Raw genomic sequence first — 57,671 nt, forward strand, 5'->3', positions numbered from 1 at the left:
AAGGCCGAGCACCGCTTCCCGCGCAAGATTCACGGCTTCCGGGTGAAGGCGCGCTCCGAGCGCCTCGAGTGGCAGGAGGACGAGATCCTCGTCCTCGCCGATGGCTTCACCCGAAAGACAGCAAGTGAGCTCGAAACGCTCGATCTGCCCGGCGTGGTGGTGACCGCCGAGGACGAAGACGAGGGCAACGTCTACCGGCTCGGTCGGTACCATCTCGCAACCGCGCTGAACCGCCCGGCCACCTACACGCTGCAGGTCGGCTGGGAGCACCTGCGCGTCACGCGCGGCGACAAGGTGCGCTTCGTGCACGACGTGCCGCTGATCGGCGTGGGGCAGGGGCGCATCAAGGCAATCACCGTGGGCGGCGACGGGTTCGTCGACAGCCTCACGCTCGACGATGTCTTCGACATGGAGCAAGCCGGCTTCCGCATGCTGGTCCGGAACGTCGGCGGCAATCAGAGCTTCACCGCGTTTTCCCCGGTCGATCCCCAGACGCGCGTCTGGACGCCGGCCACCAATGTGGCGGCGGGCGACATTGCGGTCGGTGACCTGGTGATCGTCGAAGAGCTGACGCAGGAAAGCGTGGACCTCATTGTCACCAGCGTGCGGCCAAAGCCGGATGAGAGCGCCGAGCTGCAGTTGGTGGACGCGGTGCCCGCCGTCCTCGACGCGGACAGCGGGGCAATCCCGCCCTACAGCCCGGTGATCACCGAGCCGCGCGATCCGGCCACCGCAGGTCTGCCACCGGCGCCGGTGGTGATCTCGGCCTATTCTTCGAGCCTCACCCAGATTGTGCTGCCCGATCTGTCGGTGCGCCCGCGCATCGCGGTGCAGCTCGCGCCTTTCGTGACTGGTTCGGCGGCCGAGGGGATGACCCTGCAGCTGCGGTGGTCCGACGCCGAGGCCGAGGCCGCATGGGTTTACGGGGAAAAGGTCGCCGCGGGCGAATACACCCTGCTGACGAGCGCGCTCGAGGAGGGTGAGAGCTACCGCGTCGAGGTGAGCGCGGTCGGGGCGGATGGGAAGACGCGCGGCTGGGTCTCTGCGGGTGTGGTCACGGCCACCATGGCGCCGCCGGCGCCGCCGCTGATCTCGGCCAATGCTGTGGCCTTCGAGATCCCCGATGCGGCAGGCAGGGGCCGGCGTCCCGGCATCCTGCTGAGCTGGGCTGTCCCGCCCAACAAGTCGCTTCGGGTGACCTGGCAGCTGCGCATTGCAGCGACGGGCGCACTGGTGCAGCGCGGGCTCTTCGCCGAGGCCTCCGAGGGCAGCGTGCTGATCTCCGATGGTCTTGTGCCCAATATCGCCTATCAGGTCAGGGCAAGCTTTGTGACAGGCGCGTCCGATCAACGATGCTGGACGAGCTGGATGGACGTGACGACCGACGACGTGCGGCTTGTCAGAGACGATCTCGATACAGCGCTCACAGACCAGCTCGACGAGGCGTCGACCGTCGCCAACCAGGCACTTCAGGACGCGGAAGACGCGCATCAGGCGGCAGACGCGGTGTCGGATGAGCTGGACGCGGCGGTGGCGAGCCTCACAGTCGATTATGACGCCGCGCAGAAGGCGGCGCAGGACGCCCAGACGGCGCGTGACGCGGCGGTGCTTGCCAGGAACAGCGCAGCGGCTTCCAAGGCGGATGCGGCGCTGTCCGAAGCTCGTGCAGGTGAAAAAGCCGATGCTGCGTCTTCCTCGGCCAGCGCGGCGGAATCGAGTGCTGACAAAGCCGTGGAGCAGGCGAGCGCGGCGACAGCGGCCAAGAACGCCGCCTCTACCTCCGCAAGCAACGCCTCCACATACGAGCAGCAGGCTGCGGCCGCAAAGCGGGATGCCGAAGGGGCAGCGGCGGCGGCCGCCTCCTCCGAAGAGCTGGTGGCCAGCACCGCCGGGCTCTACGTGCACCCGTCTGACTTCGCGCTCGACGGCAAATTCTGGTCGGACGCGATTGCCGGTGATCCCAAGGCGAAGCCCGACAAGACCGACGCGTTCCGCGACACGCCGGAAGGCCGGGTGATCTACAGAAGCCTCCCGTTGGCGAGCAACTCGCACCTGGTGCCGAAGTTCTACCTGCGCAACGCGCCGGGCAAGACGTTCCGCATGACGCTTCGGGCGCGCTATGTGGGGGCACTGGGAGACCAGACAAATGCGGCTCTGCGCCTGCAGTTCCGTCGCATCAACGGCGACTTCAGCAGCACGACTACAGCTTGGACGAAAGACTGCATCTTCGCAGCCGCGAACACGGTCGAGACGTTTGAATACGAGATCACCGATCAGAACGGCCTCACCCCATTGATGCTCGGCTTTGCCTATTGGCCCTCGGCCTATACCGGCACGGGCGACGTCGAGGTGCTGAGCTTCGAGGTCGAGGACGTGACCGCGCAGAAAGAGGCGCAAGACGCCGCCGCAGCAGCAGCCGAGAGCGAAAGCAATGCTGCAGCCTCCGAGAGCGGGGCGTCGCAGGCGGCCAGTGCTGCGGGCACCAGCGCATTCAATGCCAATACCAGCGCCGGTCAGGCTTCGACCTACGCGGGGCAGGCGGCAACGGCCAAGGCAGACGCAGTCGGCGCGGCCAACAGCGCGTCCGAGTTCAGCCGACTTGCATCGATCACGCAGCGGGCGGCGAGCACGCGCAATCTGGTGGTGCAACCGGATGTGAATGACGTGCCGGTGGGCGCTCAGCCGGAGTTTTGGAACAACCGCGCGACCGTGGTGGACGGGCGCCCCGGTGGCGTGCCCGTAATCGACCGCAGCCTTGATCTCTCCGACGGCGCAGCGGTTGCGCCTTGGTATGTCGGCAACCCGGTCGGCCGCAAATATCGCTTCAAGGCCACGGTTCGGACGATCGACACCGGGGCAGTCTCGCGGTTTACGCTTCGGGGGGAAGACGAAGCGGGCAACCCGTTGCAGACGGTGGGTTCGTTCAATTTCCCCGCCGGGCAAGCGTGGGCCGTGTTCGAGGACGTCATCGAGGTCACGCAAACCAGCTACGTGAAGTTCGCCCCCGGCTTTGATCTGACCGACGGCGGCACAATCCGGGTCTATGACTTCCAGTGCCACGACGTGACCGAGGAGGAGAATGCCTCGGAGGCCGCTATGGCGGCCAATACGAGCGCGGCGAACGCCAGCACCAGCAAGGACCAAGCCGGCAGCTTCGCGGGGGCCGCGTCCTCCTCGGCGCAGACCGCTACCACACAGGCCGGTTATGCCTCGAACTCCGCAAGCCAAGCGGCCCTTAGCAAGGGAGCTGCGGACGACTCGGCGGTGGCGGCAGCGACCTACTCGCAGACCGCCGCGCGCATCACAGGGCAGGGGGTAGGGTGTCTCGCAGACGCCTACTTCGACACCTACGGAGATGCGGGGTCGATGTGGCTCGATTTCTCCAATGGTCCGACCTACACGCCAGGCGACAATGAAATCTTTCCCGTCGGTAAATCGCTCAACTACAACTACACCGACCTGACGGCTAACGTCGGCGTTCGGATGCAGACTTCCATGGGGTGGGTCGGGCCGCAGAACGAAGAAGCCTACGTGGTGGAGGCCCTGTTCACCTACATTGGTGGCGCTGGCATTAGTGGCGCCGGGGTGCTGCTCGACTGGAACCACAGCAGCGGCGAGAGCCGGGCAGTGGTCAGGCTCGAAGACATGATTAATGGCCCTCTGAAGGCCGGTGTGCCCACGCACGCCTCGGCTATCCTCAAGCGGCCCGCCAGCTTCCCCGGCGGCTTCACGAGCCACGATATGTGGTTCATGGTTCAATACGATGGGAACGGGCTCGGGCCGGTCGATCGCAAGCACTTCAAGCTGCATTACCTTCAAATCCGGGCGGCCACGCCGCAGGACCTGCAGAACCTCGACACGGCTGCCACCGTGACTCAGGACACCCAAACGCTGGCTACGCTCGATGGCAAGGTGCGGGCCAGCACTGGCATCACGGCTGCGGTCACCAGTGCTGGCAACACCGAAGTCGCTGAACTGCGGCTGACTAGCTATGACGACCCGGATGGTTCGAGCGGCTCGGCTGTTGTGCTTAAGGGTGATGACGTCATCGCTGATGGCACGCTCACCACGCGAAAGCTGGCGGTCGGCTTCGGGGGAAACCTGCTCACGAATACTGGCTTCTGGGCGGGGCTCAACGATTGGCGAGCCTACGCGAATGGCAACGTCGGGGCACAAACCAACTTTGCGATACGCCCGCCTGGGCAGTCTTTTGCTGGCCTCCGCTATCCCACTTTGATGATGCGCCAAGACGGGACGGCCACGGACGGCTACACCGATTTTTCGTCTGACCCTGCTTATACTGCGGACGGGGATGGTGGGCTTGGGGCTCCTGTGACGCCAGGTAAGCGCTACGAAGCGACGCTTTATTGCTCAACGCACCGCTGCACCGGTCAGCTTCGCATCCAGTGGATCGACGAAGCGGGCAATACCATTGGCTATGCTGGCCCCTCGGGGATCGCCACTGCATCCAGTGATAGCAGCAACCCGGACAAGTGGCCGCGCTACGTTGTTCGAGGGACCGCGCCGACGAATGCCTGTTACGCGCGGATCCACATTCGCAAGCTCGGGACACTCTCAAGCACGAGCAGTTACCTGTTCATCCACAAGCCGATGCTCTGCGAAATACCCGACAACGCCACCGAGATGACCCCCTATGGTCCTGGCGGCGCGACGTTCATCGACGGGGCAACGGTCAAAACCGGGTCGCTCTCAGCGCTTGCCATCGGCGCGGACAAAATGAATGCTCGCTTCCTCGAGGTCACCGAGTTGCTCGAGCTGGACGAGGCCACCGCCGGATTTGCCATGGGCAAGGCTTCGGCCCTCGACTATGGCAACGACGGTATCTACCTCGGACGCACCAACGATGATGGCACGATTGGTTTCGGCCTGCTGGCTGGGCGCGCGCAAAACGCGCAGGGCTATCCCGAATACATCCAGGCGACCAAGAGCGGTGGCCTGCAGTTGGTCAACGCCAAGCACTTCCGCGACCTGACGCAGGCCGTCCCTCCGACCATGGTCACGACCTCGCAGACCATCAACCTGACTGCAGGCTCCACGGCGCTCAACCTCGAGATCCAGGGCGGCGGCTCTGGCGGTGCATCGGGTGGATCGGATTACTACATGACGGCTGGCTCTGCCGCGACCGGCAAGGCCGGCGGCGCCACCACGGTCAAGCTCTACGACGGCACCACGCTCAAGAAGACGTGGACCGCGGCAGGCGGTGCGGAAGTCGCAAACCGCCGCAGCAGCAAGGACGGCAACTGGGGCGAGGCCTCGGCCTTCGCTGCCGGCGGCCGGGATGGCGACTTCCCCGACAACAACGGCGCGCCGGGTAGCCTCGGCTCCGGTGGTGGCGGCGGTGGCGGCGGTAGCCGTGGCGGCGATCGCGGCCTAGCCGGCGACTTCATCACGATCAACGATTTCAACATCAGCTCCTACGCGGCGCCCAAGATCGTCATCACCATTGGTGGCGGAGGCGCAGGCGGCACGAGCAGCAACGGCAATGGCGGCGCCGGTGGCTCCGGGGTCGTGCGCTACTCGGCTCTCGCTTCCGTGCGCAGCCGGGCGGACGTCATCCCGCTCGAGCCCACGGCCTACGGGACGATGAGCAGCCACGGCCCCTTCCCGAACCTCGGTGCGGGCTTCTGGATACTGACTTCAACGAGCACCGCCATAGACATGGGCAACGTCTCGATCAACGGCGCTGGTGCGATCCACCCGGCTCAAGACCGTCTCGTCTCGTTCGTCTCGAACAAGACCCCGGTCGTGATGACAACGCCCTACGTCAACCGCACGATTAGCTACCAATTCTTCAAGATGGGAGACTGACATGCGCCTTTACTACGATGAGGGCACCGGGGCGCCGACGTTCACCGCCAACATTCGGGAGGGCAACCCCGGCCCGCCCGGACCCTACGTCGAAATATCGGACGACATTGGCGACCTCACCACATGGCGGGTCAACCTCTCCACGTTGGAACTGGAGGCGGTCGAACTGCCGGCGGCTCCAGAAGACGTTACAGCCGAACGTGACCGGCGCATCAACGGCGGCTTTACCTTTGACGGGGTGGTCTATCAGACCCGCCCCGAGGATCGCGAGAACATGGCCGGCGCGGCGACCAGCGCGCTCGCGGCGATCACCGACGGGGCGCAAGCGGGTGACCTTCGCTGGCACGGCGGGGGCAGCGATTTCGCGTGGATCGCGCAGGACAACACGCTTGTGCCAATGGATGCGCAGACGATGCTCTCCTTTGGCCAAGCCGCAATGGCGCACAAGCAGGCGCACATCTTCGCGGCCCGCGCGCTGAAAGACCTGCCGGAGCCGCCGAGCGACATCACCGACGACGCGCTCTGGCCAGCGTAACCGGCTCAGCTCACTCGACCTGCAGGCCAGCCTGCAATGACCCCGCCGCCGGCGGGCTTTTTCATGGGAAGGAAGACAATGCCCAACATCAAGTTCGACAGCACCGTCAGCACCGGCAATATCCTGTCGATCCTTGCGATGATGGTCACCGTGACGGCGGGTTATGTGACGCTGACGAACACACAAGAGAGCCAGGCGATGTCGATCGCAAGGCTTGAGGAAGGCTCGCGCGGACTCGACGCGCGCTTGAGGGCGGCCGAGCTGACCCAGGCGGGGCAGGCGTCGGACCTGCGCAGCATCCAGGCGACGCTGTTGAAGATCGACAGCAAGCTCGATCGGATATCTCAACAGGGGAGGTGAGCGCGGCAGCTCATCCATACGAGGACGATCTTGTGGTCGCCTGAAATGGATGGCCTCGGATACGACTTCTTGGCAAGAACCGCCGCGCCCTTAGACATACCGCGACGAGCCTCGCCGCGTTCCCGAGGTGGAACAGCGAATTTGACGCGTTCCTGAGTTGGAGGAAAGTGAGCGCGGCGCCCGGCCTCGTCTGGCCAGATAATCCCGCTAGAGATTGAAATTCCGAGACCTGAACCCTCCCGAGATTTGGGGATGAAGAAGGGGGTCAGCGCCGCGCTCGCGACTCGACTAAACGCTGAACTCAGCATTGTCACGCCCCGCCGTTGCGCGGGGCTTTTTCATGGGAAATCGCAATGAGACAGGAAATCCGCGCCCTCCAGGCGGGGGCGAATGCGCTCGGCTTCTCGGCCGGGCCTGAAGACGGCCTCTGGGGGCCGCGCACCGAGGCAGGAATGCTCGCGCTGCTGGCGGCGCACGAGGGCCGCTGGGGTGATGCGGTCGGGCAGATGCATCAGGCGATCATCAACCTCGGCTATCTCTCGGCGGGACCGGTCAGCCGCGTCTGGACGCCAGAACTTGACCGCGGGCTGCGCGCCTTGGTCGAGGCCGATGGGATGCCGCGTGCAGGTGCGATTGTCGAGGATGTCACGGTGTCGCCTGGCTGGGGCGGCTGGGTCTCGCACGAGAGGCAGTTGCTGCAAGGAGGCGCCGGCTACCTGGTCAGCCTGTTCGCGCTGCATACCACGGCCACCTCGGAGACCTGGTGGAGGGGGAAGTCCAACCGGCAGATGTTCGAGGAAGTGCGGAGCTGGCACCTCGCCAACGGCTGGCGCGACATCGGCTATCACGGGCTGATCTTCCCAGATGGTGAGGTCATCGAAGGCCGCGCCTGGTCCGAGATCGGCGCGCATGTCATCGGCCACAACGCGGGCTCTCTAGGCTATTCGATGGTCCCGGTGAAGACCGTGACGCACATGGGCGCGGCCGAGGATTTCTACACCGCCGAGACACTCGCCGCGATGCGGGGCGTGATCGGAAAGGCCTGCAACGCCACGCAAATCCGCCGGATCGCCGGGCACAACGAATTTGCGAACAAGCTCTGCCCGGGCTTCAAGGTCGAGGACAGCGCGTGGGCACCGACCGGGTGGGCCGCATGACCCGCGCCGTCCACTACCGCGACCGCAACGCGTTCCTGCAAGACCGGGTGCCGGGGTCATTCTGGATCAGCGGGCCAGAAGAGCAGGGCGACCAGAGCTTCCTCTTCTTCTGCCCTTGCGGCTGTGGCGACAAGCCGGTGCTGAAGATCGGCAACGGCTTCAAGCCGAAGCAAGGCCCGAGCTGGTGCTGGAATGGCTCGACCGCTGCAGCCGAGCTCGCGCCCTCGGTCAATTGGCAAGGCCACTGGCACGGCTGGCTTCAGGCGGGCGTCTGGCGCGCCTGCTGATGCCCTTTCTCCCAATCACCGACTGGCGTCTGGCGCTGGTCCTCTCTGCGGCGCTCTGCCGCCTTCCGAAAGGTATCCAAGATGGACTTCTTCAAAGCTCTCCTTTCCAGCCCGGAGCTGGTGCAGGCGATCGCCGGGCTGCTCGGCATCGCGCTCATGCTCCTCATCAACCGCGGCGCGGCGGCCTTCGAGGCCTTCACCGGCATCAGGATCGAGGCGGCGGCGCGTGAGGCGTTGCATTCGGCGATCAAGTCGGGTGTCGAGGCGTCGCTGCTCGAAGGTCCGGACGCCGGATTCGAGGTGATCAAGGCGCATGCGATTTACCATGCGCAACAGTCCGTGCCGGATGCGATCGCGCGGTTGGTGCCTGGCGACGGCGTGCTCGATCGCCTCGCGCTGCGCTATTACCGCGAGGCCATGGATCGGGTCGGGGTGCAGATCCCCGCGTGAGGGGCGCCCGTCTACTGGTTGACAAGAGCCCGGCCGGCGTGCCGGGCTCTCGTGTCTTGATCTCGTTTTGTTCTCATTCTAATCTGCGGCTCATGTGGACGCGGAAGAAAACAATAATCGCGGGCATGGCGCTCATTGACGATTGGACGGTCTGCAAAGATCGCCAGCCGGTTGGCCGTGTCTACCTGACCCACATCAGCGATCCAGTATTGAACTGGATGTGGATCGTCCAGGTCGCACCCGTGGGGCAGGGCTATTCGCCGAGCTTGGCCGAGGCTTTGGAAGAGGTCCGGCGGCGCGTCGGGTGATCCACCGGGCCCGGGTTTTCTGAACGCGGGCCGCGTGGCCGCTGTAAGCCCAAAGCTGCCGGGTGTGCCTAGCGCAACATGATGGCCTGTCGGGCGCACAAAGGGGCGGATTCCGGACTTTCGCTGCGAGCATGAGCCGATTAAGTACCCTTGGCTAAAGCAGACGTACTGCATACGATAGTAGCCGCCAAGAACTCCACGTTGGTAACTTTCGATGATCGGAAAAGAATAGTGTTTTATCGCGCAGCATTGGATATTGGAGAGAACACCGCTCCTCCAAACCGATCCTTTCTAAGCTGCATGCGATTTGTCGCTGACGTTGCGACGCCTGCTGTCTTCTATCTCAACAACGAATGGGTGAAGCAGGAAGCGCTTGGCCTCTACCAGGGGAACCCCAAAGCGCTCGAAATACCCGCCTTAGTCTATCTGAAAGAGGGGTCTTGGGAGAAACCTGCAGATTCTGAGACCGGCGCGATGTCGGGTATCGTTGTGCCAAAGCGAGAGTTCGTGCTTTCGGCGTCGAAAATGGTTCATAAAGCCCACCTTAGAGACAACGGATTGAACGCGCAAACCGCCATTCTTTGTCTGGCGGCTGTAGGGTTGGAAGTCATGTTGCCCAATGTCGCATTCGATCTGGTCGCGGATGAGGAGATTGAGGAAATAAAAGAAAAGCTCAAGGAAGAGCGGCACAGCTACCTTGAAGTGGCCTCAAAGCTGGCCCAGCAAGCATACGATGGCCTGAAGTGTGGCGATTACATTGACGTAATGCGATGGGCTGAAAGCGAAACAGCATTTAGTTTGGCCCCGAAAGCAACACTCATTGAAGAGCGGGTTTCTTCTTTGGCAGCCCGTCAGTTGCGCCGAGCCGGCTACTCCTTTTGGAAAGACGGGGTTCCGGCTATTGGTGCGGCGTACGTTGCCGGTGGCCTTGTGCCTGCGGGAGCAGTTGCCGGTCAAGCAGCGCTCAGGACCTTGGTCGAAACCATTAGCGCGGGGCGATCAGAGAGGCTATTGCCAGAAATCGCGTACGCGATGAAAATCAGCAAAGAACTACAAAGACTAGAGTAAACCTGGCCTGACTAGGTTTGGTTCGGGGGCTATTGAGATGCAAGTGATCGCGGAGAACAGTGAAACATTTATTTTGCTGAACGGGATAAGTGTTCGCTCCGAAATTCAGCTTGAGGAGGGCTTGCTGCTTCAACCTGCCGACACCTCGCACATTGACTTCAATACCGCAATTTCAGCTTGCGCCCAACCAGATGACATTGCAGTTGTACTGGCATTCATTCCGCGCATTAGTTCTCAGTTTCACATAAGCGCACCTTCGCCCCGTGTCACTGCTGCAAAAGCGTGGAACTCAAGCTGGGATGCATTATTGTTATCTGCCATCTTCCATACGGAGATCGGATTTAATATCCAGTCAAGCAACTCCGCCATGGACATATCTTCGCGCAGCAGTCTCCGGGCGATCCACCGCTATATGAGCGGCTTCAATGAATCTGTACCCTACACCCTTACCGACAGTGACACCGCTTGGATATCAAGACACTTCTCTTCTGCTCGTACGTTGCTTGAAGACGACCGTTTCCAAACGGCGGTGCAATGCCTCTCAACTTACCATTGGCACCCTAACCCACGAATAAAATTAGCTATGATTTGGGCTGGAATTGAGGGAATTTTTGAAGTCAGTTCAGAAATACGCTTCAGGATCAGCTTGTACATGGCGCGATTTCTTCACCCTGACAATGAACTCGAGAGGAAAGAAACCTATCATAAAGTGAAAAAGCTATATGATGTGCGATCTAAGGCGGTCCACGGCGCCAAGTTGAAGGGGGATTTGCAAGTCGCATCCACCGATTCAGCCAACCTATTGAATGCTCTGATTACTAAGTGCATTGAAACACGTTCGCTACCATTGGAAGCAGATTTGGTGCCATGACTGTAGCAGCTTGGTCTTGCCGTGAATGGCGGCAATGCGGGCTGCGAACGCAGCATCGCGGTTAGGTGCAAGATGTCCGCTCAGAGCCTTCTCTGCCCGGCAGACCCACTCGCCTGGGCGTCCAGCACGCTACGCCGCCGCAAGTCCGCTTCGAGGCCTGTACCCCTCTCCGATATTCTTACAATGTGTTTAACAACGCAAAACACTGGAGCCCCTCGATGAAAAACATAGCGCGTATCTTCGGTGACCCGAACCAAACAATAGTGAATAATATTTCTGCGCTTGTTGACGAATTTAGAGGCAGGGACATTGTTTATAATTTTTGGAGCGAAAGTGAATTTCTGGAAGTGGCACAGAAAGATATGGATCGAGCTGGAATTCAATACTGGAGAGAAATTTTGGACCGGGCTCACTTTGCGAGCGCAACCTCGATCATCAGAACAGTTAACTGGGTAAGAGCAATATCACATTCCTTTGAGGACAGTAACTTTTTGTCGTTTATGTCATCAGTGCGCGCGCTCACAGAGTTTTCCGGAGACGCAGTCCATTCCCTAAATCCGGTGCCGCTTACGATAGCTGAAAACAGCTCTGCCATTAGTAGAATGCTTAGAGGGGGGTCGACAACTTTTGTCACTTCTACTGATTTGGAAGACTCATTGATCCACTTTACCCATGCCAGAAAGCTGAAGAAAGGTGACGCAACTGCTGAAAGTCATCGAGCCGAGCAAACCCATGTGTATGTCAAAAGCTTGGAGCCCTACGCACCAAAAATTTACGAGATGTATATGGTCCTTTGTGGTTACGCTCATCCAGCAGCACAGTCAGTTGGGGCTCACATGAGACCACTCAACGAAAACGACTGGTCGCTGACGGTAGACCCTGGAAAAGATTTGATTTCCTCATTTATTGAGGAATGGCGCAGCCAGTTCTCTGAATTGCCTATGTTGGCAACAAATCAGGCGCTTTGCACGCTGAAGGTTTTGAGTGTTATTGATGAGCGGCGCTATGGAAGCAGATTTATGTCCAAAGTGGACTTATCCGGAATACCGCTCTGGTTGAAATGTGCCTCTCACCTCGATTTTTGAAAATTTCGCCACAAAGCTTCTAAAAGTAAATGCTAGAGAAGACGAGCGTCTACTCTGTCCTGCATTGCGGGCTCTTGCCCTGCCAGGCCATGCTGCACGATGCCACCGATGGCCGGTTTGGGGCAGCTGCACCGCGGCAATAGCCAACCCGGCGAATGTCCGGATAGGGCCGTAGGGCGCCTTACAGGCCATCGAGGCCATCGCGACTTAGTTGCAAGCAGCCTGAACGATGTAGTATGAAATGCTCCCCTCTACGAGCGGCGCCATTGACGCTCGGTCGTTGATGTTCGCTTTCATCTCATCGAACGTGTCGCCCTCTCCCATGTATCTGAACGTCGCGTTAACACAATTGACTTCCCTCGCAGTGAATGAGGTTCCGCTGGGACCAACCCTTTTTCCAACAACAACGAGAGCGGATCTCCCCTGTCCAACATCCATGACCTCAATGTCGTACGTCGCCTTAGGATCACTTGGTACAAGGACCCTTTCTGCAAGCGCTATGGTTGAAGTGCACAGAACCAGAGCAATGCCTAACGCTGATTGAAAATAGTTCATCTTAAACCCCTAAAAAATTGGATGCATTTTAGAATCTCAACAATGCCTTCCGGCTCTAATAAATCAAGTGTCTATCTGCTGCTCCCCAGTGCGCATCTCGGCACCAGCGTCGTCCTCACCTCCAAATTCCTTGGGTCGTGCAGGACCAGAGAAAAACGTTTCCGAATGGCTGCAACGGGGGCGGGACAAGCCATGCCCCCCCTCCAAGCGAAAGTCGGCTGTGGGCCGGACGCGTAGGTCCTGGCAGCCGCAGCCTGCCGCAGGTGCGCTGCTGCCGCATGGCCGCTCCGATCCCCGCAAGCGGTCATTTAGTCGCTGCCGGAGTTAGGCTCATGGTGCGATTTCAGCGCCCTGCCGAGCGACTTTTGCTACGTCAAGGCTGAGTGCAGGATCCTCTTCCTCCAGCGCATTTAGTGGAAACCAACGAGCCTCCAAGGCATCATCACCTGCAATCGGCTCACCAGATGTCCAAGCGCATAGGACGGCCACAAGGACGTAGTGATGGCGAACCGCTCCCTCCTCATCATGATCGAAAGCGTCCACTGCCGTAAAAACTCGCTGCGCTGTCGCGCGTATGCCAGTTTCCTCATAAAGTTCTCGGATCGCGGCATCTTGAAGGCATTCGCCGAGGTTTACTTTCCCTCCAGGAAAGCCCCACTTGCCTACATCCGGCGGGTTGGCGCGTCGCACCAGCAGCACGTGGTCATCTCTGAACACTGTAGCGATTGTCGCGACGACTGGCCGGACCGGACCAAGCTCCATGTTGCTCATGTCCGCTGGCATGCTGACTCCTTTGGGCTAGACTAGGCGGAGCCGTCCCTAGGAAAGGGGGAGGGCTGACTTGGATAGACACGCATTTATTGATGAATGGCAAGTTTGTCCCGCTGACTCCCCCTTCGCACTTCGAGAATGCTGCGCGATGTCCTAACGGCAAGTCTGTTGATTCCGCACAGCGGCGCCGATCCGTGTTCGCAATGGCCGGAGTGGGCCTGGCGCGCCTATGAAGTGAGGCGCTCCGGCTCCACCGGGCAAGATCGCTTCCTGCGCCTTGGAAGCCGACCTCGCCGGTTTGCTGGACTAGGGTTGCTCGACTGCCCGCATGCCGAACTTCCCCCTTCGCTCTAGGCGCTTTTTCGGACATGCGGACCCTCTTCGCTCTCCCTTGCGAAGTCTTGCTCTTTCTCCTGATCGTTAACCATTGGTTTACCCTCTGGGGATACGCTGGGAAAAGACAAACGGAGGAAGCCGGATGCCTGATACGATGTCCCTGAGCGAGGTCCTACTGGACTACATCACTCGGTACGGCCTGACCCCGAAAGCGAGAGCGTATCTTCGGCAGCGCGCCGAAGAAGAGTTGGGCATGAACGACTTCCAAACGCCCAGTTTCCTCCGAGTGCCGCGTGGGTGAAGTGTGGTTTCCCAGCCTTCCGTGGGTGAAGTGTCGTTGTGGGATGCGGACCAACAAGGAGAATGGCCAGCATGCCAGACCTAGAGCGAAGGGCGAGGCGGTTGTGGGTGATAACGATAACCGCCTTGGCAGTGTGGGGACTTGCGCTGATCGGCCTCGCAGTCGTGCTCATCTCTATTTCGACAGGATGAAGCGCCAGACTAGGCACTTTCGCATGAACTGCCCTGCCGGCCCCTCATCCATAGAGCGAAGCGAGTTTGCTGGACTCCGCCCGCATGGCCGCCGTCAGCCCGAACTTGCCTTTCGCGCGGAGATGCACGTTGCAGAAAAGCGGACCTTCACTGCGAGCGAATGGCACGGCAGGGCGGCGGGACTTTCCTTTCGTTCCCCACACTAGACCGATTTGTTCTGCGGTCGCGAGAAGTCGCAAAGGCAAGGCGGGAAGTGGTCGTTCGCCGCATCGCCGAGGCGGGCGGGAAAGCCCTCTTTGCCATCGTCTTCTTGTTGCACCCTTAGAAAAGGTTATTCCTGAACTTAAGGGAAGTTAGGCTCGGAACCGTGATTGCACATCGAACATGCTTGGGTCTTCCGCTCACCACTTCCTGCAAAGGGCTGAGGCCAGTAGTGCGGGGCGTTTTTTTTCTTGGCAGTCGCAGATGTCTACGATAGTTCATCTCGCGGCTAAGTGGTGAAACTTTAACGAAAACGCAGAATGCACTTCCCAATCTTTTTGAAGCGCCCTTTGGTTTCCAGTGCATGCGTTTGTATGGTTCGCAACGAACAAGACATTATCGAACCCTTCGTGCGACACAACACGCGCTTCTTCGATTTCATGCTCATTCTGGACCACGCATCGACCGACGCGACGCGCCGCATTCTGAGCCAGTTGAGCAATGAGTTGGGGAACGTCTTAGTTCGGGATATTGCGGACCCGGCGCAACGCCAAGGCACGTTTGTTACCGATGCGTTGCACCGCTTGAGCAAGCTAGCGCGGCCGGATATCGTGGCCTTTCTCGATGCCGATGAGTTCATCGGGGTCGATGACCGGCATGATTTCCTAAAACGCTTCCGGAAACTGCGTGTCGGGCGTGGCTACCGCCTGCCCTGGAAGACCCTGATTCCTGATCCTCAGGCAGCTTCCGAGGGCGAGCTACTAGACCGTTTCGGTCTTGTCAGAAATCGAGATCTTCCGAGTAGTTACAAGGTCCTCATACGTCTTGGCGGCAGACACTATCCCGACCTTCGTATCGCGCAGGGTAATCACAAGGCGCACCGGGATAGGAAGCGGATCAGCGCGCCCAAACTGGATACGCCGGTCATCTTTCACATTCCGGTCCGCAACTCCGAGCAGATCATGGCGAAGGGCGTGCTGTCCTGGGCCGCAGAACTGGAGCGCCGTAAGCACAAAGGCGAAAAAGCGAGCGCTGGGACCGCTGGTCAATGGCGCATGCTTCACGAGCAGTATCAGGCTGGAGATCGCGTTGCGACTAGCGAGCAGTTAGCCGCGATCGCGACCAGCTATGCGCAGACCGAATGCAGCAGCGATTGGCGCGAAAGGACCTCTTCCACAGATCTGCGCCTTAAACGCCCTCGGCGCTACTCGGATGGCACGTCGCTGCCGCTGGAGGAACTCGTCGCCCGTAAGGCCGATCGCATGAGGCAGCTTCAAGCCGAGGCTGATCAGTTCCCAACTCTTGACCTCGCACTACTACGGGGCGTGTCCGACCTGCTGGCTCCGGCCAAGCTGAAGACCTACTGCTCCGACGATAAAACCGCAGCCGACTATATCCTTGTGAGCGGCTCCGAAACACCAAAAGGCCCGCCCGCGTCACGCCGCACAGTCGCCTTGGCGCTCGATATCGCGGCATTGTCACCGCCCGCGCTGGCGAAGCTTCAGGCCTCGGATGCAGACACACTCCTGATAGCGGCCTCGGGAGCAACTGCGGCCAACTGGCGTCCCAGCAAGAGACGTTTCCTGAAAATGGTGGGCCGTTTGAGGAAGAGCGGTTGGAACGTGGACCAAAGCCTTAGCCTTGCCCTGAGGGTCCTCTCCGATCTGCCAAGCCACTCTGCCAGCGCCTTGGTTATGCGTCGATATGCATGTCGCGGCCCCGCGCTGAAGCTGTTCGATAGTCAAGCTTTCAGCTGATGCGCTCCTACTGAACGGCAGCTTTCGGATAATGAGCTCAGTGGCGGCAGGTCCGCTTACTGCGCACATCCGCCCCCGGCGAGCGAGACCCGCGCCGGAAATCGTGGTCCACATACGGTATGAGCCGTTTATACCATATGGACCGGCTCGCCTAGCAAGTGGGCCATATGGCTATCGATATTAAGAGGAAATTTGGGGCTTCGGTAAGCTCGCCAGTGCTTGAACCCCGGGGCGAAAACAACGCCTAAACCTGTCGTCGAGCACGGAATGGACCAGCTTCGACTTAGCGATCCTTCGTGACTAGGTCAGTGGAAATGGGGCTCAGCTAGTGCATGCTAGAAAAGAAAAAGGGCGCGAAACCGCGCCCCAATGATCGGCAAGTTCTAAGCGATCAAGCCGGTGCGCCCAGTTATGTGATGCTTGACCAACGCGGGCCTAAGAGCTTCCGCCTTCATTCTCCCACCGCGGCACGCTCTCCCCGCGGCGGGTCAGTTCTTTTCCGCAGTATCGGGATGTTCGACGGGAGGGTCGCTCATTTGCTTACGAGACGGATCGGCCTCACCGGCCGCTTGGTCCTCTTTCTCTTGGGCGTACTTTTTGCGGAGATCGTCATCTGCTTGGCGAGCAAGGTTGACGCTCGGCTTGGTGTCGGAACCCATGGTGGGGTCCTCCATATCACCGCATGGAAAATACCGTGCGGATAGTATTGATGTGGGGTCGGGGATGCACGAAGGCAAGTTGAGTATGGCTTCCTGCCTCGCATCGCACGGACAAAGCTAAGACAAATATTTTTACGAAGTGCGTTCTGGTTCGATGAACCTGCGTGAACCTGATTTACTTGGGTAAGTGGGTGAAAAAGGCTCTTTAAGAAGAGTGTCTTCGACCAAACATCAATAGCTTGGCGAGCCCCCGCTTCGTTTACACCGAAGATGTCGGGGGTTCGAGTCCCTCATCACCCACCATTTTCAATCACTTAGCGACCTCGCCGTCTTATGCTTCGCAATTTCGGGAAGCTGGTTTCCGAAATCTGGTAGCAGCAGCACTGTTTCGCGGTTCATTGACTCAACCTCCGCGCGTTTAGCGTGATGCTTCGACATGCACTCAGACAGGTGGCCGAGCATTTCCTGAACAGGCTGGATGCCGCTGAACAGCTCGGGGCTTCGGACAACGGAGTTGACGACGATTGTCGCGTTCGTCGTGCGCCGTCCGCGTTCTCTGTGCCGATTGGGTCTGCCTCCGGGATCTATTTCAGCAGGCTCGCCGCCATGCCAGAGACCTGGCGAAGCGGCAGGTTGATCAGGATCTTGATCGACAGGCAGAATTGTATGGTCGCATCGTAAGACGCCGCAGGCCTGCCCGGTCGAAGCGCTGTGTATTGGCACGAGCTCGGAACTGGGAGCCTCGCGCCGCGAAGATCGGCCGGACCAGGGCTGCCGCACAGATCGCGACGTCCCCGGAGGCGCGGACATGCCGCCCGGCCTCCGAGCCGTTTCGTCCAGACCGACCCTCGCCGTCGTGCTGCCGGGATCAGCGGTAGATCAGGGTCGGCAGCCACATGGTAACGCCCGGCACGAAGGTCACCAGAAGCAGCACCAGAACCAGCGGGATCAGGAAGGGCGCCGTCCCCGCGAGCGCGCGCTCGAAGGGGATGTTGGCGACCCGGCTCAGCACGTAAAGCACCATGCCCACAGGCGGCGTCAGCAGCCCGAGCATGAGGTTCAGCACCATGATCACCCCGAAGTGCACCGGATCGACACCAAGCTGAACCGCCACCGGCAGAAGCACCGGCACGAGGATGGTGATCGCCGCCACGGTCTCCATGAAGCAGCCGACGATCAGCAGCACGAGGTTGATCAGAAGCAGGATCACCCACGGGTTGTCCGACGCCCCCAGAAGCAGGGTCGCGGCCATTTCCGGAACCCGGTTCGAGGTGAGGATCCACGCGAAGATCGACGCGGCGCCCACCACCAGCAGCACCACCGAGGTGGTCTCGATCGTGTCGTAGCTGACCCGGATCAGGCGGCGCAGGGTCAGCGTGCGGTAGACCACGGCCCCGAGGAAGATCGCGTAGGCGCAGGCGGCCACCGCGGCCTCGGTCGGGGTGAAGGCTCCGGTGAGGATACCGCCGACGATGATCACCGGCGTCAGCAGCGACAGGAAGGCGCGCTTGAAGCTGATGGCGAGGATGCGGATCGCGAAGGGCTGGTCACGCTTGAAGCCGTCGCGGCGGGCGAAATAGGCCACCATGAGCATCAGCGCCACGGCCATGACCAGCCCTGGAATGAAGCCCGCGGCGAAAAGCTGGCCGATCGAGGCGCTGGCGACCACGCCGTAGATCACCATCGGCAGCGAGGGTGGGATGATCGGGCCGATGGTCGACGAGGCCGCGGTGATGCCGACGGCGAAGTCGGTCTTGTAGCCCGCATCGCGCATCGCCTTGATCTCGATCGCGCCAAGCCCGCCGGCGTCGGCCACCGCCGCGCCGGACATGCCCGCGAAGATCACCGAGGCGCCGACGTTCACATGGCCGAGCCCGCCGCGCATCCAGCCCACGAGCGACAGCGCGAAGTTGAAGATCCGCTCGGTGATCCCGGCGGTGTTCATCAGGTTGCCGGCGAGGATGAAGAAGGGCACGGCGAGCAGCGGGAAGCTGTCGACGCCGTTCACCATGCGATGTGCCACCACCATCGGCGGCACGGTGCCCGACAGGATGAACGCGAGCGAGGCCCCCGCCAGCGCGATGGCCACCGGCACGCCGATGAGGATCAGCACGAAGAGCAGGACGAAGAGAAGTGCGATTGTCATGTCCGGGTCCTAGTCGATGGCGCGGGTTTCATCCGCGTGGGCTTCGGGATCGATGAGCCGGCTGGTGCCACTGGTCAGGTGCCGCACGCCGTTGATCGCGGAATGGATCGCCATGCCCGCGAAGCAGAGCGCGACAAACCAGTAGACATAGGATTTGGGCACGTCGATCGAGACCATCATGCCCCCGGTGCGGGTGGCCAGCTGGCCCGAGAGCCAGGCGAGCGTCGCAAAGAAACCGGTGGTGATGAGGTCGATCACGCCCTGCATCAGCCGGCGCAGCGGGCGGGGCACCCAGCGGTAGAGGAACTCCACCGCGATGTGGCTGTGCTTGCGCGCCGCCATCACCGATCCGGCGAAGGTCACGGCGATCAGCAGGTAGCGGGCGATCTCCTCGGTCCAGCCCAGCGAGTCGTTCAGCACGTAGCGGGTGAAGAACTGCAGGAAGACCACGCCGGCCAGCACCCAGAACAGGGCCAGCACAAGCGCGTCCTGCCAGCGGATGTCGGAAAGGTCGATCTCCTGCGCGTCCTCTTCGGCGAGGTGCAGGGTGAAATCCTCGGGGCCGGTTTCGGGGCCGGACATCGGGCGCGTCTTGCCCGGGTCGGTGTCGTCATGCATGGGGGCGCCTAGTCTGAGGGTCGGTGGGCCGGGGGCGGCGCGACGGCCGCCCCCGGCGCGACGGATTACTGGCCGATGGCCTGCAGGCGGTCATAGGTCTCCTGATCCCAGGTCGCCATGTCGCCGTTGTGCACCGCCTTCACCGCCTCGATGAACGGGCCGCGATCCACCTCGTTGACCGTCACCCCTTCGTCGACGAACCACTGCTTGAGGTTGTTCTCGGCCTCGATCACCTGCTCGGTTGCGCAGGTCGCGGTGTCGTCCAGCACCTGCTCGAGCGCCGCCTGGTCCTCTTCCGAGAGGCTCGTCCAGGTCGGGCCGCCGACGATGGTCAGCAGCGCGTCGGTGATGTGGCCGGTGAGGTTGATGTCGGACTGCACCTCGTAGAACTTCTTGGCCTGGATCGTCGGCAGCGGGTTCTCCTGCGCGTCGACGGTGCCCTGCTGCAGCGCGAGATAGACCTCGGCAAAGGCGATCGGCGTGGGGTTGGCCCCGGTGGCTTTCGGGAACATCATGTAGAGCGGCGCGTTCGGCACGCGGATCTTCAGCCCCTTCATGTCTGCCGGGGTCAGGATCGGCTTGTTCGAGGTCACGTGACGCTGTCCGTAGTAGGTAAGCGAAGTCACGTGGTTGCCGGTGGCATCGGCGTAGCCCTGGGTCAGCTCGTCGAAGAGATCGGACGTGCGGTAGGCATCCCAATGCGCGTAGTCGCGGAACATGAAGGGCGCGCCGCCGATGGCGAGCGGGCCGTAGTAGCGCCCGGCAAAAAGCTGGCCGGTGTAAATGATGTCGACAGTGCCGAGGCTGAGCCCCTCGTTGATGTCCGACTCCTTGCCCAGCGTCGAGGCCGGGAAGACCTCGATGCCGAGCCGGTTGTCGGTGGCCTCCGTCAGCGCGTCATTCGCCGCCACCGCGCAGGTGTGATAGGGCTCGGCGGTCTCGTAGACATGCGCGAACTTGAGCACCCGCTCGGCCTGCGCCGACGCGGGCAACGCCGCTCCCAAAGCGGCCGCCGCCGTTGTTAGGAATGCCAGTGTCTTCGTAATCCGGGTCATTTGGTTCTCCTCCCTAAATTCCCAAAACCGTGGTCTTTTCAGCCGCCCACCACCTCCAATGGCGGGATGCCTTTCTCCTCTGCGAAGCGCGCCAGCGCCTCGACAGCCGTCTGATCGAGCGTCATGCCCTGCACCGCGCGGCGCCTGCCTTCCGCCCATTCCCTGTCCCCCGCCGCCATGACTTCGGCGCCCTGCGCGGTGCTTGAGCGGCGAATGGCGGTCCGGTAGCGGCGGAGCGTGGCGGTGAAGACCTCGAGCCCGGCAAAGGCCGCCGGGTCAAAGGCCATGACGAAGGCGCCCAGCCCGCGCGGGGTGGACATGTCGTCGGAGATCATGCCCGGCAGCTCGAAGCTGAGCGGGGCACCCGAGAGCGCGGTGCTGAGGATTTCGGAGATCCCCGCCAGCCCCGCGCCCTTGTAGCCGAACTCGCCGCCGAGCGGTGCGAGCATCTCGGCGCGCTCGGGGTCGGTGACGTTCTCGCCAAGCCCGTTCGAGGCCGTGTCTTGGGGCAACTCGATGCCGAGCGCGCGGCTGAGTTGCACCTTGTTGAAGGGGATGGCGCTTGTCGCCATGTCGAAGAGCCAGGGCTCCTCGCCAATCCCGGCGGGACCGGCCATCGAGATCGGGTTGGTACCGTGGAATTTCTCGGCCCCGCCGTGCAGGCGAACAAAGCTGTCGGAGTTGCAAAAGCAGAAGCCAAGGAGCCCCTCTTCGGCGATAGCGCGCGCGTAGGCCCCCGCCGCACCGAAGTGGGAACTGGCCCGGATCGCCACCGCGCCCGAGCCGCTGGCGCGGGCCAGTTCGACCGCCTTGTCGACGGCCGCATAGGTGGCCCGCGCGCCATGCGCATCGCCGCCGTCGAGCAGCGCGGCGCCGGCGCTTTCGCGGACGAAACGCAGCTCTGGTGCGGGGTTCAGTCGGCCTTTTGTGAAACCATCGAGGTAATGCGGCAGCAGCCTGTATCCATGGGTGTCGACCCCAAGCGACGAGGCATGGCTGAGCGCCCTGATGACCGCCGTCCGGGTTCGATCATCGCAGCCGGCTGCGGCCAGCGCGGCGTCGGCGAAGCGTTCCATTTCGGCCTGCATCACCCGCTCGGGCGGGCGCGGCGCGGCGCTCGCGGCACTGTCCTGCGCCAGGTAGTTCTGCGTGGTGTCCCGGATATGGCTGCGCATCAGGGTCTCGGCCGCCTCGGTGTCGCCGTCGGCGACCAGCGCGGCAAGCTGCTGGTGCTCCGCCAGGGAGCGTTCGTTCAGCTCATGCTCGCGGCTCAGCTTGTTGCGCAGCGCCTGGATGCGGAAGGACAGCATGTGATGCGTCTTTTCCAGGTAGACGTTGCCGCATTCGGCAAAAATCGCGTGGTGGAAGGCGTTGTCGAGCAGCTTGTAACTGCGTGCGTCGCGGGTGGAGAGCGCCTCGGCCATTTGCGCGGTGATCTCGCGCAGGCGGGTGGCGAGCGGCAGGGCGCGGCGGGCAATGGCGAGCCGCAGCGCCTCGGTTTCGAGCATTTCGCGCAACTCGCCGAGACTGCCGATGTCCTCCTGCGACATTTCGAAGACGCGCGGGCTGCGGTTGGGCCTGGTGGTGATCATTCCCTCGCATTCGAGCTGCACAAGCGCCTCGCGCAGGGGGATCTTCGACATGCCGAGACTCGCAGCCAGCTCGGATTCCCGCAGCGCAGAGCCCATGGGCAGATCGCCAGAGATGATCTGCTCCCGGATCGCCTCGCGGGCTCGGTCGGAGAGCTTCGGCGCGCCGTCACGCAGGGTCGGTCCATCCACGGTAATGCCTCCTCAACATGACCAAACGGTATATGGTATACCAACGTTGGGTCAACTGTGATCTTAGGCTTCGGCGGGGCGGCGTGTCAGACCAACGCACATTCAACAAGGCAACCCTCCAGCCGCCAAGATCGAGCGTGAGATTGGTGGGCCGCACGACGGCACCCAAAACTGCCTTTCGACAGGAGGGCTGCGCGAGGCGCTACCGAGACCTGGGCGCCAGGAACTTCGTCCGAGGCCTGCGGCCGGGAGCAGGGTCGAAGTTTGCCCAGGGCGGTCAGGGCAAGACTACGGCCGCCGCAGAAGCGCCTGCGCCGCGATGATCGACGCGAGCTCTCCGGAAGTGCATCAGACCCAATGCCGCTGCGTCGCGCCGATTGGGGCAAGGGCGCGCAGGGCTAGAAGATCCCGATCCGCGTCGCCAGCCGTTTCCAGTCGCGCATTCGCTGGTCCAGGTCGTGGTTTGCGGCGTTGGCCGTGGCGTGGATGAGCAGGCCGGTCGCTGCGGTCAGCCCGAGGAGCGACTCCAGGAAGAGCCCCGTCTTGGACGGCGTGTTGATCACCGCGTCGGTGACCTCATGCGCCCAATGGCAGTACTCATCAGTCACCACCACCACCGTCCGGCCTTGCTCGCGCGCGAGCCGCGCGATGGTCTCGCATTCGGCTGCATAAGGGATGACATCGATCACAAGCAGGCAGCTGCTCCCGGGGGCAGGGGGGTCGAGCCATTCGGACAGCATGCTGTCATGGCCCGACAGGAACCGCACGCGCGGGCGGGCGAGGGCGAGCCGGCGGGCGGTGTCCTCGGCAAGGCCGCGCACGGTCTGGAAGCCGGTGACATAGACCTCATCGGCCTCGCGCAGGTAGCGTTCTGCGGCCTGGAAGGCGGGGCTTCCCATCTTGGAATAGACGGTGCTGATCGCGCGCAGCTCGGCGGTCATCTGCTCCTGCCAGTCCTCGGGCAGCTCGAAGCCCTCCTCGGCGAGGCTCTCGCCGGTGACCGAGTAGCGGTGCCGCAGCATTGCCTTGAACTCCTTCATCCCGGCGCAGCCGAACCGGCGCAACATCCGGCCCACGGTGATCTCGGCAACCCCCGCCTTCTGCGCGATTGACTTTCCTGTCTCGTAGGAGATCGAGTTGAGGTTGAGCAGGAAATACTGCGCGACCTTCGCCTCCTGCTTGGGCAGCGAGGCCATGCCTTCTTCGACTTTGCTCACGAATTCATCAATCGGAGCCTCGGCGTAGGATGCAAACCCCTGCGTCATGGCGGATCTCCATATGACAGAAAACTAACATTTGACGAAAATGACAGTAACGAACCATTTTGGCGACTCAAGGCAAAACCGAAAAACAGCCTGACAGGGAGCCACTGAACACATGAAGAAGATGCATCTTGCCGCGACGACGGCGCTGACCCTCGCGCCGCTGGCGGCCGCCGCCGAAACGCTGTCGCTCTATAATTGGGGCGACTACATCAACCCCGCCGTACTGGAGGCCTTCACCGAAGAGACCGGCATCGAGGTCTCGCTCGACAGCTACGGCTCGAACGAGGAGATGCTGGCGAAGATCCAGGCCGGGGCGACCGGCTACGACATCGTCTTCCCCTCCGTCCACATGCACGACATCATGTTCCAGCTCGGCCTGCTGGCGCAGACGGACATCGGCGAGGCCCCGGGCTTCGAGAACATCGACCCGCAGTTCGTCCGTGCCCAGACCGATCCCGACGCCAAATATTGCCTGCCCTATGCTTGGGGCAACGTCGGCATCGTCTACAACAAGGAACTGGCCGGCGACATCAAGAGTTGGGAGGACTTCTTCGCGCTCGGCGCCGCGGGCAAGAAGATCACGCTGCTCGACGACCTGCGCGAGACCATCGGCATCGGGCTTATCGTGAACGGCAACTCGGTCAACTCCACCGATCCGGCCGAGGTCGAGGCCGCGGCGAATTACATCATCGACCACATCGGCGGCGTCACCGCCTTCACCTACGACTCGGTGCCGCAGGTTATCTCGGGCGACGTGGCGGCGGCGCATTGGTACGTGGGCGCAAACCTTTACGTGTCCGAGAACCCCGACACCATCGGCTACATCATCCCCGAGGAAGGCGCGACCCTGTACCAGGAGGACATGTGCGTGCTGGCATCCGCGCCCAACAAGGAGGCCGCGAAGAGGTTCCTCGAATTCTACCTGCGCCCCGAGATAGCGGCACTGAACGTCGAGCAGCAGATGAACGGCACCCCCAACCTGCCCGCACGGGAGTTGATCCCCGAAGAGATCGCCGGGAACGAGACGATCTACCCGTCGCAGGATGTCATGGAAAAGCTGCAGATCTTCGAAGACCTGGGCCGCGACCTGCAGCTCTACAATTCCGAGTGGACCCGCATCAAGACCGCGCAATGACGCCCTTTGACACCCAACCGGCGGGGGGCTTCTCCGCCGGCACGCAGGACCGCACGCCCATGCCTTCTCCGCTTGAAATCATCGACGCCCGCAAGACCTTCCGCACCCCCGAGGGCGGCAGCATGACCGCGCTCGACCGCATCTCTCTGAGGCTCGCCAGCGCCGAGTTCGTCACCCTGCTCGGCCCTTCGGGCTGCGGCAAGACCACGCTTCTGCGCACCATCAGCGGCTTCGAGACGCTGGACGCGGGCGAGGTGCTGATCGACGGTGCCGCCGTCACCCAGATGCCGGCGCATCGCCGCCCGGTGAACACCGTGTTCCAGCGCTACGCGCTATTCGGCCACATGAGCGTGGCGCGCAACGTCGGCTACGCGCTGGAGATCGCCGGTCGGGACAAGCGCGAGATCCGCGCCCGCGTCGGCGAGATGCTGGAACTGGTCGGCCTGGCGGGGATGGAGAAGCGGTCCATCCAGCAACTCTCGGGTGGCCAGCAGCAGCGCGTCGCTCTGGCGCGGGCGTTGGCGGCGAAACCCAAGCTGCTGCTGCTCGACGAGCCGCTCTCGGCGCTCGACAAGAACCTGCGACAGAAGATGCAGCAGGAACTGAAGGCGCTGCAGCGGGAGCTCGGCATCGGCTTCATCTTCGTCACCCACGACCAGGAAGAGGCGCTGACCATGTCGGACCGGATCGCCGTGCTGGCGCATGGGCAGATCCAGCAGATCGGCGCGCCGACAGAGCTGTATCAGACCCCGGCCAACCTTTTCACCGCCGACTTCCTTGGGGAGAGCAACCTTTTGCCCGTGACGGTCACCGGCGGCAGCGCCAGTCTGTCCGACGGCCAGGGCTTTGCCACACCCCACGCTTCCGGTGCGGCGACGCTGCTGCTGCGCCCCGAGGCGCTTTCTGTCGCGCCGCCCGAGGGCCAGGCGCTCAAATTCACCGGCATCATCCGCGAGACCTATTACACCGGCACGGACCACCAGATCGCGCTGGAAACGACCGCCCACGGCACGCTGCACGCTCTATTGCGCAGCAGCAGCGCGTTGCCCGGCGTCGGCTCGGAAATGACGCTGTACGCCGCCGCTCACGGTCTGCACCTGATCGACGAGGTGGCCGCATGAGCCTAGCCCACCGCAAGCTGCTGCAGCTCGTCGGCCTCTTGGGTGCGCCGACGGTCTTCCTGCTGGTCTTCTTCTTCGGTCCGCTGCTGATCATGCTGGTCTACAGCTTCCTGACTCCGGGGCTCTACGGCGGGGTCGACTGGATCTTCTCGCATCTCAACTACGGACGCATCCTCGGCTGGGCCGACACGCGCTACGAGAAGTTCGACCCGGTCTATATCGCCATTTTCCTGCGCTCGCTGAAGCTGGCGGCGCTGACCGTGCTGGCCAGCCTGCTGGTCTGCTATCCCGCCGCCTTCTGGATCAGCCGGATGCGGCCCGGGATGCGCGACTTCGCGATCTTCCTCGTCACGCTGCCCTTCTTCGTCAGCCTGATCGTGCGGCTCTTTGCCTGGGTGCTGATCCTTCGGCCCACGGGGTTCCTCAATCAGGGGCTCATGGGGCTGGGGCTGACCGGCGCGCCGATCGAGTTTCTCTACACCGATTTCGCAGTGATCTTGGGGATGACCTATGTTTTCATCCCCTTCATGTTCCTGCCGCTCTACGGCTCGATCGAAAAGCTCGACATGGCGCAGATTGAGGCCTCGTCGGACCTTGGCGCCACCCGCGTCCAGACCTTCCGCAAGGTGATCCTGCCCGCGACGCTGCCTGGCATCGTCGGAGGCTCGGTGATCACCTTCATTCCCGCCTTGGGCAACTTCATCGTGCCTTCGGTGCTGGGCGGGGCGAAGGTGCTGATGATCGGCAACCTGATCGAGCAGCAGTTCCTGTCGGCGCGCAACTGGCCCTTCGGCTCGGCGCTCGCGATGCTGGTGATGAGCGCGGTCTTGATCCTGCTGATCGCGCAGTTCCGCCTCGCGAAGAAGGAGGCGCAGTCATGATCCTGCGCCGCCTGCTCACCCTCTACGGGCTGTTCTTCTTCGTCTTTGTCTACGCACCGATCCTGCTGGTGGTGGTCTATTCCTTCAATGCCAACACGCTGAACATGATGATCTGGGACGGCTTCACGCTGGATTGGTACCGCCAGCTCTTCGGCATGGAGACCTCGCTGACCCAGAGCGCGACCTATGTCGACAGCACCGACCAACTCTGGGGCGCGGTGCGCACCAGCCTGTTCGTCGCGCTCTCGACCTCGGTCTTTTCCACCGTCTGCGGCACCGCGCTGGCGCTCGCCGTGGCGCGCTACCGCTTCCGGCTGGCGCGCTTCTACCGCACGCTGATGATGCTGCCGATGATCATGCCCGATATCGTGCTGGGCATCGCACTGCTGATCTTCTTCATCACCATCGGCATGAACCTGTCGATGTTGACGATCATCATCGGCCAGTCGACATTCCTGATCTCCTACGTCTTCGTCACCGTCTCCGCCCGGCTGGCCGAGGTCGACACCTCGGTCGAGGAGGCCTCGGCGGATCTTGGCGCCACCCCGGCGCAGACCTTCCGCAAGGTGACCCTGCCGGGCATCGCGCCGGGCATCCTCGGGGGCTGGCTGCTGGCCTTCATCATCTCGATGGACGACCTCGTCATCACCTATTTCATCGCCGGCACCGGCAACACCACGCTGCCCATCCACATCTGGGGGCTGCTCCGTCGCGGCATCAAGCCCGAGATCAACGCCATCGCCACGCTGATGCTGCTCTTCACCCTGGTGATCGCCGCCGCCGGCCTCTACTTCAGATCGAGACGACAGAAATGACCTGCAATACCAAACCTCGCGCCCGCGCGCTGGGGATTCCGCTTCCGGGCACGCCCGGTCCGCTGAACGCCATCACCGATGTGCCGGGCCTCGAGGTGGGCACGACCGAACTGCTGTCGGCGCGCGATCCGTCGCTCGCCACCCGCGGCATCCAAGTGCAGACCGGGGTCACCGCGATCCTGCCGCGCGGCCGCGATCCCGAGCCGAAGCCGGTCTGGGCCGGGCAGTTCAGCCTGAACGGCAACGGCGAGATGACCGGCGCCCACTGGGTGCGCGACGGCGGCTGGTTGGCCGGGCCGATCATGATCTCCAACTCGCATGCCATCGGTCCCTGCCACACGGCGGCGGTGCGTTGGATGGTCGAGACCTATGGCGCGACCTGGGAGGACAATCACCTCTGGGCAATGCCGGTGGTGGCAGAAACCTATGACGGCGTGCTCAACGACATCAACGGGCTGCATGTGACCGAGGACCTGGCGCGCCAGGCGCTCGACGCGGCCCGGCCCGGGCCGGTGCGCGAGGGCAACTCTGGCGGCGGCGCGGGGATGATCTGCTACGAGTTCAAGGGCGGCACCGGCACCGCCTCGCGGCAGCTCGAGGTCGACGGCCAAGCCTTCACCCTCGGGGCGCTGGTGCAGGCCAACCACGGGCTACGGCCCTGGCTCACCGTCGCCGGGCGCCGCGTCGGCGAACAGATGCCCGAGCACCGGGTCATGGACATGGTGACCGAGCGCGGATCGATCATCGTGGTCCTCGCCACCGATCTGCCGCTTTCGTCGAGCCAGCTTGAACGGCTGTCGCGCCGCGCCGCCATCGGCATCGGGCGCGCCGGGACGCCGGGGGGCAACAACTCGGGGGACATCTTCCTCGCCTTCTCGACCGCCAACGAGATGCCGCTGCCGCAGCTCTCGGGCCCGTGGCGGCATATGACCTGCCTGAACGACGAGCTTCTCGACCCGGTCTACATGGCTGCCGTCGAGGCGGTGGACGAGGCCGTGCTCAACGCGCTCTGCGCCGCGGAGGATGTGCCCATGGCGCGCCCCGCCGGGGGCATCTGCCGGGCGCTGGACACGGACCGGCTGATGCAGCTGCTGGAGTGAGGTGAGCCGTTTCCCGGCGAGGAGTGCGGCGGCTCAGCTTGCCTGTTGAGCGTGCCGCCGGGTGCGGTCCATGCGCCTGGTGCGCCTCGACCGATCAAGGCCCCCGGTTCCCTCACCCGTCCTCGGCGACCAGATGGCCGGCACCGATGTCCCGGAGGCTGACAGGCGTAGGCCCCTCGTTGATTTTCCAGATGGGCGAGGGAAGGTCCGTGGCCCGCCGAGCATGCGGGCGGCCCTTGCGCGACGGATCGGGGATCGGCACGGCATCCAGAAGGCGTCGGGTATAGCTGTGCTGCGGGTTGCCGAACACCTGATCACGGGTGCCCATTTCCACGATTTGCCCCAGGTACATGACCGCGAGGCGATCCACGACATTTTCCACGACGGCCATGTCATGGCTGATGAACAGGTAGGACACCCCCGTTTCCTGCTGCAACTCCTCGAGCAGCGCCAGCACCTGTGCCTGCACCGAGACATCAAGCGCGGAGACGCTCTCGTCGCAGATGATCAGTTTCGGTTTGAGGGCCAATGCGCGGGCCACGCAGATCCTTTGGCGTTGCCCCCCCGAGAATTCATGCGGATAGCGCTGCATCTGACCAGCGCTCAGGCCCACGCGCTCGAAGAGCTCCGTTGCGCGGGCGATCCGGTCTTCGGCCGAACCGATGCCATGGATCAAGAGCGGCTCCATGACCGCTTCGCCGACAGTCATGCGCGGATCGAGCGCCGCCATGGGATCTTGGAAAACCATTTGGATGTCGCGGCAGATGTCGCGGCGTCCCCGGTCGGTCAGGCCGGCAAGCGCCTTGCCGTCGACCTCGATGTGTCCCACGTGCGGCACGAGCCCCGACAGCGCCTTGGCGATGGTGGACTTGCCACAGCCGGATTCCCCGACCAGCCCGAAGGTTTCGCCGGGGCGGATGTCAAAGCTCACCTTTTCGACGGCATGGACGCGATGCGTGGGGCGTCCAAAGAAATCTGAGCCGATGTCGAAATGCACCCGGGCGTCCACCAGCCGCGCGGCAGGCGCTGTTGAAACGGGTGGCAGGGGCTTGGCCCGTTCGGCGCCCGCGCCAAGGCGCGGCACCGCGGCGAGGAGACTGCGGGTATAGTCATGCTGAGGCGCGGCAAAGAGCGTGTCGACCGGCGCGCTTTCGACCATGCGGCCCTGCCGCATCACCACGACGCGATCAGCGCTTTCCGCAACCACGCCCATGTCGTGGGTGATCAGGATGATGGCTGTCCCGGTCTCGGCCTGAAGGTCGCGCAACAGCTCGAGAACTTCTTGTTGCACCGTCACGTCGAGGGCGGTGGTCGGCTCGTCCGCGATCAGCAGCGCCGGCCGCAGCGCGAGGGCCATCGCGATCATGACCCGTTGCCGCATGCCCCCCGAAAGCTCGTGGGGGAATTGCTTCATCCGGCGCTCGGGTTCGGGAATGCGCACCTTGCGCAGGGCCTCGACCGCCTGCGCGCGCGCCGCGGAGGCCGCGACCGGCGCGTGCGCGCGGATCGCCTCTGTCATCTGGCTGCCGATCGTGTGAACCGGGTTCAGCGAGGTCATCGGTTCCTGGAAGATCATCGCCAGCCGGGCTCCGCGCCAGTTGCGCATCTCGGGCTCGGGCAGCTTCGGCAGATCGGTTCCGTCCAGCAGCGCCTGCCCGGAGGTGACGGCGACATTGTTGGGCAGCAGGCCCATCAACGCCAGCGAGGTGATCGACTTGCCCGACCCGCTTTCGCCCGCGATCGCGAGCGTTTCGCCGGCGTGCAGGTCGAAGGACAGGCCCGCCACCAGAGGGCGCACCACACCGCGATCCCTGACGGAGACGGTGAGCTCGCGCACTGACAGGAGGGGTGCAGTCGCCCCCGAAGGGGCGGTTGCGGCTTGTGTCATGGTCATTCGAGCACCATTCGCGGGAAGTAGAAGGAGACGACCCAGTTGGGCATGTCGACGATTTCGGAGATGCGCAGATCGCCGCAAGTCGAGACCAGCATATAGGCATCCACTGCCGACATGCCGTGCTTGGCCGTGAGCAGGTCGATCATGCCCGCTACCGCGTCGCGCGCGCCGCTCATCAGGTCGGGCCCGATCCCGGTCGTGACCTCGTAGCCCTTCTGGTCGAGGTGGTTGGTCACCGGCCCCGGCGTGGTGAACCGCGGCATCTTGAGGTTCGCCCCCTTCACCAGATCGAGCGTCAGCGTCACATCCATCGGGCTTTCGATCGCCGTGCCGCAGACCTCGCCATCGCCCTGCGCCGCGTGGGTATCGCCCACGGAGAACAGTGCGCCCGCGACTTCAACCGGCAGGTACAGCTCTGTCCCGGCGGCCAGATCGCGGATGTCGAGATTGCCGCCGGTGCGCCGCGGCGGCACGATGGAATGCAGCCCCGGTTCGGCCAGCGCTACGCCTATGGTGCCGGTGAAGGGCTTGAGCGGCACGCGCCCCATGTCACCCCAAAGCGCCGGAGCGAGGCTTTGCGCGTCATACTTCCAGATCGTCAGCGCCGGATCCTGAAACTGGTCCGCCAGCAGGCCGAAGCCCGGTATATTGGCTGTCCAGCCCCAGGCCGACCCCTCCTGCTCGCGCGGGGCAAAGCCCTCGAGCGTGATCTTCAGCGCGTCTCCCGGTTCTGCGCCATCGATGTAAATGGGGCCGGAAACCGGGTTGATCTTGCCGAAGTCGAGCGTCCTGACGTCCTCAACGGTGCTCGACGGGCCAAGCTGGCCCGCCGAAGAATCCATGCAGTTGAAGCAGATCGTCGTTCCGGGCGCGACCGTCTCGACCGGGGCAATGGAATTGTCCCAGCCGAAATGGTGCTGCGCGCCGTGGATCGTGTAATCACAGGCCTTGCACATGCGCTTACTCGGTCACGTAGACGTAGTCGTAGTTGACCGGGATCGAGACCGGGTCGACATAGAGCGCATCCGCGCCGCCCATGCGCTCGGACTTGACGGTGTAGCGCTGCTCGTTGAACACCGGGACCCAGGGGGCCTGCTCCATGACCTTCATGTAGACGTCGGACCACATGTCCAGGCGCTCCGGGGCCGACGGGTCGGTCATGCTGTCGGCGGCGGTGGCCATGGCGTCGATGCTCTCGTCGCAGAACTTGGACCAGTTCCAGCCGCCTTCGCCCGCACCGGCACACCCCAGGATCGGGCCGTAGAAGTTCGACGGGTCCGGGAAGTCCGCGATCCATGCCATGCCACCGGACCAGATCATCGGCGCTTCGCCCGCGCCGCCTGCCTCGATCACGTTCGCCTGCGCGAGAGAGCGGATCGCGACGTCCACGCCGATGGCCTTCAGGTCCTGCTGGATCGCCTGCGCGATACGCGGGTTCGGGTCGGTGTTCATCACGAACAGCTCGGTGGAGAAACCGTCACCAAGGCCGGCCTCTGCCAGTTTGGCCTTGGCTGCCTCGACGTCGAATGCATAGCCTTCGTAGCCGTCTGTGTAGCCCGGCATCGAGGGCGGCAGTGGCTGGGTCGCGGGCACGGCGCGGCCGTTGATGATCTGGGTGATACGCTCCTTGTTGATCGCCATGTTGATGGCTTCGCGCACGGGCAGCTTGTCGAGCGGCTCGATGCCGACGTTCAGCGTGATGTAGCCGGTGTGCAGCTGGCCGCCTTCGACCACGCGCGCGGCCTGCGACGGGTCCCCCATGACTTCCTGGAATTTTGCCGGGGGGATGCCGTCGCCGGGCACATCTACCTCGCCGTTCTGAAGGCGCAGAAGGGCGACGATGGGCTCCTGGCCCACTTCAAACGTCACGCCATCCAGATACGGCACGCCATCGCGCCAGTAGTCCTCGTTCTTTTCGAAGACGAGCCGCTGACCGATGGTCCACTCCCCGAGCTTGAAAGCGCCAGTGCCGACGGGATGCTTGCCGAAATCGGTGCCATGCTCGGCCACGGCCTCCTGCGGTACGACAGAGGCAAAGTTCAGCGCCATCACGTGCAGGAAGGTCGCGTCGGGCCGCGACAGGGTGATCTTGACCGTCGAGGGGTCGACCACTTCGACGCCTGCCAGCGTATCCGTCTCGCCCGAGGCCATGGCATCATAGCCCGCGATGGAGGCAAAGAAGCCTGCGCCGGGCGATTGGGTTTCGGGGTTGGTCACGCGATCGAGCGAGTATTTCACGTCCTCCGCGGTCATCTCGCGCCCGTTGTGGAAGGTCACGCCCTTGCGCAGGGTGAAGGTGAAGACCGTGCCATCCTCGGAGATCTCGTAGCTCTCGGCGAGGCCGGGGCGCAGCTCGGTCGTGCCGGGAACGTAATCCATCAGCCCATCGAAAAGGGATTTGATCATCGACCAGTTCTGCCAGTCGTAACCGATTGCCGGGTCGAGCGTGGCCACATCGTCCTTGTAGGTGACGGTGATCATGCCGCCCGGCGTGGCATCGGGATCAGCGGTGTAGCCCTCGGCAAAGCCGGGCAGAGCCGAGGCCGCCAGCAAAGCAGTGGAGAGAAGTAGTTTTTTCATGATCGTTCCCTGTTGGTTTAAAGTTGAAGAAGATGCCCAGGGATCAACGCAACTTGATGCGCGGGTCGATGAGCGGGGTAATGAGATCTGCGAGCAGGTTGCCCAGCACGATGGCCGTGGCAGACACCATGGTGACGCCCATGATGATCGGGATGTCGACGCGCTGGATCGCCTGCCACGCGAGCTGGCCGATGCCGGGCCAGCCGAACACGCTTTCGACAACGACGATGCCGCCCATGAAGATGCCGATATCGATGCCGATCATGGCGATGATGGGCAGGATGGCGTTGGGCAGCGCATGGCGCATCAGGACCTTCGAGCGCTTCAGCCCCTTGGCGCGTGCGGTGCGAATGTAGTCCTGCCGCAACACCTCGACCATGCTGGAGCGCATCATGCGGGAATACCAGCCGGACCCCATGATCCCCAGCGTCACCGCCGGCAGAACGAGATGCGCAAAGGTGCCGTACCCGCCAATGGGGAACCATCCAAGCAGCACCGCAAACACATAGAGCAGCAGCAGGCCCACCACGAACTGCGGCGCAGAGACCGCGACGAAGGACGTCAGCATCAGCCCCTGGTCGAGCGGCTTGCCTCGATAGAGGGCGGCCACGATACCAAGCGTGAGCCCGATCAGAAGCTCGCAGAAGATCCCGCCGGCCATCAACAGCAGCGAGGCGGGCAGACGCGCGGCGATCAGCGTCGAGACCTCGGTCTTCTGCAGGTAGCTGCGTCCCATGTCACCTTGAACAAGGCCCGACAGGTAGCGCCAGTATTGCACGAGCATCGGCTGGTCGAGCCCCAGTTGCTGGCGGATGTTCTCGACCGTTTGCGCCGTAGCGGACCGCCCGGCGATCTGGCGCACCGGGTCGGCGGGCAGCACGTAGAGCAGCACGAAGGTGATGAAACTGACGCCCAGCAGGATCAGCAAGGATTGGATGATGCGGCGAAACAGGTAACCGGGCATCAGTCGTTTCCCCTTTGGGTCGGATCGAGCACGTCGCGCAGCGCGTCGCCCACGAGGTTGAAGGCCAGCGCCAGCAGCAGGATCGCCGCGCCCGGGATGAAGACCAGCCAGGGTGCAGCCTGGAAATAGGTCTGGTTCTCGAAGATGATGTTGCCCCAGCTGGGCGTCGGCGGCTGGACACCGACCCCGAGAAAGCTGAGGGTCGCCTCGAGCAGCACGGTGACCGAGATCCCCAGCGTGCCCCAGACGATCAGCGTCGGGATGAGGTGCGGGAGGATATGCTTGAACAGGATGCGCGACCGGGACGCACCCAGCGTCTTTTCGGCGGCGATGAATTCGCGCTCTGCCAGCGATGTGGTCTCGGTATAGACCACCCGCGCCGTCTGTACCCAGTTGACCAGCGCAATCACCATGGCCACGATCCAAAGCGACGGCTGGAAGATCGCCGCGAGACAGATCGCGAGCAACAGGGCCGGGAAGGCCATCATCAGGTCGGTGAACCGCATCAGCACGGCTCCGACCCAACCGCGGACGTACCCCGCGAGCACGCCCACCAGTGTTCCTATGACCAGCGCGACGCCATTGGCGACCACCCCGATGATGAGAGAGGTCTGCGCGCCGTAGAGCATCCTGCTGAACAAGTCGCGGCCCAGCAGGTCCGTTCCCATGAGAAAGTCGCCCCCGGGCGGCATGGGCTCGCCGTAGAGCGTCAGCCCCTCGAACAGCTGTTCGTCAGGTGCGTAGGGCGCGATCCACGGTGCAAGGGCCGCACCCCCCACCACCAGCGTTATGATCGCAAGCCCGAAGAGCGCGAGCTTGCGGCGCAAGAGCCGCCGCAGGGCGCTGGCCGGAGAGGCGGTTGATGTCGCTTGTACCGTCGTGTCAGCCATGATCCTTGTCCGTCCTTGCATCGCTGACCGAGGCCACGATCCTTGCGGCAGCCTCCTCGAAGCTGACGCGCCACGCCATCGCCATGCCGCGCAGTTGTTCGTAGGCCTCGTTTTCAGTTTTTCCGCGCGTCGCCAGCACGGCCACGGCCTGCACCACGGTCTGCCGCTGGCCGAGGCGCTGGCGCAGATTTTGGATTTCGCCAGCCAAGCCGATCCGCGCATCGAAGGTCGCCCGCGCGATCAGAAGCGCTGAATAGACACCGTTGTCGCCGACAGGCTTGAGGATCTGCGCATCGACGCCGAAGTTCATCAGCCATTCGATGCGACCGGGCGCTTCGGACCCGATCAGCGCGATGGTCGGAAGCGGCGCGTCGCCCGGGCTCCAGGGAAACTGGTCGTCAAAGTCGGTGTCCACATCGATGAAGAGAAAGTCGGCGCCGCGCACCGAGGCCGGAAGCTCCGGCCAGCAACACTCGACGTGCAGCCCCACCGCTTCCAACTGGCGGACCAGCGCGGTCACGTTGGCATGTGGCCGGTGCAGGATCACCGCGCGCGCGCCGCCCAGTTCGGGAATGCTCAGACGTCCTCTCATCGTACCACCCGCAGCATCGGTTGTGGCCGCTGCGTCGACTGCGTCAGGTAAGGATCGCCTTCGATCTTTGCGTGGGTCTCGATCGGGACAAATCTGCCGTTGCGCACCGCGGCGATGGCCACTGGCAGCGCAACGTGATGTGTGCGCGGGCTGATCCCCACTGATGCCGCGCGCGGCATGGCCAAAAGCTCGGGCAGGCTCAGGGCTTCGGCGTCCGGCACGCTCGACAACAGGCGGGCCAGCATCATGACAGAGGCGTGCGCCGCCGCCTCGAAAGATGATCCGAAATCGAAACGCCCCTCGTTGCCCGGCAGCGCGGGGGCCATGCCCTTGAACCATGGACCGGCGGCGATGACCCCCTCTGCCGCGGCGCCCATGGCGCCCAGTTCGGCCTCGGTCATATTGCACGACAGGACCGGGCACGCGTTGTCGCCGAAGGCGGGATCGTCCGCGCGCAGCTGCGCCATTGCCTCGAGAAACGCATATTGCGACGGACCGATCAGCTGGTTCAGGACAAAGTCCGGCTTCAACGCGGCGATTTCATCGACAAGGCGGGCGATGTCTGTCGATCCGATCGGCACGTACCGTTCGCCCAGAACATGCGCGCCGCGCTTCGCGCTGACCTCGCGGGCGATGCGGTTCATTTCCCAGCCCCAGATATAATTCGATCCCGTCAGGTAGGACCGGCTGCCATAGGCTGCAAAGGCGTGCTCGAGCAGCGGCAGCAGGTGCTGGTTGGGGCAGGCATGGGCATAGACCACGCGATCAGAGGATTCGAACCCCTCGTAAGGCGTGGGATACCACAGCACGCCACCCAGCCTCTCAAGGCTGGGGATCACTTCCTTGCGGCTCCAACTGGTTGTGCAGCCGATCACATGCCGTGCCGAGCTGTTTTTCAGGATGTCTTCGCACAGCGGTGCATAGGCATCGATATCGCCGCCCGGGTCACGCTCCACCGGACAGAAGACCATATCTATCTCAACATCGTCATTGACCTGCTCGATTGCCTTCAGCGCGCCTTCGCGACTGGCCTGTCCCATGAGCCGGTAGGGACCGGAGGTTGAGAAGAGAAGTCCTATGTCGATACTGCGGGTCACGCGGCGCTCCTGAAACGAAAAACGCCTCGCACCCAGCGTGTGTCGCGAAGACAGACCGAAGGGTGCGAGGCGCTTTTGCCAATATGTTGCCTCTTGTCTGCGCAAACCTGCGGAGGCTGTCAAAATGTTTCAGGGTCTGGATGCGGCACTTTCGGCAGGTGTGCTCAATTATTGTGCGTCCAATGCGGTCAGGGCGCTCGCAAATGGGGCAGGGCGCCACCCGGCACTTGCTGCAGCGGCGCGCGACGCCACAGGCCCTTTCCAGTCGCTGCCGGCGTGCGGACGATGGCGGATGCAGAATTGCTGGATGCGTGGGAAGCGGTTTTTCCGGCTCCCGCGCGGTCTTCGGAACCCAGACGGCGCGGGATATCACGAGATTGCAATCCTGAAGAAAATGCATACCGACGTTCTCGCGAATGAAGGAGCGAGGTCTTGATGGCTGGTCGGAAGGTCTTCCTCGTCGAATTGGCGTTCGTCGTAGATGATCGCTGCGCGCTCCCGGGTGAAGCCGACCAATCGAGCCCCCCAGCGGGCCCAGTCCGGCAGCAGCATCGCGCTGGGCAGCCTCAGCGTTCGGGCGGGCCCCCGGTCCACTAGCTCGACCTGCAGGTCCATCGCCGAGGAATTGATGAGGTCGGCCCGCGAAAAGGCCGTCGGCGTCAGGGTGGTATATCGGCGTCGGCGATCATAGATGGCTCTGGACTTTAGCCAGGAGCCGACAAGCAATGCGCCAGCGCCTTTCCGATTTCCTTGATCGACCATCGACGCGTTACACGATCATGGGGGTCATCCTGTTCAACGCGATCATCCTGGGCCTGGAAACCTCCGGATCGGTCATGAATGCCGCGGGCGGGGTGATCGTCGCGCTGGATACGGCCTGCCTCGCGATCTTCGTGGCCGAGCTGGTGGCCAAGCTTTACGCGCGCGGGCTGCGGTTCTTCCGCAGCGCCTGGAACATCTTCGATCTGCTCGTGGTCGGCATCGCGCTGGTGCCGGCTGCGGGTGCGCTGTCGGTGCTTCGAGCGTTGCGGATCTTGCGGCTTCTGCGCGTGATCTCGGTCGCGCCGACATTACGCCGCGTGGTCGAGGGCTTTATCTCAGCGCTGCCGGGCATGGCCTCGGTCTTCCTTCTGATGGGGGTAATCTTCTACATTGCCGCGGTGATCGCGACCAAGCTCTTCGCCGCGACCTTCCCCGAATGGTTTGGCTCGTTGGGCGGGTCGCTCTATTCGCTTTTCCAGGTCATGACGCTGGAGAGCTGGTCCATGGGCATCGTCCGACCCGTGATGGAGGTCCACCCGCACGCCTGGATTTTCTTCGTTCCCTTCATCCTGATCACCACCTTTGCCGTGGTGAACCTCGTGGTCGGCCTGATCGTCAATTCGATGCAGGACGCCCATGCGGAGGAATCGAACGCCGCCACGGATACCTACCGTGACGAGGTGATCCGCCGCCTGGCCGCGATCGAAGAGCACCTCAACGTGGCAAACGAAGGGACGGCGCAGCGCGTCGCCGAGCCTGGGGCTGGCGCACGGGCGCGCGGATGACGGCGTTGCCAGCGCGGAGCGGCTCGCTTCTGACCGAGGGACGGGGACCTTCGCAGACCCGCACCCCGTTGCCGGGAACTGCGCATGTGTCTGTTGCAGGCGCGGAACCGCGATCGTCGGCCAAGCGCGCCTCGCTGCGCCTGTCACGCCCGCGAACTCGGTCATGGCGATCTGGTCGGGGTCGGTGACCGTCTTCTCGACCGCTGCGGACAGGGCGGCCACCTGGGCCGGATCGGTCCCGGCAGGCCTGGTGTCTCTCGAAGCCCTATAACCGCGACCACAACCAACCCCAAGACGATCAGCCAAAGGATCGGGCCGAACACCATGGTCATACCGCGGGCGGCCCCCTTGCGCGTGGTCGCGACCGAGCCCGGACGGAAGGGATAAGGCGGCCAATCCCCGGCTTATGGCATTGGGCGCGATGGCCAAGGGCCGGCAGGCGTCCGGAAGCAACCTTCGCGCGGGCCACGCCGGAGGGGCTGAGCGCCGAGGCTGCGCAGATCCTGGTCCAACGCCGTGCGAGTTTTTCTTGACCTTCCCCCTGCTGGAACCCCCAAGTCATCGTGGGACACTGACACCCGCGCCCGGAGGTTCCCATGGCCCATTCTGACCACACAAGTGATGCCGAGCCGGAAGTCGCGGCCCAGGACGTGACCCGCGATCCGGTCTGCGGGATGACAGTGGACCCCAGGGCCGACACGCCGGGCTTCGAGCACGACGGCCACCACTACCACTTCTGCTCCGAGGGCTGCCGCGAGAAATTCCGCACAGACCCAAACGCCTATCTCGCCGCCACAGACCCTGTCTGCGGCATGCAGGTCGAGCGCTCTACCGCCGTCCACATGCTCAAGCACGGCGGTCAGAAGGTCTACTTCTGCTCCGAGGGCTGTCAGTCGAAGTTCGAGGCGGAGCCCGAGGCCTATCTCGGCCACCGCCCCGCGCCCGAGCCGATGCCCGAGGGCACGCAATACACCTGCCCGATGCACCCCGAGATCATCCGCGATGCGCCCGGCGACTGCCCCAAGTGCGGCATGGCGCTGGAGCCGATGACCCCCTCGGCGGACAGCGGGCCGAACCCCGAATACGTCGACTTCAAGCGCCGCCTGAAGATCACCGCGCCGCTGGCGGCGCTGGTCTTCGTGCTGGAGATGGGGGCGCACATCGGCATCCCCTTCGCCGACTGGATCGGACATAGGCTCTTTGGCTGGGTTCAGTTCGCACTGGCTACGCCGGTGGTGATCCTCTGCTGGCCGTTCTTCAAGCGGGGCTGGGCCTCGATCGTCAACCGCTCGCCCAACATGTGGACGCTGATCGCGCTCGGTACCGGTGCGGCCTATGTCTTTTCCATCGTTTCTCTGCTGGCGCCCGGCCTCTTCCCCGCAGCGATGCGCGACGGCATGGGCATGACGCCGGTCTACTTCGAGGCGGCGGCGGTGATCCTCGTGCTGGTGCTGGTCGGGCAGGTCATGGAACTGGCCGCCCGCGAGCGCACCGGCGACGCGATCCGCGCGCTTCTCGATCTCGCGCCCAAGACGGCGCGGCGGGTGACGGGCGGGAGGGAGGAGGACGTGCCGCTGGACGAGGTCGCCTCGGGCGACATCCTGCGCGTGCGTCCCGGCGAGAGCGTGCCGGCGGACGGCGTGGTGACCGAGGGGCGCTCTTCGGTGGACGAGAGCATGATCACCGGCGAGCCGGTGCCGGTCGAGAAGACCCAAGGTGAGCCCGTCACCGGCGGCACGCTCAATAAGACCGGCAGCTTCCTGATGCGGGCCGAGAATGTCGGCTCCGAGACCACCCTCTCGCGCATTGTCGAGATGGTGTCCAAGGCGCAGCGATCGCGTGCGCCGATCCAGGCGATGGCCGACCGTGTGGCGGCCTATTTCGTCCCTGCGGTCGTGGGCGTGGCGGTTCTGGCTTTCCTCGCATGGACGGTCTTCGGCCCGTCCCCCGCGCTTTCCTACGCCTTCGTCGCGGCGGTCTCGGTGCTGATCATCGCCTGCCCCTGCGCGCTTGGCCTCGCGACGCCGATGTCGATCATGGTGGCGACCGGGCGCGGTGCGCAGGCGGGCGTGCTGATCCGCGACGCTGAGGCACTGGAGCGGTTCTCCAAGGTCGATGTGCTGGTGGTCGACAAGACCGGCACGCTGACCGAGGGCAAGCCGACGCTTACCGACGCTGAGCCCGCCGAGGGGACGGATAAGATCGAACTTCTCGCCTTTGCCGCCGCGCTGGAACGCGGGTCCGAGCACCCGTTGGCAGAAGCGATCACCGCTGGCGCGCGAGCAGCCGGGGCACCCGAGCGCGAGTCCTCGGACTTCGAAGCGGTCACCGGCAAAGGCGTGATTGGCAGCGTTGGCGGACAGCGCGTGGCTCTCGGCAATGCGGCGCTGATGGCGGATGAAGACGTGGACCTTGGCGCCTTGAATGACCGCGCCAGCGACCTTCAACGCGACGGCAAGACCGCGATGTTCGTCGCCGTGGGCGGGCGCGCCGCCGGGCTGGTCGCGGTCGCCGACCAGGTGAAGGAGAGCACGCCCGAGGCGATCCGCGCCCTGCACGAGGCCGGGTTGCGCATCGTCATGGCCACCGGCGATGCGAAGGCCACGGCCGAAGCGGTCGCGCGGGAGCTCAATATCGACGAGGTGCATGCCGAGGTCAGCCCCGAGGACAAGCACGCGCTGATCGAGAAATTGCGCCGCGAGGGGCTGTCGGTTGCCATGGCCGGAGACGGGGTGAACGACGCCCCGGCGCTCGCGGCTGCGGACGTCGGCATCGCCATGGGCACCGGCGCGGACGTGGCGATGGAAAGCGCCGGTATCACGCTGGTCAAGGGAGACCTCGGCGGCATCGTCCGGGCGCGCCACCTCGCCGAGGCGACCATGCGCAACATCCGCCAGAACCTGTTCTTTGCCTTCGTCTACAACTCGGCCGGCGTGCCGCTGGCGGCGGGCATCCTCTACCCGCTCTTCGGCATCCTGCTTTCGCCCATCGTCGCGGCGGCGGCGATGAGCCTCTCGTCGGTCTCGGTGATCGCAAACGCGCTGCGACTGCGGGGGGTGAAGCTGTGAAATGGCTGGGTCTTGTCGCGCTGGTGCTTGTTGCGGGCGCGGGTTGGTTTGTCTTCGTCGGGGCCGAAGGTGCCCCGGCAGGCTCTGCCCAGATCGCCGAAGGCAAGGCGCTCTACGCGGAAACCTGCGCCGCCTGCCACGGGGCACGCCTCGAAGGCCAGCCGAACTGGCGCACCCCGGGCCCTGACGGCCGCCTGCCTGCCCCTCCGCATGACGCCAGCGGTCACACCTGGCACCACCCCGACGAGGTGCTCTTCCGGATCACCAAGCTGGGCACCGCCGCCGTGGTCGGAAATGGCTATGAGAGCAACATGCCGGGCTTCGCTGATCAGCTTACAGACGCGCAGATCGAGGCCATTTTCACCTACATCAAGTCGACTTGGCCGGAGGAGCTGCGCGCGCATCAGGCGGAGATCTCCGCGACGCCCGGGTAGCGCGCATCGTCCTGACACGGTTCCTCGATGGACCTTATCCCTCCGCACAGGGCCGTCGCTGCGCACTCAGCCGCGCGTGCGCCCTCATCGCGGTGGCATCGACCTCGCGGACCTAAGCGCAAACCGCACCCTCGTGCCGCGAACGTGATCTGACGCCGTCCCGCGAAAGGCGTAGCGTTGCGCCATGACACAGCTTGTGCTTCGCCTGCTACTGCTGACCCTTCTTGGGGTCTGGACCGCCTTGCCGGCCGGGCCGGTGCGCGCCATGGCGTCCAGCGCGCTCTGCTGCGACAATAGGGCCATGGCGCATGCGGACCATTCCGCGCAGCAAGCCGCCGTTAGCCATGGCGCGATGCACGACAAGAGCCACGCCCAGATCTGCGCACTGCACTGCCTGCCGCTGGACGCGGCCCGCAGCGCAGATCTGCCCAGCCCCGGCAAGGCACATGGGTCGCGCATCGTTGCGTCGATGGCCGATGTGTCGCTGTCCTCCCGGGACTTCGCGCCCACATCGCCGCCTCCCCGAAGCTGATCTCCACGGGACTCGGTCCCGCCTCGCGAAACTTCATTTTCCGGAGATCATCATGACCCAGTATTCCCGCCGCGGCTTTCTCGCCGCTTCTGCCGCCATGTCTGCCGCGCTGCTGCTGCCCGCAAGGGCGCGGGCAGCGACGGATCGGCTCTCGCTCACCGCGGGCACCCGCACTCTTGAGGTGAACGGCCGCGCCGCGACCGTCATGGGGCTGACGAATCGCACGGGGGGGCAGGGGCTGACCCTCGACCCCGGCCAGCGCTTCGCCGTCGATCTGACCAATGACCTCGATGTGGAGACGATCATCCACTGGCACGGGCAGCTCCCGCCCAATGCGCAGGACGGCGCGCCCAACACCAACCCGATGCTCAAGATCGGCGAACGCCGCGCCTATGACTTCACGGCGCGTCCGGGCAGCTTCTGGATGCACAGCCACATCCCACAGCAGGAGATCGCCATGCTTGCCGCGCCGCTGATCGTGCGCAGCGCCGAGGACGTGGCCGCCGATCGGCAGGAGGTGGTGATGTTCCTGCATGACTTCAGCTTCAAATCCCCCGAAGAGGTGCTGGCAGAGACCGCCGGCAGCACCGGCGGGCACCATGGCGGAGCCCACGCTCCGGCGCCGATGAACCATGCCACCATGCACCACGGCGGGGCGAGGTCGGACGCTATGGCCCCGACGGGCGGAAGTTCGGGCAATGGCCCTATGCCCGGAATGAGCGGGGGGCCTGGCATGCCGATGGACATCAACGATTTCCATTTCGACGCCTATCTCACCAACGATCGCACGCTTGATGATCCGGAGGTCGTGACCGTCGAGCGCAACGGTCGGGTGCGGCTGCGGATCATCAATGGCTCATCGATGACCGCCTACTGGATCGACACCGGGGAACTGCGGGGCCGGCTGCTCGCGGTGGACGGGGACAGGGTCGAGCCGTTTTTCGACACGCGCTTTCCGATCGCCTCGGGCCAACGGCTGGAGATCGAGCTCGATCTGCCGGGTGACGGGCTTGCACGACCGGTGCTCGCGCTGCGGGAGGGCGCGCAAGAACAGACCGGGCTCGTTCTCGCACCGCGGGGCGCCTCCGTGCCGCGCCTGCCGACCCGCGCCGCGACCGAGACCCCGCCCGTCGCTGGTGACATGCGGCAGGAGCTTGCGCTGCGCGCCGTCTCGCCGCTCGCAGCCCGGACCCCGGATGCGCGGCAGATGGTGATGCTCGGAGGCGCGATGACCCCCTATGTCTGGACCATCAACGGCGCCGTCTGGGAGGATCACAGCCCAATCACGGTGCCCCAGGGTGCGCGGGTCGAAATGATGTTCCACAACATGTCGATGATGGCGCATCCGATGCACCTCCACGGCCATGTCTTCCAGGTCGTCGCGGTCGGTAACCAGCCTGTGCGGGGGGCGCTGCGCGATACGGTCTTCGTGCCGGCGATGGGCTCGGTCACGGTGGCATTCGACGCGGGCGAGGCGGCGCGCTGGATGATGCATTGCCATCACATGGGGCATCTGGCGACCGGCATGATGACAGAGCTTCAGGTGCGGGCCACGGCCTGAGCCAAGGACCGGCGGTGCGGGCGAGACGCTCGCGCCGCCGGTGTTTTTCGCTGTCGGCCTGGGCGGATCAGGCCACCTCGATCCAGGTCGTCATCCCCGAGGCTGCATGACCGAGCATGTGGCAATGCAGAAGCCATTTCCCGGGGTTGTCCGCGACGAAGGCGACCTCTGCGCTTTCCTGCGGCTTGATCAGCAACGTGTCGCGCATCGGCCCCTGGGACCCATCGGCGGCGACCGTGCGGAAGTGCATGCCGTGCAGGTGCATCGCATGGGGAAAGACCGTGTCGTTGACCCACCGGATGCGCGCGGTCTCGCCGAGGGCGTAGCGAGCAAAGGGGGCCTCGCCGCGCCCCACCTGGCCCGACAGCGCCCAGAATTGCCCACGCTGCACAAGCTTCTGGAAATCCATGTCCTGCCCCTCGAACCGGCCCGACGCCATGCCACGCATCGCACCGCCTTCCATCCGCATCTCGCGCAGTTCGGCCTCGGCGACACCTGGCACATCCATGCGCGGGTTGGGCGGTAGCGGCGCGGGGACGGCGCGCCGCGCGCTGCTCTTCGGGCCGGTCACAGTCACCTCGGCAAGCGCCTGCCAACTGTCGTCGTCGGCGTAGCTGAGCAGCGCCGCGGGCGTGCCCGCCTCGGCGGTGACATCGACAATCAGATCGACGCGCTGCGCCGGGGCGAGGATGATCTCGGTGCTCACCGGCTCGGGCTGTGCCAGCGGCATCCCGTCAAGCGCGACCGTCCAGCCCACCATTCCTTCGAGCCTGAGCATGAAGATGCAGGCGTTGGCGGCATTGATGAGCCGCAGACGCAGGCGCTCGTTCTGCCGCGCTTCGAGAGAGAAGTCGTACCGGCCGTTGATCCCCAGCAAATTGCCCAGGCGCCCTGCGTGACTGCGCATCATCGGATTGCCGAAATCCCCGGCGAAGCGGCCGGTCTCCGGGTCGAGCAGCCAGTCGTCGAGCATCAGCACCTCGTCCCGGTCGATGTCCGGCGGCGTGCTTTCCTCGACGATCAGCGCCCCGGAGAGGCCGCGTGCCACCTGCTCCATGGAGTTGGTGTGGGCGTGGTACCAGTAGGTCCCGGCATCCGGCAGCTCGAAGGCATAGTCGAAACGCCCGCCCGGCGGCACGGGATCCTGCGTCAGTCCCGCCACGCCGTCCATCGCGTTGTCGATGCGGATGCCGTGCCAATGCACCGAGGTCGGCACCTGCAATCCGTTGACCAGGCGCCTAGAAAGGCGGCTGCCCTGCGGCACGCGGATTTGCGGACCGGGAAGCAGGCCGTCGTAGCCCCAGACCTCGGTCGCCGGATAGCCCTCGGGCGCGAGCTGGACGGTGGCGGGGCCGGCGGTCAACAGGGGCGTCTCCTGCGCCCATGCGGGGCGTGACAGGGGAAGCGCGGCAAGTCCCGTGCAGAAGGCGCGTCGTGTGAATGGCATATCAGGTGATCCCTTTCGCGCATTGCATCTCGCGGGCATCGTCAATGATCGTCTTCTCGGTGCCCCGCGTCGTGCGGGGCTGCTGCGGCATGTGGGTGGGACGTCTACCATATCAGGCCACATCCGTTCGATGGGTCTTGTCTCTCGTGCCGGGCGTGCGGCGTTGACCTGTCATGCCCCGCTGTTCCTACCCAGGGATCTTGTCGCTCTGCTCGCCTTCCGCGTGCTCCACCGCCCAACTCGTTGCGGCCTCAATGGCTACCATGGACGTCGTCGGCAGAACGTTCAGGTAGCTGTCGGTATCCTTGACCTGGAGCGGCGGCCGCTGAGTCATCCGATAGAGCGCATAAAGCACGATCCCGCCGAAGGTCACCGCCAGCAAGAACCAAAACCCTTGAGGTCCGAAGAGCTGCATGGCCCAACCGGCGAGAAGCGGCCCTCCGATGGCGCCGATGCCAAAGACGAAGACCAGCCCCCCCGACGCTGCGGGCATGTCATCGGCTGGCAGGTCGTCATTCGCATAGGCCAGAAAGAGCGAATACAGCGGCGTCGTCACCCCACCGGCAAGGAAGGCCGCGATCAGAAGCAATTCCGACCGGCCTTCCGTGGTCAGGCCGAACACGCAGGCCGCCGCGCCGAGGGCGGCGGCCCCCAAGATGAGCTTGCGCCGGTCCATGATGTCCGACAGCCAGCCGATGGGGAACTGAAGGAACAGCGCGCCCGCAAAGAGCATGGCGACGAAGAGCGCGATCTGTGGTGTCGAGAGCCCGATCTGCGTGCCGAAGACAGCCCCCATCCCCGACTGGGTTGCGTAGATGCTGCCCAGCAGAAACGTTCCGACAGTGCTCAGAGGCGCGTGGCCAAAAAGTTCCCTGAGCGACATCGCGCGCGTGACCTTGACCGCGGGCGTGGGGGACACCGAGAGCAGGATTGGGCCGAAGGAGAGCGACACCAAGATCGAGGCAACGATGAACAGGCCGGAGGTCGCCGCATCGCCCAGGGTCAGAAGCCATTGCGCCCCGATCACGCCCAGGGTTTGGGCGAACATGTATGCCGAAAGCACCTTGCCGCGTGTGTCGTTGGTGGCAGCGTGGTTCAACCAGCTTTCCGCCGACACGTAGACCCCGGACATGCAAAATCCGATGATCAGGCGCAACAGCGTCCAGGCCCAGATCTCGGTCGCGAGCGGCAAGGCGATCAGGCCGGCCGACATGAAGCTGCCCAGTGCCGCAAAGACGCGAACGTGCCCGACGCGGCGGATCAGCACGGGGGTGACGCGGGCCCCAGAAAGAAAGCCGATGTAGTAGCCCGAGGTGATGACCGCGAGCGCGGCGGTCGAGAAGCCCTCGAGATCCCCGCGCAAGCCGATCAAAGTGAACTGCATGCCGTTGCCGAGCATGATGAGCAGGATGCCGAGGAGCAGCGCCCAGACGGTGCCGAGAACGGAAATCATGAGGCGTCTTTCTTATGTGAGCAGGTGCGCTGTCGATCCTTGCACCATATCCTGGCTCTGGCGAGGCGCATGCGCGTCATCAGTTGAAGGCTTTGCGACATCGGCTGAATTTGACACCCTTGCTTCCAATTTCCGACCTCATCTCCTTCCGGCGGCGCCCATGCAGGCGACGGTCTTCTGAGCCGGCCCCCCCAATTTCCGCGCGCCGCTCCCGTCCGGACCCGGAGTGACGATTTGAGACGGCGCTGATCCCAGGTGAGTGACCGCTTTCGAGAATTGCATCCTTGCCGGACGCGCAGCATCGCACCTCTCCACTTGACGCGACCGGCAAAACGTCGTGTCGACAGCTGGCTATGGTACGAGATGACGCGGGGTCTCGGGCATATCACCGAGCGCCATCACGCCGATCCCGAGTATCGCCGCGTAGTGCCTGAGCTCGATTGCCGGCCACCTCGGCGCCGCTGGCACCGCGGTGAACAGGGTCATATCGGTTAGGAGCCAGACGACACCCGCGGAAGGGCCGCCCGGCTGGAGCGCGTCAGGCTCTGGCGGGCTGGACGAGGTTGGCGAGCAGGCGGAAGGCGCCGGGTACCAGCTTGTCGAGCTGGTGATGCAGGACAAGCCCGGTGTGGGTGTGCCTTCCTTTGCCGATCCGGCCTGAAACGAGACTGCCGAGCAGCGGCGCCTCGCCCGCATCGTGCATCGAGAGCAGAGGTGCATAGCAGGGCGCCCAGTCGGCGGCGAAATAGAGGCCCCGCTCCTTGTCCCAGCCGGTCCAGTCGCGTTCCGTGATAAGGTTCGGTGTGGTCAGGAGCGGGTGCCGCGGCTCAAGCACGGTCACAGGGGCGCCGGCATCGGTGACGCGCCAGCGCAGCGAGGGGGTGCCGATCCGCATCGGCCGCGGCGGGGTGGTTTCTGAGTGCCAGCCTTGGTCCGGGCGCTGGTAGAGCGTGACCAGGTGTCCGCCGCGCTCGACGAACCGGTGGAGCCGCGGGATCGCGGCGCGCAGGTCGGCGCGGTTGCCAAAGGCGACGACACCGACCAGCACCGTCGTGAAGCCAGTGAAGTCTTCGTCGGGCGGGATCTCGTCCATGATGCGCACATCGGCTCCGAGCTCCTGCAGCCAGTGGCCGACGTTATCTCCGCTGCCGATGTAAGCGATTGTCGCTGCCTCGGGCAGCGCGAGGTCAAGGCTCAGCACGCGAAGCTGGGCCGCTTCGTACAACGCGAAGTCGCCGACATGCGGATAGCTGCCCCGGCTCTCGGTGAAAGCGGGCGCGCCGTCGATGCGCGGGGTGAAAGTCGCGAGCCCCGGCGTTTCGCTCAGCGGCGTGAGGGTGAGGTGACGGCCTGTCTGATCGACAGCCCAGCCCTCGACCGTGTCAAGGGTCACCGGCGCCTCGGAGGAGAGCGTCGCGGTGAGCGGCTCGGGCCTGCCAAGACGCCGGAGAAAGGCGGCCGGGCGCGCAGCAAGGATCTGCGCCGGGAGGATCACTGGCGGTTGCTCGAAATCACGAGCAAGCGAAACCTCGCGCCCACCGATCCGCGCTGCGATCTTGACGTGCGGACCATTGCCGCCGAGCGGATCGAAACCATCGGAGAACTGACTGGGCAGCGCCATGTCGCGGGGCAGGGCGACGGGGATCGTCGTGAGGCCGGGCTGAAGTGGCTGCGCTTCGTCGGCGCAGCCGGGAATGCGGGGCCGGGCGGAGACCTCTTCGGCAAGCGTCGGCGCGGGCTGATGGAGGGTCAGTGAAGCGCAGTCACCCGGAGCCAGACGGGTCGGCGCGAGGGCGCAGACCGGCGTGAGGGCGGCGGCCTCGAAAAGGGCGTGGGCAATCTCGCGGCGCTTGCGCGCAAGGCGGTGGCTATGGGCGGCGGCGAAATTGGGAGCGGCGCTTGCAGCGGCGGACTCGAGCGCCGCATCAGCTGTGGCGAGCGCGGCAATGATCGCGTCGCGACGCGGAAAGGCCGCCTGAGCGCTGGTGATCGCGGCGGCTGCGTCCCGCAGCGCCGCCGCGGCGGGGCCTGCGAGCGCGGCAAGCTCGGGCAGCGTGGCGGGGATGCCTTCGGCCAGCCTGCGCTCGGCAGGCCCATTGGTCAGGTGCAGCTCCCAGACCCGCTGCGGCGTGTCGGACCAGCCGCCCATCCCCTGCGAGGCATGTCGGCGGCGCGACCACTGCCCGATCTCTTGATAAGGAACGCCGCGCGCGGGATCGCAGGGCGTGGCCTCGACGCGGAGCGTCGCCGCGGGGGGCGGAAGGGTGTCGTCGTAGGTGCCCCCGCCGCCGCCCCAGGCAGGAAGATAGGCATGCGAAACCCGCCACGGAGCGAGAGGGCTGCCTCTCAGCGCGCCGGGGTCCGCGGCCAGCGCGACGGCGGCAAGCGCCGCGCGCGTCATCGCCCGGTGATGGCCGTGCTGCCCCGGGACGTCGAGGAAGGTCGGCAGGATCACGTCGGGCCTATAGCGGCGATAGGCCAATGCCAGCCGCTCGGTGATCAGCGCCTCGCCCCAACGGGCGAAAGTGTCGTCGCCATCCTTGGAGAAACCGAAATCATGTACCGGATCAGAAGGGCCGAAGCCGAGCCACGCCACGTCGCAGTCAAGCACTCGCGCGGCCTCCTCCATCTCGCGGCTGCGCAGCACGCCGAGCAGCGCGCCGCGTTCCGGTCCCAGCGCGTTCTGGCCGCCCTCGCCGCGCGTCGAGCAGGCGATCACCACGCGGTGCCCGAGCCCGTGCCGCAGCCATGCCATGAGCCCGCTGTGCTCGTCGTCGGGATGGGCGCCGGTGTTCATGACGGTCAGGCATCCGGAAAGCCGCGAGAGGGCGGTATCGAGTCGCATCAGCGCGGGCTGTGCCTCGCGCCGGGCGAGGCGGTCCTGGATCGTCATCTGTGTCTCCTGTCAGTCAGTCGTGGGCACGAGACCGTCCTCCGCCCGGTCGAGGCGGGGCGTGATCGCGTTGAAAAAGGGCAGGGCGGCGGCGCCGAGCGCGGCCGAAGCCTGCCCGGTCTGCCCGCGCTGGACCCGCGGCAGTGTGCGGTCGGCGCGGTTCGCGACGGTCGAGGGGATTGTCAGGCGCTCGACCAGGGCATCGAGCACAGCGCCCGGCAGCTTGCCCCCGATGATGACGGTCTGCGGATCAAAGATGTTCTCGACGATGCCAATCATTGCCGACAGGTGCTGAGCCGCTGTGGCAAGCCACTCGTCCAGCACCGGGTGCCCGTCGCGGTGATGTCGCCGCAGGTCGTCCAGCGTGGCGGGCTCTCCTGCGGCTTCCAGCATCTCGCGCAGCCGATGCAGCGAGGCGTAGCGCTCGAGGCAGCCCGACTGTCCGCATTGGCAGGGTCGCCCTCCGGGGGCGACGACGATGTGGCCGATTTCTCCTGCGTTGCCAAATGCCCCGCGCAGCGGCTGGTCGTCGATGATTGCGCCGAGGCCGATGCCCGCGCCGAAATAGACCTGGCAGAAATGCGAGACGTTCTGCCCCTTGCCAAACAGCAGCTCGCCAACGGCGGCGGCATTGGCATCGTTGTCGACGTAGACCGGAACGCCGCAGCGCTGCGCCAGATCCTGTGCCACCGCGACCTCGGTCCAGCCGTGTAGCGTCGTTGGCCCGACACCGGACAGGCCTTCGATCCCGAAGGGGCCGGGCATCACGACGCCGATCCCCATGAGCTTCCCGGGAAAGTCGGCACGCAGCCCAGCGACGCTGTCGGCCACCAGCGAAAGCACCGGGCCGGAGGCCATGTCGGGCAGCGGGATATGCGCCTCGTGGCGCAGGTTGCCGCCGATGTCGAGAACGGTGACGGTCAATTCGCCGACCGCGATCTCGAAGCCGAGGGTGATGGCGCCGTCGGGGTTCAGGGCGTACTGGATCGGCGGCAGTCCGCGTCCGCTGCGCAGCCGGCCGAGGTCGAGCAACAACCCTTCGGCCATCAGATCCTCGATGATATTGCCGACCGCCTGGGTCGAGATCTGCGCCAGATCTGCCATGGCCTTGCGGCCCATCGGGCCGTTGCGGCGGAGCAACTCCAGCACGACCCTGCGGTTGTGGCTGCGGTTGCGGCCGGGGTTCTTTCCCATGGCGACACTGACAGGGGTGCGAGCCCGCGGGACTCCCGTCTTGCTTGGAGGCGGCACTGTTTTGTCCTTCTTGTTGCCAGAGAGCGGAATTCTGCAGACCTCCGGCGTCGGAGAAACGCTGGCATGGCTCAAAAGATAACTCAAGTAACTTATTTTATTTGACAGGTCGGGGCGCGATGCGACAGCCTGCGGGTGGTCGGGCGGCTCAGCGTCACGGCTCACGGCGCGGCAGGCGGCTCCGGTCGAACTGGACAAGCGCGGACAAAGGGCGGCGACGCGCCGTCTCCAACGGAGGTAAACATGAAACCAGCACTGATGAAGGCCGGCCTTCTCGCCGGTGCCGCGGTCTTCGGCGCCCATGCGGCGGCGGCGGACGTCGAGATCGAATACTGGCAGTATATCTACGAGACCCGCGTGACGGCGATGGATCAGCTCATCGAGAAATTCGAGGCGCAGAACCCGGGCATCACGGTGAAGCAGGTGACCTTCCCCTACGCGGACTACCAGACCCGCGTGATCGCCGCGAACATGGCGCGCAAGGGGCCCGACGTGCTGCAACTCTTCTATGGCTGGACGGACAACTTCGTGAACGGCGGCGTGCTGCAGCCCCTGCCAAAGGATGCCTTTCCCGAAGAGATGATCGAATCCGAGTTCTTCCCGATCGTCGGCGCCATGAAGCGCGGCGACGACTACTACGGCTTGCCCACCGCGGTGCGCTCGCTGGCGCTTTTCTACAACAAGGCGCTGTTCGAGAAGGCCGGGATCGAGAAGCCGCCCGCGACGCTCGACGAGCTGGTCGATACCGCCGTGAAGTTGACGGAAACGGATGCGGGGGGCAACTTCACCACCGTCGGGATGACGGTCGAGATGGGCGGACAGGACCACCAGTGGTGGCGCGAAGTGCTCGTGCGCCAGTTCGGTGGTGAGCCCTATAACGACGATTACACCAAGGTCACCTACGACAGCGAGGCGGGCATCGCCGCGACCAAGTGGTACACCGACCTGGCGACCGAGCATAAGGTCGGCGCCACGGGCTTCATGGACGAGGGTCAAGCCGCGTTCCGGGCCGGGCGCGCCGGGATGACCATCGACGGAACCTTCCGCCTCGGCTCATTCTCCTCGATCGAAGATTTCGAATGGGGCGTTGCCGAGCTTCCGGCGAACGCCGAGGGGCTGCGCTCGAACTACGCCTCCTATTTTGCCAACGGCATCGGTGCCGGGGCCGAGGGAGAGGAGCTGGAAGCCGCGACGAAGTTCCTGACCTACCTGACGTCGCCCGAAGCGATGCAGCTCTGGCTCGAGGTGGTGGGCGAACTTCCCGCGCGCCCCGAAGCCGCGCTCACCGAGGAGAACCTCGCCGATCCGATATACGGTCCGTTCCTCGCGGGTCTCGAATACGCCCACACCACGACCTTCTTCGACGAGCAGGCGCAGCGACAGGTGACCATGGACATGGCCAACCGTGTGTTCCTGCAGGGGCAGTCGGTCGAGGAGTCGGTGGCCGAGGCCGCAACCGAAGAACAGGCGATCCTCGATCGCTTCCACTGAGGCAGGGGCAGCGGAGGGCGGAACGGACATGGCGTTCGACGACACCACACGGGCGGCCAGTGCGCCGCGCCTCAGCATGCGGACACGCCGCGCACTCTGGGTATGGGCCTTCCTGGCCCTTCCCGTCCTCTTTTATGCGGTCATCCGCTTCTACCCGACGCTCGACGCCTTCCGGCTGTCGTTTACCGACTGGAACCTGATGTCGCCGCCAAAGTTCATCGGGCTCAAGAACTACCGCGAGATGTTCGCCTCCCCGGACTTCTGGCAGGTCTTTCGCAACACCTTCGCCTATTTGGTCATCGGCACGCCGATCAGCCTCGTGCTGTCGTTCACCGTGGCCTATTTCCTCGACCGGATACGCTTTGGCCATGCCTTCCTGCGGGCGCTCTACTTCCTGCCCTACATCACCACCGCTTCGGCCATGGCCTGGGTCTGGCGCTGGTTCTACCAGCCCGCGCCGACCGGCGTGATCAACTCGGTGCTGGGCGCGCTCGGCATGGGGCAGATGGACTTCCTGCGCTCGACCACCTGGGCGCTGCCCTCGATCATGGTGACGGCGATCTGGGCCGGGCTTGGCTTCCAAGTCATCATCTTCATGGCCGGGCTGCGCTCGATCCCGCAGACCTACTACGAGGCGGCGCGTATCGACGGCGTCGGAGACTGGGCGATCCTGCGCAAGATCACCCTGCCGCTGCTGAAGCCGACGACGGTCTTTCTGGTGGTCTTTTCGTCGATCGGCTTCCTGCGCATCTTCGACCAGGTCTACAACATGACCACCAACGATCCGGGCGGGCCGCTGGGCACGACCAAGCCGCTGGTGCTGATGATCTACCAGACCGCCTTCAATTCCTACCAGATGGGCGCGGCCGCGGCGCAGACCGTGGTGCTCTTCACCATCCTGCTGCTGATCTCGCTGCTGCAACTCTGGATCCTGAGGAGCCGCTGATGGCCGTCGTGGAAACTTCCGCCGCCGAGGCCCGTGCCGGGCTGCCCATGTCGAAGATCCGGCCCGCGCGCATCCTGCTCTGGACGGTGCTGTTCATCGGCGGGATGCTGATGATCACGCCGATCCTGTTCATGTTCTCGACCTCTCTGAAGAGCGCCGGGCAGATCTATGACCTGCGCCTGATCCCCCAGGAGCCGAGCTTCGCCAACTACGTCGAGGTGCTCTCGGAGGGGAAATTCTTCCGCTGGCTCCTGAACTCCAGCCTCGTCGCGATCTGCGTCACCCTGTCGAACTGCTTCTTCGACAGCCTCGTCGGCTACACGCTCGCCAAGTTCCGCTTCCGCGGCCGTCAGTTCGTGTTCATCGCCATCCTCTCGACGCTGATGATCCCGACCGAGATGCTGGTGATCCCGTGGTACCTCATGGCCTCGAACCTCGGCTGGCTCGACACTTACTGGGGCATCATGTTCCCCGGCATGATGACCGCCTTCGGCACCTTTCTGATGAAGCAGTTCTTCGAGACCGTGCCCGACGATTTCATCGAGGCGGCGCGGATCGACGGGCTCAACGAGTTTACCATCTGGTGGCGCATCGCGATGCCGCTGGTCACCCCCGCGCTCTCGGCGCTCGCGATCTTCACCTTCCTCGGCAACTGGACCGCCTTCTTCTGGCCGCTGATCTCGATCACCTCGAGCGAGCTTTACACGCTTCCGGTGGGGCTCACCTCCTTCGCGGTGGAGCAGTCGATCCAGTGGGAGATGATCATGACCGGCGCGGCGCTGGCCACGATCCCGACGCTGATCGTCTTCCTGCTGCTGCAACGCTACATCGTCCGCGGCGTCATGCTGGCGGGCCTGAAAGGATGACCGGCATGACCGATCCTAGCCACGCCGACACCTCGGTGTTCCCCGACCCGGTCTACAAGGACACGGTGCTCGCTCCGCTCTTCGCCCATGCCAAGGACGATCACGCCGAGGGCTTCCGCCGCATCGACCGGGCGCATCTGGTCATGCTCGTGCGCACCGGCATCCTGCCGCGCGCCGTCGCCGCCGAGATCGCCCGGGCGCTCGTCGCCATCGATGCCGAGATCGACCCGGCCGAGCTCGTCTATACCGGCGAGGTCGAGGACTATTTCTTCCTGCGCGAGGCCGAGCTGAAGACACGCGTCGGCCCCGACACCGGCGGGCGGCTGCACACGGCGCGCTCGCGCAACGACATCGACCACACGCTGTTCAAGATGGCCCTGAAGGCGCGGATCGATGCGCTGCTGGCCGAGGCGAGGGCGCTGCTGGCCTCCCTGACCGAGACCGCCGCGCGCGAGGCCGAGACACTGATCGTCGCCTACACCCACGGCCAGCCGGCGCAACCCACCACCTTTGGCCACTACCTCGGCGCGGCCATCGAGGTTCTGATCCGCGACATGGCCCGGCTCGAGGCGGCGCGCGAGAGTTGCGATCTGTGCTCCATGGGGGCGGCGGCGATCACCACCTCGGGCTTCCCGCTCGACCGCGCGCTGGTGGCCGAACTGCTCGGCTTCGCTGCTCCGCAGCGCAACTCCTACTCCTGCATCGCGGCGGTGGACTACACCACGGCGACCTATTCCGCGGTCGAGCTGATCTTCCTGCACCTCGGGCGGCTGGTGCAGGACCTTCAGGTCTGGTCGAGCTTCGAGGTCGCGCAGATCCACGTGCCCAATGCCTTCGTGCAGATCTCGTCGATCATGCCGCAGAAGCGCAACCCGGTCCCCATCGAGCACATGCGCCACCTCGCGTCGCAGGCGGTGGGCAAGGCGCGGATGATGAAGGACATCATGCACAACACGCCCTTCACCGACATGAACGACAGCGAGGGCGAGAGCCAGTCCGCCGGCTACGGCGCCTTCGACACCGGCAGCCGGGTGCTGCGCCTGCTGGCGGCGCTGGTGCCGAGCCTGCGGGTCAACGAGGCCCGGGTCGCGGCCAACATCGACCGCGCCTGCATCACCATCACTGAGCTCGCCGACACGCTGGTCCGGCGCGAGGGGCTCTCGTTCCGGCTCGCGCACGAGATCGCCGCCGATACGGCGCGGGCGGTTGTGGCGGCAGAGACCAGCCTCGCGGCGGGCGGCTTCGCGCCCTTCGCCGCGGCCTTCGCCGCCCATGCCGGGCGTGCCTCCACCCTCGACGAGGCGAGCTTTCGTGAGATCGTCTCGCCCGAGTACTTCGTGTCGGTGCGCGACCGGTTCGGCGGGCCCGCGCCCGCGGCCATGGCCGAGGCCCTCGCCAGTTACCGCGAGGCGCTGGCCGGGTTCACCGCACGGGCCGAGGCACAGGCCGCGAAGGAAACCCGCGCCGCCGCCGCGCTCGAGGCGGCATTCAACGAACTGACGGAGGCGCGCTGATGGCCACCATCCAGCTGAGCAAGCTCACCAAGGCCTACGGGCGCACCCGGGTGATCCACGGCATCGACCTCGACATCCCCGACGGCGAGTTCGTGGTCTTTGTCGGCCCATCGGGCTGTGGCAAGTCCACCACCCTGCGGATGATCGCCGGGCTCGAGGAGGTCTCGGACGGCGACATTTCCATCGGCGGCCGCCGGGTCAACGAGGTGGACCCCAAGCAGCGCGACATCGCCATGGTGTTCCAGAACTACGCGATCTATCCGCACATGAGCGTGCGCCAGAATATCGCCTTTGGCCTCTACACCTCGAAGCTGTCCAAGGCGGCAAAGGCGCAGCGCGTCGAGGAGGCGGCGGCGACGCTCGGGTTGACGCCGCTGCTCGAGCGGCGGCCATCGGCGCTGTCGGGCGGGCAGCGCCAGCGCGTAGCCATCGGGCGCGCCATGGTGCGCGACCCCGCGGCCTTTCTTTTCGACGAGCCGCTTTCGAACCTCGACGCACAGCTCCGCGCGCAGATGCGCATCGAGATCAAGGCGCTGCACCAGCGGCTCGGCACGACCATCACCTATGTGACCCACGATCAGGTCGAGGCGATGACCATGGCCGACCGCATCGTGGTGATGCGTGACGGCCATATTCTGCAGGCCGCACCCCCTATGGAGATCTACGACAACCCGGTCGACATCTTCACCGCGCGCTTCATCGGCACCCCCTCGATGAACATTTTCCCGGCGCAGCAGTCGGGCGGCGTGGTGACGCTGGCGGAAGGGGAACCGGCGGTGATGGCGGGCGTCCGGCCGCAGGATCTCAAGGTCGGCGTGCCCAGCAGCTCATCCGCGATTGTCCTTGAGGGCACCGTGACGGTCACCGAACCGCTCGGGCACGAGACGCTGGTGCATTTCACCGCGCAGGGCCACGACTTTATCGCGAGCGCGCCGGGCCATTCCGGCGCCGCACCCGGACAGCGGATCCAGGCCGAGGCGGCGGCGGGCACGGTCCATCTGTTCGATCCAGCGACCGAGAAGGCGGTGGGCCGGGCGTGACGGGCTTCGATCTTTTCCTGACCTCCGCGCGCGACCTCCCGGCTGCCGGTCGCCGCGACCTCGCCGGTCTGCTGCGCGGCGCGGACGTGTCCAAGGGCGCGCTTGCCGGCACCGGCTGGGTGACGCCGCACGGCGCGCTCGATCCGCGGGCGTGCTGCCTGTTCGGAGCGGATGTTGGCGGCACCAAGGTACAGTCGGTGCTCACCGATCTCGAGGGCACGGTCCTCGCAGAGGCGCGCGATGCGACCCCGCAAGCGGGCGGCGATGCTGTTCTGGAGTTGATCTCGGACCATCTTGCCACGCTCTCTTGCGGCAGGACGGTCGGCGCGGCGGGTGTCGGCTTGCCGGGTGCGATCGATCCGGTGACGGGCGTGCTCGCGCGCGCACCCAACCTGCGCGGTCTCGAGGGACGGGCGATGCCGGCGCTCCTGTCCGACCGACTGGGGCTGCCGGTCGCGGTTGAGAACGACGTCAACCTGGCCGCCCTCGGCGAGAGCTGGCTTGGCCACGGGGCGCAGGGCTCTCGCGCTGCGGAAGCTGGGCTTGCCTTCATTGCGCTCGGAACCGGCATCGGCATGGGTCTCGCCTTCGGCGACCGGCTGCTGCGCGGCGTCGGCGGCGCCGCCGGCGAGATTGCCTGTCTGCCCATCGGTGGGGATCCTTACAGCCCGCGCGCCCGCAGCCTTGGCACGCTCGAAAGCGTGGTGGCGGGGCAGGTCCTCGTCGAGGACTACAGGGCGAGGGGCGGTGCCCGCGAGGGCAGCCTGCGGGATCTGAGCCGTGCTGGCGTCGCGGACCCGGTGCTTGACGCCACGCTCAACGTTCTCGCCGAAAGGCTCGCCCTGGCGGTCCTGTCGGTAGGCGCGGTGCTCGATCCGGCGCTTGTCGTTTTCGGCGGTGGCATCGGCTCGCGTCCGGAAATCGTGGCCCGGGTGGGCGAGGCGCTGGCCCGTCTCGGCGCGCCGGTGCCGGA

General features: G+C 64.6%; 46 protein-coding genes, 1 tRNA gene and 2 pseudogenes (1 of these 49 running past the window's edge). 28 read left to right on the forward strand and 21 right to left on the reverse strand.

Annotated features, from left to right (window positions below):
• From G0D83_RS17345 to G0D83_RS17390, 10 genes and pseudogenes are all read left to right on the forward strand, one after another.
• Nucleotides 1–5,829 (forward strand): annotated as a pseudogene (locus tag G0D83_RS17345) (hypothetical protein); the annotation flags it as partial.
• Between the two features lies 1 nt (nucleotide 5,830).
• Nucleotides 5,831–6,364 (forward strand): DUF4376 domain-containing protein, encoded by a 534-nt coding sequence (locus G0D83_RS17350; RefSeq protein ID WP_164196042.1) that lies wholly within the window; start codon nucleotides 5,831–5,833, stop codon nucleotides 6,362–6,364.
• 78 nt (nucleotides 6,365–6,442) lie between these two features.
• Nucleotides 6,443–6,724 carry a hypothetical protein gene (locus tag G0D83_RS17355; RefSeq protein WP_108968689.1) on the forward strand — a complete coding sequence of 94 codons (282 nt, stop codon included), beginning with the start codon at nucleotides 6,443–6,445 and terminating at the stop codon, nucleotides 6,722–6,724.
• A 353-nt stretch (nucleotides 6,725–7,077) separates the two neighbouring features.
• Nucleotides 7,078–7,881, forward strand: coding sequence for an N-acetylmuramoyl-L-alanine amidase (locus G0D83_RS17360; RefSeq protein ID WP_164196044.1), 804 nt, complete (start codon nucleotides 7,078–7,080; stop codon nucleotides 7,879–7,881).
• On the forward strand, nucleotides 7,878–8,168 hold the full coding sequence (locus G0D83_RS17365) for a DUF6527 family protein (protein ID WP_164196046.1): 291 nt from the start codon (nucleotides 7,878–7,880) through the stop codon (nucleotides 8,166–8,168). The genes G0D83_RS17360 and G0D83_RS17365 overlap by 4 nt, the downstream gene beginning before the upstream one ends.
• A gap of 81 nt (nucleotides 8,169–8,249) precedes the next feature.
• On the forward strand, nucleotides 8,250–8,618 hold the full coding sequence (locus G0D83_RS17370) for a hypothetical protein (protein ID WP_235958123.1): 369 nt from the start codon (nucleotides 8,250–8,252) through the stop codon (nucleotides 8,616–8,618).
• 125 nt (nucleotides 8,619–8,743) lie between these two features.
• Nucleotides 8,744–8,926 (forward strand): hypothetical protein, encoded by a 183-nt coding sequence (locus G0D83_RS17375; protein WP_164196049.1) that lies wholly within the window; start codon nucleotides 8,744–8,746, stop codon nucleotides 8,924–8,926.
• Between the two features lie 201 nt (nucleotides 8,927–9,127).
• The gene (locus tag G0D83_RS17380; protein WP_164196050.1) at nucleotides 9,128–9,994 is read left to right on the forward strand and encodes a hypothetical protein; all 867 of its coding nucleotides are present in this window, start codon (nucleotides 9,128–9,130) and stop codon (nucleotides 9,992–9,994) included.
• Nucleotides 9,995–10,031: 37 nt separating this feature from the next.
• Nucleotides 10,032–10,865, forward strand: a complete 834-nt coding sequence (locus G0D83_RS17385) for a HEPN domain-containing protein (RefSeq protein ID WP_164196052.1) — start codon at nucleotides 10,032–10,034, stop codon at nucleotides 10,863–10,865.
• A gap of 218 nt (nucleotides 10,866–11,083) precedes the next feature.
• Nucleotides 11,084–11,950 carry a hypothetical protein gene (locus G0D83_RS17390; RefSeq protein WP_164196053.1) on the forward strand — a complete coding sequence of 289 codons (867 nt, stop codon included), beginning with the start codon at nucleotides 11,084–11,086 and terminating at the stop codon, nucleotides 11,948–11,950.
• A 207-nt stretch (nucleotides 11,951–12,157) separates the two neighbouring features.
• Here G0D83_RS17390 and G0D83_RS17395 read toward each other — a convergent pair whose 3' ends face one another.
• Nucleotides 12,158–12,505, reverse strand: a complete 348-nt coding sequence (locus tag G0D83_RS17395; protein WP_203595618.1) for a hypothetical protein — start codon at nucleotides 12,503–12,505, stop codon at nucleotides 12,158–12,160.
• A gap of 330 nt (nucleotides 12,506–12,835) precedes the next feature.
• Nucleotides 12,836–13,288: an NUDIX hydrolase gene (locus tag G0D83_RS17400; RefSeq protein ID WP_164196054.1), complete on the reverse strand. Its 453-nt coding sequence runs from the start codon at nucleotides 13,286–13,288 to the stop codon at nucleotides 12,836–12,838.
• 1,337 nt (nucleotides 13,289–14,625) lie between these two features.
• Here G0D83_RS17400 and G0D83_RS17405 point away from each other — a divergent pair.
• A complete protein-coding gene (locus tag G0D83_RS17405) occupies nucleotides 14,626–16,062 on the forward strand; it encodes a glycosyltransferase family 2 protein (RefSeq protein WP_164196055.1) in 1,437 nt (478 codons plus the stop codon).
• A gap of 488 nt (nucleotides 16,063–16,550) precedes the next feature.
• Here the strand turns inward: G0D83_RS17405 and G0D83_RS17410 are convergent, their stop codons facing one another.
• Nucleotides 16,551–16,721, reverse strand: a complete 171-nt coding sequence (locus tag G0D83_RS17410; protein ID WP_164196056.1) for a hypothetical protein — start codon at nucleotides 16,719–16,721, stop codon at nucleotides 16,551–16,553.
• 181 nt (nucleotides 16,722–16,902) lie between these two features.
• Here G0D83_RS17410 and G0D83_RS17415 point away from each other — a divergent pair.
• Nucleotides 16,903–17,024 (forward strand) — tRNA-Val (locus tag G0D83_RS17415).
• Nucleotides 17,025–17,308: 284 nt separating this feature from the next.
• Here G0D83_RS17415 and G0D83_RS17420 read toward each other — a convergent pair.
• The 6 genes and pseudogenes from G0D83_RS17420 to G0D83_RS17445 all read right to left on the reverse strand — a co-directional run.
• Nucleotides 17,309–17,422, reverse strand: a pseudogene (locus G0D83_RS17420) (transposase); the annotation flags it as partial.
• Nucleotides 17,423–17,589: 167 nt separating this feature from the next.
• A complete protein-coding gene (locus G0D83_RS17425; RefSeq protein WP_164196057.1) occupies nucleotides 17,590–18,867 on the reverse strand; it encodes a TRAP transporter large permease in 1,278 nt (425 codons plus the stop codon).
• Between the two features lie 9 nt (nucleotides 18,868–18,876).
• Nucleotides 18,877–19,485, reverse strand: a complete 609-nt coding sequence (locus G0D83_RS17430) for a TRAP transporter small permease (protein WP_235940086.1) — start codon at nucleotides 19,483–19,485, stop codon at nucleotides 18,877–18,879.
• 65 nt (nucleotides 19,486–19,550) lie between these two features.
• Nucleotides 19,551–20,540, reverse strand: a complete 990-nt coding sequence (locus G0D83_RS17435) for a sialic acid TRAP transporter substrate-binding protein SiaP (protein ID WP_164196058.1) — start codon at nucleotides 20,538–20,540, stop codon at nucleotides 19,551–19,553.
• A gap of 38 nt (nucleotides 20,541–20,578) precedes the next feature.
• Nucleotides 20,579–22,321, reverse strand: coding sequence for an Ldh family oxidoreductase (locus tag G0D83_RS17440; protein ID WP_370457257.1), 1,743 nt, complete (start codon nucleotides 22,319–22,321; stop codon nucleotides 20,579–20,581).
• 398 nt (nucleotides 22,322–22,719) lie between these two features.
• Entirely contained in the window at nucleotides 22,720–23,586 is an 867-nt protein-coding gene (locus G0D83_RS17445) for a MurR/RpiR family transcriptional regulator (RefSeq protein WP_164196059.1), read from the reverse strand.
• 112 nt (nucleotides 23,587–23,698) lie between these two features.
• Here G0D83_RS17445 and G0D83_RS17450 point away from each other — a divergent pair, with 112 nt between their 5' ends.
• From G0D83_RS17450 to G0D83_RS17470, 5 genes are read left to right on the forward strand one after another with little or no spacing between them, the layout of a single operon-like run.
• The gene (locus G0D83_RS17450) at nucleotides 23,699–24,721 is read left to right on the forward strand and encodes a PotD/PotF family extracellular solute-binding protein (RefSeq protein WP_164196060.1); all 1,023 of its coding nucleotides are present in this window, start codon (nucleotides 23,699–23,701) and stop codon (nucleotides 24,719–24,721) included.
• A 59-nt stretch (nucleotides 24,722–24,780) separates the two neighbouring features.
• The gene (locus G0D83_RS17455; RefSeq protein ID WP_235940087.1) at nucleotides 24,781–25,842 is read left to right on the forward strand and encodes an ABC transporter ATP-binding protein; all 1,062 of its coding nucleotides are present in this window, start codon (nucleotides 24,781–24,783) and stop codon (nucleotides 25,840–25,842) included.
• Nucleotides 25,839–26,723, forward strand: a complete 885-nt coding sequence (locus G0D83_RS17460) for an ABC transporter permease (protein WP_164196063.1) — start codon at nucleotides 25,839–25,841, stop codon at nucleotides 26,721–26,723. Before G0D83_RS17455 ends, G0D83_RS17460 begins: the two co-directional genes overlap by 4 nt.
• The gene (locus G0D83_RS17465) at nucleotides 26,720–27,538 is read left to right on the forward strand and encodes an ABC transporter permease (RefSeq protein WP_164196064.1); all 819 of its coding nucleotides are present in this window, start codon (nucleotides 26,720–26,722) and stop codon (nucleotides 27,536–27,538) included. The genes G0D83_RS17460 and G0D83_RS17465 overlap by 4 nt, the downstream gene beginning before the upstream one ends.
• The gene (locus tag G0D83_RS17470; RefSeq protein ID WP_164196065.1) at nucleotides 27,535–28,638 is read left to right on the forward strand and encodes a P1 family peptidase; all 1,104 of its coding nucleotides are present in this window, start codon (nucleotides 27,535–27,537) and stop codon (nucleotides 28,636–28,638) included. Before G0D83_RS17465 ends, G0D83_RS17470 begins: the two co-directional genes overlap by 4 nt.
• A gap of 112 nt (nucleotides 28,639–28,750) precedes the next feature.
• Here the strand turns inward: G0D83_RS17470 and G0D83_RS17475 are convergent, their stop codons facing one another.
• The 8 genes from G0D83_RS17475 to G0D83_RS17510 all read right to left on the reverse strand — a co-directional run bounded on the left by G0D83_RS17475 (nucleotide 28,751) and on the right by G0D83_RS17510 (nucleotide 37,381).
• Complete coding sequence (locus G0D83_RS17475) at nucleotides 28,751–30,532, reverse strand: ABC transporter ATP-binding protein (RefSeq protein ID WP_164196066.1); 1,782 nt, start codon at nucleotides 30,530–30,532, stop codon at nucleotides 28,751–28,753.
• A complete protein-coding gene (locus G0D83_RS17480; protein WP_108968719.1) occupies nucleotides 30,529–31,488 on the reverse strand; it encodes an acetamidase/formamidase family protein in 960 nt (319 codons plus the stop codon). Before G0D83_RS17480 ends, G0D83_RS17475 begins: the two co-directional genes overlap by 4 nt.
• A gap of 4 nt (nucleotides 31,489–31,492) precedes the next feature.
• Nucleotides 31,493–33,112, reverse strand: coding sequence for an ABC transporter substrate-binding protein (locus G0D83_RS17485; protein WP_164196067.1), 1,620 nt, complete (start codon nucleotides 33,110–33,112; stop codon nucleotides 31,493–31,495).
• 43 nt (nucleotides 33,113–33,155) lie between these two features.
• Nucleotides 33,156–34,076, reverse strand: coding sequence for an ABC transporter permease (locus G0D83_RS17490; protein ID WP_108968722.1), 921 nt, complete (start codon nucleotides 34,074–34,076; stop codon nucleotides 33,156–33,158).
• Complete coding sequence (locus tag G0D83_RS17495) at nucleotides 34,076–34,966, reverse strand: ABC transporter permease (protein WP_164196068.1); 891 nt, start codon at nucleotides 34,964–34,966, stop codon at nucleotides 34,076–34,078. Before G0D83_RS17495 ends, G0D83_RS17490 begins: the two co-directional genes overlap by 1 nt.
• Complete coding sequence (locus G0D83_RS17500; protein WP_164196069.1) at nucleotides 34,959–35,558, reverse strand: ANTAR domain-containing response regulator; 600 nt, start codon at nucleotides 35,556–35,558, stop codon at nucleotides 34,959–34,961. Before G0D83_RS17500 ends, G0D83_RS17495 begins: the two co-directional genes overlap by 8 nt.
• Entirely contained in the window at nucleotides 35,555–36,655 is a 1,101-nt protein-coding gene (locus G0D83_RS17505) for a transporter substrate-binding protein (protein WP_164196070.1), read from the reverse strand. The genes G0D83_RS17500 and G0D83_RS17505 overlap by 4 nt, the downstream gene beginning before the upstream one ends.
• Nucleotides 36,656–37,024: 369 nt before the next feature.
• Nucleotides 37,025–37,381 carry a hypothetical protein gene (locus G0D83_RS17510; protein ID WP_164196071.1) on the reverse strand — a complete coding sequence of 119 codons (357 nt, stop codon included), beginning with the start codon at nucleotides 37,379–37,381 and terminating at the stop codon, nucleotides 37,025–37,027.
• On the opposite strand from G0D83_RS17510, the gene G0D83_RS17515 reads away from it, so the two are divergent.
• From G0D83_RS17515 to G0D83_RS17535, 5 genes are all read left to right on the forward strand, one after another.
• Complete coding sequence (locus tag G0D83_RS17515; protein ID WP_164196073.1) at nucleotides 37,381–38,202, forward strand: ion transporter; 822 nt, start codon at nucleotides 37,381–37,383, stop codon at nucleotides 38,200–38,202. The two genes, G0D83_RS17510 and G0D83_RS17515, sit on opposite strands and share 1 nt — an antisense overlap.
• 596 nt (nucleotides 38,203–38,798) lie before the next feature.
• The gene (locus G0D83_RS17520; protein WP_164196075.1) at nucleotides 38,799–41,270 is read left to right on the forward strand and encodes a heavy metal translocating P-type ATPase; all 2,472 of its coding nucleotides are present in this window, start codon (nucleotides 38,799–38,801) and stop codon (nucleotides 41,268–41,270) included.
• A complete protein-coding gene (locus tag G0D83_RS17525) occupies nucleotides 41,267–41,704 on the forward strand; it encodes a c-type cytochrome (protein WP_164196076.1) in 438 nt (145 codons plus the stop codon). Before G0D83_RS17520 ends, G0D83_RS17525 begins: the two co-directional genes overlap by 4 nt.
• Before the next feature lie 184 nt (nucleotides 41,705–41,888).
• Nucleotides 41,889–42,236 (forward strand): hypothetical protein, encoded by a 348-nt coding sequence (locus tag G0D83_RS17530; protein ID WP_164196077.1) that lies wholly within the window; start codon nucleotides 41,889–41,891, stop codon nucleotides 42,234–42,236.
• A gap of 52 nt (nucleotides 42,237–42,288) precedes the next feature.
• Complete coding sequence (locus G0D83_RS17535) at nucleotides 42,289–43,797, forward strand: multicopper oxidase family protein (protein WP_164196083.1); 1,509 nt, start codon at nucleotides 42,289–42,291, stop codon at nucleotides 43,795–43,797.
• 67 nt (nucleotides 43,798–43,864) lie between these two features.
• Here G0D83_RS17535 and G0D83_RS17540 read toward each other — a convergent pair whose 3' ends face one another.
• From G0D83_RS17540 to G0D83_RS17555, 4 genes are all read right to left on the reverse strand, one after another.
• A complete protein-coding gene (locus G0D83_RS17540; RefSeq protein ID WP_164196085.1) occupies nucleotides 43,865–45,244 on the reverse strand; it encodes a multicopper oxidase family protein in 1,380 nt (459 codons plus the stop codon).
• Between the two features lie 187 nt (nucleotides 45,245–45,431).
• Nucleotides 45,432–46,697 (reverse strand): MFS transporter, encoded by a 1,266-nt coding sequence (locus G0D83_RS17545; protein WP_164196087.1) that lies wholly within the window; start codon nucleotides 46,695–46,697, stop codon nucleotides 45,432–45,434.
• 538 nt (nucleotides 46,698–47,235) lie between these two features.
• Nucleotides 47,236–49,590 (reverse strand): PIG-L family deacetylase, encoded by a 2,355-nt coding sequence (locus tag G0D83_RS17550; protein WP_164196089.1) that lies wholly within the window; start codon nucleotides 49,588–49,590, stop codon nucleotides 47,236–47,238.
• Between the two features lie 12 nt (nucleotides 49,591–49,602).
• Nucleotides 49,603–50,784 (reverse strand): ROK family protein, encoded by a 1,182-nt coding sequence (locus G0D83_RS17555; protein WP_203595000.1) that lies wholly within the window; start codon nucleotides 50,782–50,784, stop codon nucleotides 49,603–49,605.
• Nucleotides 50,785–51,084: 300 nt separating this feature from the next.
• On the opposite strand from G0D83_RS17555, the gene G0D83_RS17560 reads away from it, so the two are divergent.
• The 6 genes in view from G0D83_RS17560 to G0D83_RS17585 are tightly spaced (at most 28 nt apart) and all read left to right on the forward strand, a layout consistent with a single transcriptional unit that may run on beyond the window.
• Nucleotides 51,085–52,332: an extracellular solute-binding protein gene (locus tag G0D83_RS17560; protein ID WP_164196093.1), complete on the forward strand. Its 1,248-nt coding sequence runs from the start codon at nucleotides 51,085–51,087 to the stop codon at nucleotides 52,330–52,332.
• 28 nt (nucleotides 52,333–52,360) lie between these two features.
• A complete protein-coding gene (locus G0D83_RS17565; RefSeq protein WP_164196095.1) occupies nucleotides 52,361–53,278 on the forward strand; it encodes a carbohydrate ABC transporter permease in 918 nt (305 codons plus the stop codon).
• Nucleotides 53,278–54,144, forward strand: coding sequence for a carbohydrate ABC transporter permease (locus tag G0D83_RS17570; RefSeq protein ID WP_164196097.1), 867 nt, complete (start codon nucleotides 53,278–53,280; stop codon nucleotides 54,142–54,144). Before G0D83_RS17565 ends, G0D83_RS17570 begins: the two co-directional genes overlap by 1 nt.
• 5 nt (nucleotides 54,145–54,149) lie before the next feature.
• Nucleotides 54,150–55,658 (forward strand): argininosuccinate lyase, encoded by a 1,509-nt coding sequence (gene argH, locus G0D83_RS17575; protein WP_370457259.1) that lies wholly within the window; start codon nucleotides 54,150–54,152, stop codon nucleotides 55,656–55,658.
• Nucleotides 55,658–56,698 (forward strand): ABC transporter ATP-binding protein, encoded by a 1,041-nt coding sequence (locus G0D83_RS17580; protein WP_164196101.1) that lies wholly within the window; start codon nucleotides 55,658–55,660, stop codon nucleotides 56,696–56,698. The genes argH and G0D83_RS17580 overlap by 1 nt, the downstream gene beginning before the upstream one ends.
• A protein-coding gene (locus tag G0D83_RS17585) for an ROK family protein (protein ID WP_164196103.1) crosses the window boundary here: on the forward strand, nucleotides 56,695–57,671 show its 5' portion. The gene runs 94 nt beyond the window's last position; 977 of the gene's 1,071 nt are visible here — the first part of the coding sequence; the start codon lies at nucleotides 56,695–56,697; the stop codon falls past the right edge of the window. The genes G0D83_RS17580 and G0D83_RS17585 overlap by 4 nt, the downstream gene beginning before the upstream one ends.

Source organism: Salipiger sp. PrR003 (genome assembly GCF_010500785.1).
Taxonomy (GTDB): Bacteria; Pseudomonadota; Alphaproteobacteria; order Rhodobacterales; family Rhodobacteraceae; genus Salipiger; species Salipiger pacificus_A.

What these genes read in the sequence shown, in the direction of transcription:
- G0D83_RS17365 (WP_164196046.1), top strand. Translation starts at nt 7,878, where the DNA reads ATGACCCGCGCCGTCCACTACCGCGACCGCAACGCGTTCCTGCAAGAC.
- G0D83_RS17550 (WP_164196089.1), bottom strand. Translation starts at nt 49,590, where the DNA reads ATGACGATCCAGGACCGCCTCGCCCGGCGCGAGGCACAGCCCGCGCTG.
- G0D83_RS17560 (WP_164196093.1), top strand. Translation starts at nt 51,085, where the DNA reads ATGAAACCAGCACTGATGAAGGCCGGCCTTCTCGCCGGTGCCGCGGTC.
- G0D83_RS17430 (WP_235940086.1), bottom strand. Translation starts at nt 19,485, where the DNA reads ATGCATGACGACACCGACCCGGGCAAGACGCGCCCGATGTCCGGCCCC.
- G0D83_RS17375 (WP_164196049.1), top strand. Translation starts at nt 8,744, where the DNA reads ATGGCGCTCATTGACGATTGGACGGTCTGCAAAGATCGCCAGCCGGTT.
- G0D83_RS17570 (WP_164196097.1), top strand. Translation starts at nt 53,278, where the DNA reads ATGGCCGTCGTGGAAACTTCCGCCGCCGAGGCCCGTGCCGGGCTGCCC.
- argH (WP_370457259.1), top strand. Translation starts at nt 54,150, where the DNA reads ATGACCGATCCTAGCCACGCCGACACCTCGGTGTTCCCCGACCCGGTC.
- G0D83_RS17465 (WP_164196064.1), top strand. Translation starts at nt 26,720, where the DNA reads ATGATCCTGCGCCGCCTGCTCACCCTCTACGGGCTGTTCTTCTTCGTC.
- G0D83_RS17445 (WP_164196059.1), bottom strand. Translation starts at nt 23,586, where the DNA reads ATGACGCAGGGGTTTGCATCCTACGCCGAGGCTCCGATTGATGAATTC.
- G0D83_RS17360 (WP_164196044.1), top strand. Translation starts at nt 7,078, where the DNA reads ATGAGACAGGAAATCCGCGCCCTCCAGGCGGGGGCGAATGCGCTCGGC.
- G0D83_RS17355 (WP_108968689.1), top strand. Translation starts at nt 6,443, where the DNA reads ATGCCCAACATCAAGTTCGACAGCACCGTCAGCACCGGCAATATCCTG.
- G0D83_RS17425 (WP_164196057.1), bottom strand. Translation starts at nt 18,867, where the DNA reads ATGACAATCGCACTTCTCTTCGTCCTGCTCTTCGTGCTGATCCTCATC.
- G0D83_RS17385 (WP_164196052.1), top strand. Translation starts at nt 10,032, where the DNA reads ATGCAAGTGATCGCGGAGAACAGTGAAACATTTATTTTGCTGAACGGG.
- G0D83_RS17475 (WP_164196066.1), bottom strand. Translation starts at nt 30,532, where the DNA reads ATGACCATGACACAAGCCGCAACCGCCCCTTCGGGGGCGACTGCACCC.
- G0D83_RS17565 (WP_164196095.1), top strand. Translation starts at nt 52,361, where the DNA reads ATGGCGTTCGACGACACCACACGGGCGGCCAGTGCGCCGCGCCTCAGC.
- G0D83_RS17350 (WP_164196042.1), top strand. Translation starts at nt 5,831, where the DNA reads ATGCGCCTTTACTACGATGAGGGCACCGGGGCGCCGACGTTCACCGCC.
- G0D83_RS17390 (WP_164196053.1), top strand. Translation starts at nt 11,084, where the DNA reads ATGAAAAACATAGCGCGTATCTTCGGTGACCCGAACCAAACAATAGTG.
- G0D83_RS17555 (WP_203595000.1), bottom strand. Translation starts at nt 50,784, where the DNA reads ATGGGAAAGAACCCCGGCCGCAACCGCAGCCACAACCGCAGGGTCGTG.
- G0D83_RS17410 (WP_164196056.1), bottom strand. Translation starts at nt 16,721, where the DNA reads ATGGGTTCCGACACCAAGCCGAGCGTCAACCTTGCTCGCCAAGCAGAT.
- G0D83_RS17450 (WP_164196060.1), top strand. Translation starts at nt 23,699, where the DNA reads ATGAAGAAGATGCATCTTGCCGCGACGACGGCGCTGACCCTCGCGCCG.
- G0D83_RS17580 (WP_164196101.1), top strand. Translation starts at nt 55,658, where the DNA reads ATGGCCACCATCCAGCTGAGCAAGCTCACCAAGGCCTACGGGCGCACC.
- G0D83_RS17435 (WP_164196058.1), bottom strand. Translation starts at nt 20,540, where the DNA reads ATGACCCGGATTACGAAGACACTGGCATTCCTAACAACGGCGGCGGCC.
- G0D83_RS17490 (WP_108968722.1), bottom strand. Translation starts at nt 34,076, where the DNA reads ATGCCCGGTTACCTGTTTCGCCGCATCATCCAATCCTTGCTGATCCTG.
- G0D83_RS17520 (WP_164196075.1), top strand. Translation starts at nt 38,799, where the DNA reads ATGGCCCATTCTGACCACACAAGTGATGCCGAGCCGGAAGTCGCGGCC.
- G0D83_RS17530 (WP_164196077.1), top strand. Translation starts at nt 41,889, where the DNA reads ATGACACAGCTTGTGCTTCGCCTGCTACTGCTGACCCTTCTTGGGGTC.
- G0D83_RS17405 (WP_164196055.1), top strand. Translation starts at nt 14,626, where the DNA reads ATGCACTTCCCAATCTTTTTGAAGCGCCCTTTGGTTTCCAGTGCATGC.
- G0D83_RS17495 (WP_164196068.1), bottom strand. Translation starts at nt 34,966, where the DNA reads ATGGCTGACACGACGGTACAAGCGACATCAACCGCCTCTCCGGCCAGC.
- G0D83_RS17515 (WP_164196073.1), top strand. Translation starts at nt 37,381, where the DNA reads ATGCGCCAGCGCCTTTCCGATTTCCTTGATCGACCATCGACGCGTTAC.
- G0D83_RS17460 (WP_164196063.1), top strand. Translation starts at nt 25,839, where the DNA reads ATGAGCCTAGCCCACCGCAAGCTGCTGCAGCTCGTCGGCCTCTTGGGT.
- G0D83_RS17400 (WP_164196054.1), bottom strand. Translation starts at nt 13,288, where the DNA reads ATGCCAGCGGACATGAGCAACATGGAGCTTGGTCCGGTCCGGCCAGTC.
- G0D83_RS17455 (WP_235940087.1), top strand. Translation starts at nt 24,781, where the DNA reads ATGCCTTCTCCGCTTGAAATCATCGACGCCCGCAAGACCTTCCGCACC.
- G0D83_RS17485 (WP_164196067.1), bottom strand. Translation starts at nt 33,112, where the DNA reads ATGAAAAAACTACTTCTCTCCACTGCTTTGCTGGCGGCCTCGGCTCTG.
- G0D83_RS17535 (WP_164196083.1), top strand. Translation starts at nt 42,289, where the DNA reads ATGACCCAGTATTCCCGCCGCGGCTTTCTCGCCGCTTCTGCCGCCATG.
- G0D83_RS17370 (WP_235958123.1), top strand. Translation starts at nt 8,250, where the DNA reads ATGGACTTCTTCAAAGCTCTCCTTTCCAGCCCGGAGCTGGTGCAGGCG.
- G0D83_RS17470 (WP_164196065.1), top strand. Translation starts at nt 27,535, where the DNA reads ATGACCTGCAATACCAAACCTCGCGCCCGCGCGCTGGGGATTCCGCTT.
- G0D83_RS17500 (WP_164196069.1), bottom strand. Translation starts at nt 35,558, where the DNA reads ATGAGAGGACGTCTGAGCATTCCCGAACTGGGCGGCGCGCGCGCGGTG.
- G0D83_RS17480 (WP_108968719.1), bottom strand. Translation starts at nt 31,488, where the DNA reads ATGTGCAAGGCCTGTGATTACACGATCCACGGCGCGCAGCACCATTTC.
- G0D83_RS17545 (WP_164196087.1), bottom strand. Translation starts at nt 46,697, where the DNA reads ATGATTTCCGTTCTCGGCACCGTCTGGGCGCTGCTCCTCGGCATCCTG.
- G0D83_RS17540 (WP_164196085.1), bottom strand. Translation starts at nt 45,244, where the DNA reads ATGCCATTCACACGACGCGCCTTCTGCACGGGACTTGCCGCGCTTCCC.
- G0D83_RS17395 (WP_203595618.1), bottom strand. Translation starts at nt 12,505, where the DNA reads ATGAACTATTTTCAATCAGCGTTAGGCATTGCTCTGGTTCTGTGCACT.